Genomic DNA, 55,722 nt, shown 5'->3' on the forward strand with positions numbered 1-55,722 from the left:
ACCCATGCTCCTAGTACTGCACTACCTGTACGCGGGCTGAGTAGGTGAACGCACGCTGCCCGCGCCCCGGCAGGCAGACTGGGGACCATGATCGAGGTACGGAATCTCACCAAGCGCTTCGGCGCCTCCACCGCCGTGGACGACCTCAGCTTCGAGGTCCGTCCCGGCGTCGTCACCGGATTCCTCGGCCCGAACGGCGCCGGGAAGTCCACGACGATGCGGATGATGGTCGGTCTCGACACCCCCACGTCTGGGCAGGCACTGATCAACGGCACCCCGTACCGCGAGTTGGATCGCCCCGCCCACAAGGTGGGCTGTCTGCTCGACGCGTCCTGGACCCACGCCAACCGCTCCGCCGGCGCGCACCTGAGGATGGTCGCCGCGGCGGGCGGGGTGGCCCCGGGCCGCGTCGACGAGGTGCTCGGCCTGGTCGGCCTCACCGACGTCGCCGGCCGCAAGGTCGGCGGATACTCGCTCGGCATGCGCCAGCGACTCGGTCTGGCCACCGCCATGCTCGGCGACCCCGAGGTCCTGCTGTTCGACGAGCCCGTCAACGGACTCGACCCCGAGGGGATCCTGTGGATCCGCCGTTTCATGCACGCGCGCGCCGCAGAGGGCCGCACCGTGCTCGTCTCCTCGCACCTGCTGTCGGAGATGGCGCAGACCGCCCAGGACCTCGTCGTGATCGGCCGCGGCAAGCTGCGCGCGCAGACCTCCGTCGAGGAGTTCCTCGACGCCGCCACATCCTCGGTGGTGTTGCGCACCCCGCACGTCGATGAGTTCACCGCCGCCGCGCGCGACGAGGGCATCGAGGCCACGTTCGACGCGGAACAGGGTGTCTTCCTCATCCAGAACCTCCGCGCGCCGCAGGTCGGCGATGTCGCCGCCAGCCTGGGGATCACCGTCCACGAACTGCACGAGAAGCGGGCGTCGCTGGAAGAGGCCTTCATGGCCCTCACCGACCAGGACGTCGAGTACCACGGTCAGGAGTCCACCCGATGAACCAGCTGAAGTCCGAGTGGATCAAGGTCACCACCACCAAGAGTGCCTACTGGCTGTACGCGATCGGCATCGGCCTGGCAGTGGTGCTCGCCGTGGTCATCGGCCAGTTCGAGCAGCCCGCCACAGGGGACCCGATGGCCGGTGCGCCCGGCGGCGGCAGTGACCCGCTGTTCGCGATCCTCGGCGTCAGTGCGTTCACCGTCCTGCTGGCGTGGATCGCCGCGATCGTCGGTGTGACCGGCGAGTACCGCTATCACACGATCAAGGCGACGTTCTTGACGACGCCGTCGCGCTGGCCTGCCATCCTGGCCAAGACCGCCCTGTTCACGGTGCTCTCGATGGTGGTCACAGCCATCGCGGTGATCCTGGCGCTCCTCGTGGCCGGGGCGCTCTCCGGAAACGAGGGCTGGACCCCGTTCTCCGGAGACGGGCTGACCTACCTGTGGCGCTTCCCCGTCTACGCCGCACTGGGGACGATCGCGGTCACGGGCCTGGCGTACATCATGCGCAACGCCGCCGGCACGATCTCCCTGTTCCTCGTGTGGATACTGGCCCTCGAGGGCATGGTCTCGTTGATCCCGCGGGTCGGCGAGGACATCGCCGCCTGGATGCCGTTCGCCAACGGTGACTACTGGACCCAGGGTGAGGCGGCCAAGGGCTACATCACCTGGGGTGAATGGCCGGCGTTCGCGCTCTACGCCGCGGTGTGCATCGTCCTGTGGGCCGTGGGCCTGGTGATGACCCTGCGCCGCGACGCCTGACCCTGCGCCGCGACGCCTGACCTCGGGCCGCGACCTCTGACCCGCGCCGGGGCGCCCGCGGATTCACGCTCGCGATGCGCCGGACTGGGCCGCCCTTCAGGGGTAGGGTCGGAATCGATACTCGGTCGGCCCTAAGGAGTCGAGATGACCGGCGGAACTTCGCTCAAGCTCGTCCACAACACCGATAGAGACCGTTTCGAGCTGTGGGACGGCGAGACCTTCATGGGACTGGTCGGGTACGAGAAGGACGGCGACGTCTACATCCTCCTGCACACCGTGATCGAGGAGCGGTTCGGTCAGCAGGGCATCGCCCGACTGCTGGTGAGCCTGGTCCTCACCCGCCTGCGGCTCGACGGGTTGAAGATCCGCCCGGTGTGCAGCTACGTGCGCCGCTTCCTCGTGCGGTTCCCCGAGTACCAGCTGCTCGTCGCCCCCAACTGACACGCCGCGTCACGCCGCGCGCACCACGGCCGGCTTCGCCACGGCGGGGAGGATGCTCGCCACGACGGGGGAGGATGTCCGACCCGATCCGTAGTGTGGGCGGCGGAAGACCGGCCAGCGAACAGGACACCTCATGACTTACCCGCCGCAGGGCGACAACGCCGACAACGCCGACAACACCGCCTCGTCCGGGTACACGGACTACTCCGCACAATCCGGATACGGCGGCCAGTCCGGTGCGGGGCAGGGCTCGTACGGGACAGGCGGCTACGGCCAGGAGGCGTACGGGCAGCAGGCGTACGGGCAGGGCTCCTACGGGCAGGGTGGCTACGGCTCGCAGACGCCCGCGTACTCCGGTTCGGGCGGCTTCGCCGCGGCTCCCGGTGCCCGCCCCGGGCCGCCGTCGAACGTGGGGTGGGCGGTCGCCTCGATCCTGTTCTTCTGGCCCCTGTCGTTCATCGCGATGACGCGGGCGCTGGAGGTCTACCCGCTCTGGGCCGCCGGGCGGTACGCCGAGGCCGAGGCCGCCAGTGCGACCGCCAAGCGGCTCGGGATGATCTCGCTCGCGATCGTGGCGGTCCTCATCATCCTGTACCTGATCTTCATCTTCGCGATGGTCGGCCTGGCCTCGAGCGGCTACTAACGCTCAGCCCGAGCACGCGCGCCGCCCACCCGGTGCCGGGTCGGCGGCGCGCCCGCACGCCTCAGGACAGGCCCAGGCGCGGTGCCTCGATCGCCGGGCACGCGTCCATGACCACGTCGAGACCGGCCTCCTTGGCCCGCTGCGCGGCGGCCTCGTCGATCACGCCCAGCTGCAGCCAGACGGCCTTCGCGCCCTTGGCGATGGCGTCGTCGACCACGCCCCCGGCGAGCTCGGAGTTGACGAACACGTCCACGACGTCGATCTCGCCGGGGACCGACGCCAGGTCCGGATACCCCTGCTGACCGTGGACCGTCTCGGCCTTCGGATGGACGGGCACGATCTCGTGACCGAGGTCCCGGACGAACGCGGCGATCCGGTACGCGGTGCGCGAGGTGTTCGAGGACAGACCGACGACGGCCCACCGCCCCCTCTGGGACAGCAGACGCTCGATGACGGCCGGATCATTGGAATGGCTCATACCCCGTGCAAGGCCCCGCGGCGCCCAGACATTCCCGCGCGAGCAATCAGTCCCCGACGGCGTCTGCGCGCGGGGCGCTTCCTTCGCAGGCTCAGTCAGTCCCCGACGGCGTCCTTGCCGCGCTGGACGATCCTCGGGTCCGGCTCGAACACCACCTGGTCGTCCTTCTCCGGGTAGTCGAACTGGTTGAGGAAGTAGCGCATCGCGTTGATGCGGGCCCGCTTCTTGTCGTTGGACTTGATGGTCGTCCACGGCGCCCACTCGGTGTCCGTGCGCCGGAACATCTCCTCCTTGGCCTCGGTGTACTCGTCCCACTTGCCCAGCGACTCCAGGTCCATGGGGGAGAGCTTCCACCGGCGCACGGGGTCCAGCTGCCGGATCGCGAACCGGGTCTTCTGCTCCTCGCGGGTCACCGAGAACCACAGCTTGGTGAGCCCGATACCCGACTCGACCAGCATCTTCTCGAACATCGGCGCCTGCTGCATGAACGTGGAGTACTGCTCGTCGGTGCAGAACCCCATGACCCGCTCGACGCCGGCGCGGTTGTACCAGGAGCGGTCGAACAGGACCAGCTCACCGCGGCTGGGCAGGTGGGTGACGTAGCGCTGGAAGTACCACTGGTGCAGCTCGGTCTCGGTGGGCTTGATGAGCGCCACGACGCGGGCCTGACGGACGTTGATGTACTCGGTGAACCGCTTGATCGTCCCGCCCTTGCCCGCGGCGTCACGGCCCTCGAACACGATCACCTGCCGGTGCCCGGACTCGGCCTGCCAGCGCTGGAACTTCAGCAGTTCGATCTGCAGAAGGTACTTCTCGACCTCGTACTGGTTGCGGTCCATCCGCTCGTCGTACGGGTAGTTCTCCCGCCACGTGTCGACCGCACGGCCGGTGATGTCGATGAGGTCGGGGTCCTCGCCGTGATCGTCGCGAACCGTGTAGCCCTCGGCGCGGAGCCGATCGATGTAGTGACGTAGCTGGAACGTGGACATGTGGTCGGTCTCCTGGCGTGAGGTGGTGTCGAGCGTTTCAGATGACCCGGGAGCGGCGGGGTCTAGTGGAGGTCCACCACGACCGGGGCGTGGTCCGAGGCGCCCTTGCCCTTGCGCTCCTCGCGGTCGATGAAGGCGCCGGTGACGCGGGCGGCCAGCGCGGGGGAGTGCAGTTGGAAGTCGATGCGCATGCCCTTGCGCTTGGGGAAGCTGAGCCCCGTGTAGTCCCAGTAGGTGTAGACGCCCGGCCCGGGGGTGTACTCGCGGGTGACCTCGCGGAACCCGGCGCCGTCGAAGGCGGCGAAGGCGAACCGCTCGGGGCCGGAGACGTGGGTCTTGCCCTCGAAGACCTCCATGTCCCACACGTCCTCGTCGAGCGGCGCGACGTTCCAGTCGCCCACGAGCGCGACCTGGGCGTCGGGGTCGGCGACCAGCTCGGCGGCGGCGTGGTCACGCAGTCGGGCCAGCCACTCGAGCTTGTACGTGTAGTGGGGGTCGGAGAGTTCTCGGCCGTTGGGCACGTAGAGGCTGTAGACGCGGACGCCGTCGCACACCGCGGAGATCGCGCGCGCCTCCGGGTCCTGGGACTGCTCGGGGTCCTTGTGGAAGCCGGGCATGCCGTCGAAGCCGAGCCGCACGTCCTCGAGCCCGACGCGGGAGGCCACGGCGACGCCGTTCCACTGGCTCAGGCCGTGGTGGGCGACCTCGTAGCCCAGTTCGCGGAAGTCCTCCTCGGGGAACTGCTCGTCCTTGCACTTGGTCTCCTGCATCGCCAGGACGTCGACGTCGGACCGGTCGAGCCAGGCGAGCACGCGGTCCTTGCGGGCTCGGATCGAGTTCACATTCCAGGTGGCCAGGCGCATGGGTGCGAGTCTATTGCGCGCCGCGCGGCGGCGTCACCGTGGGAGGCGGGGACTGGTCGACGACGACGAGGTGCCGCAGCGAATGGTGCGGTTCGAGTCCGAGCTTGGCCCACAGGCCGCGCCCGGCGGTGTTGTCCGCGAACACGTGCAGGTGACACTCCCGCGCGCCCAGGCCGAGTCCCCAGTCGACGAGCGCGCCGGTGACGACCTCCGCGAGGCCGCGGCGGCGGTGGGCGTCGGCGGTCTGCACGCAGGACACGGCGACGCGCGCCTGCCCGTCGGGCCCGGCGGTGACGGCGCCGCGGGCGATGGCGGCCAGCTCGCCGCCCTCTTCGAGGCGGGCGAACACGACGTGGCCGCCGGGGCCGGGATCGCCGCTGTCCGGACCGTCGGTGAGGATGCCGGCCGTGGCGAGCATCGCGGGCCGCACGCGCTCGGGGTCCAGGTCGGCGGTGGCGTGGTAGAGGGCCAGCCAGTCGTCGTCGGGGCGGTCGGCCAGGGTGACGGCGGGCCGGGTGTCGGCCGGGAAGGCGGCGTCGACCACGGCGAGCAGCGCCTCGCTGTCCGCAGTGCAGAGGAACAGGTCACGGTCGGCGCGGATCCGCGCGGAGTCCACCGGCGCGCCGTCGAGCATCATGCGCTCGACCTTCACGAGCCGCTCGACGTCGACCAACCGCAGCGGCAGGCCGCGGGCGGCGTACCAGTCGCGCACCCCGTCGAGGTCCTCGCAACTGGCCCACGGCAGGACGGGCACGGCCGAGTTCCCGCGATACGACCAGTCGTCGCCGGCCCGACAGAACCAGCCGTCGACCAGCTCGTACTCGGGGCACGGCCACGCCAGCGCACCCGCGTACTCGTGCGCCCGGACGTCGCGGGCCCGCACCGGCCGCGGGGGCAGGACCTTGAGCACGGCGACGTCCGCGTCGGGGATCCGCAGCTCCTCGCCGGACTCCCGGCGGACGATCAGCTCCGGCTCGAGCGCCACCACGTGACCGATGACGTCCGTGTACAGGTGCGAGGCCTCACCGGGAGCCAGATGGCGACGCACGACCACGCGTTCGCCCACCGCCACCCGGCGGCCGGAGTTCCACCGGGACCGACCCGACAGACCCCGGTCCTGCTCAGCCATGGTCGGTGACGACCTCGTCGTCGTCGCCGTCCCAGTCCTCCTCGTCGGCGAACGGATCCGGGTCGGTGGCCGGATCCCAGCTCAGGCCCGGCACGCCCCAGCCCGCGTCGCGGATGTGGCGCTTGGCGGCCTTCTTGTTCCGCCCGATGAGGTGGTCGGTGTAGACGAAGCCGTCCAGGTGGCCGACCTCGTGCTGCAGGCAGCGGGCGAACAGGCCGTAGCCCTCGACCGACACCGGCTCGCCGTGCTCGTCGGTGCCGGTCACGCGCGCCCACCACGCACGCCCGCGCGGGAAGTTGACGCCCGGGACGGACAGGCAGCCCTCGAGGTCGTCCTCGGGGTCCGGCATGGTCTCGGGGATCTCGGACGTCTCCAGGACCGGGTTGATCACGCAGCCGCGCCGGTTGAGCCAGCCGCCGCGCGCCTCGACCTCCTCGCGCGAGACGCCCTCGCCGTCCTCGGTGTCCAGGTCGGGGCAGTCGTAGACGAACACGCGCTTGCGGACGCCGATCTGGTTGGCGGCCAGGCCCACCCCGTTGGCGGCGTCCATGGTGTCGTAGAGGTCCCGGACGAGGTCCGCGATCTCCTCGGGGGACTCGGTGACGGGTTCGGTGGGCGCGTGGAGCGCGGGATCGCCGAGGATGACGATGGGACGGACGGCCATGGTCGCCGATTCTAGTGCGCCGGCGATGGCGGGGTGTCGGAGGCGTGTGGTTCACTACGGGGGAATCACAACGGTGTGATCTGGCCGGACTGCTGGCCGGGTTGCTGGCCTGGGCGTCGGGTGCGGTGCCCGTTGGTACACGAGGAGGTGCGCGCATGGGTCGATCGGCTGCCGCGACGCGTGAGGCAACCACCGGAGGCGACCGGGAGGGCCCGCTGCCCGCCGCCGACCCCGTCCTGTCGGAGCGGGATCAGAAGATGCTCGAGTTCGAGCGGCAGTGGTGGAAGTTCGCCGGCTCGAAGGAGGAGGCGATCCGGCAGCAGTTCGACATGTCGGGCACCCGCTACTTCCAGATCCTCAACGACCTCATCGACCGCCCCGAGGCGCTGGCCGCCGATCCCCTGCTCGTCAAGCGGCTGCGCCGCATGCGTTCGAGCCGCCAGAAGGCACGCGCGGCGCGCAACCTGGGAATGCGCCTCGACTGACCTAGACTCGGGCGCGTGAGCTCCCAGTCCGAGAACCCGCAGTACGCCCCGCAGCCCGGCGACCCCGACCACGGCGATCCCCGGTACGACGACGCACGGTACGGCGACCCCCGGGACGGCGGCCCGTACGACGCCGACGACCCCTACGGCCCGGGCGCTGGCGACCCCGACGAGCCCAGCGGCCCGCCGTACCGCGCCATCGCGATGGTGCTGCTGTCGGCGGTCGTGCTCGCCGTGGGCATCGGGCTGGTGCAGCTGTTCGGGGGCGACGACGACGAGGCGGCCCCCACCGCCGACGAGGGCACCTCCCAGGTCGAGCAGGACGGCTCGACCGGTCAGGGCGCCGACGGCCAGCCCGCGCAGGGTGAGGCCGGCGGGGCTGAGGGTGCACCCGCCCAGGGCGGCGCCCCCGGTGGTCAGGACGGCGCGGTGGGAGCCCCCGGCGAGGCCGGCGGCGAGGCCCAGCCCGGCGATCCCGCCGCCCCGGCCGACCCGCCCGCGGCCGGGCAGCCTCCCGCCCAGCCCGGCGCGCCCGGACCGGACGTGACCAGCGTGCCGGTGCAGATCTTCAACAACAGCACCGTCACCGGCCTGGCAGCCCGCACGGGCGAGGCGCTGCGCGAGAGCGGCTTCGCGGTGGGCGACGTGGCCAACATGCCGTCCAACCGCGGCGTGGTGGCGGAGTCCACCGCCTTCTACGGCACCGGGCCCGGTGAGCAGCAGGCCGCGCAGGCGATCGCCGCCCAGCTGGGGATCACCGCCAAGCCGCGTCCGGCGGATCTGGCGGGGGAGGCTCCCGGGGTGATCGTGATCGTCACCCAGGATCTCGACCGCTGACCCCTGAGGATATGATGAGCCCACGCGTCCGGCCCGTCCGCGGGACGCACGCCCAGTAGCGACTTGCAGCCTCCCGAGATCGAAGGAGCCCCCATGGCCCCGCGTCAGACCGCCCGCCGCATCCTGGTCGCGGCTCCCGCACTCGCCCTCGCGTTCGCCGTGGCCGCGTGCAGCCCCAACCAGGAGCCGGCCGATCCCGACGCGCCGTACACGCTGCCCACGTACTCCGAGGAGTCCGCGCCCCACTCCTCCATCCCGGAGACGCAGGAGACCGACGACCCGGACACGATCGAGGACTTCGAGGCCGGCACCACCGCGACCGGCATCCCCGGTGAGGGTGGCGACGAGGGCGGCGGCCAGGCCACCACTGACGACGGACTCCCGGTGCCGGGCGCCGGGCAGCAGGCCGGCAGCGCGGTCCCGACGCAGCCCGCTCCCTGATCTGAGGTCCGGCCACCGGACCCGCGAGCCCCGCACCCCGAGCAGACGGGTGCGGGGCTCGCGTCGAATCTGGCCCGGTGGCGGGCGCGGCAAGACCCGGCGCTCAAGCCCCGGCTCTGCGGCCCGCGGTGCGGCTCAGAGGGGTCCACGGCCGTCGAGACGGGGGCCGGTGTACTTCTCCAGCACGGGCGCCTCGTGGGTGATGGTCCCGTCCTCCACACTCTCGCGGTAGGCGAGATTGCCCACCCGGTTGGCGATCACGGGTGCGGCGCACACGGCCACGATCGCGGTGAGGACGAGCATGCCGAGGTCGATGTCCGGGAAGATCCGGATTCCCGCGCCGATGAGGACGAGGACCAGGCCGAGCACCTGAGGTTTGGCAGCCGGGTGCATCCGGCTGAGCGTGTCGCGGAACCGCACGAGGCCGATCGCGCTGCACAAGGTCAGTAGCGCGCCGGCGAGAACGAACAGCGCGGCGATGATCTCGATGATGTCGTCGCTCATGAAATGGCCTCCTCGGGGGTGCCGATGTTGTCGCTGACGCGGAACCGGGCCACGGACACCGAACCCAGGAACGCGACCAGTGCCAGCGCGACGAGCGCCGCTGCGGGGGTGGTGTCCTTCGTCCACGCGATGTAGACGGCGATGCCCCCTTGAGCGACGGCGACCATCATGTCGAGGGAGATGAGCCGGTCGAGGGTGTTGGGTCCGCCGACCAGACGGATCATCGTCACGAACAGCGCGGCAGTCAGCGCGATGATCGCCAGGATCCAGAGGACGAGTGCGACGCTCACCAGGGTCCCTCCTCTTCCGTCGTGGGATCGAACGGCTTCTTCTCGTCGCCGTCGGGGCCTGCGGGGTTGTCGGGGCCGGCGGCCCGGTCGGCGTCGGGATCTGCCGGGTCCGTGTCGCCGGCGGGATCCACCGGCTCCGCGGGCGCCACGGTGCTCGCGGCGCTCGGGGCCCTGTCGGCGGGGGCCGAGTAGTGCCCGGGGCTCGGCCTCCAGTCCTCGTCTCGCTCGAAGGCGCGGAGGTAGAGCTTCTCCACGTGTGCGGTCTGGCGGCGGAACTGCTCCACGGCCTCGTCGGTACCGGCGTCCAGGACGTGCACGTAGACGTAGCGGGCCACCGGGTCGACTCGGACCACGATGCCGCCGGGCAGCAGGTTGAGGGTGTTCACCGCCAGGGCGAGGGTGAAGTCTGACTTCAGCCGCATCGGCGCCCGCAGCACCGCGGACCGGGGCGGCGGCTTCGGCCGGATCGAGAGCCATGCGACGACCAACGACGAGCGGATCAGGTAGAAGGCCACGACCAGCACGAGCCACGCGGTGGACAGTGGCCGCAGCAGGCCCTCGACGGGGACGCGGGGGAGGGGCAGGACGACCATCACCAGGATCGCCACGAGCAGTCCGGAGACGACGGTGCCGATGTCGAAGCTGCCCCACAGCAGTACCCAGGCGAAGGTGAGCCACAACGTCATGAAGACGCGGGCGCCGAGCACCCGCAGGTCGGGAGAAGGCTTGCGTCCCATGTCAGCGCACCCCCGTCACGGAGTCGACGTACCGGTCGGGTGAGGTGTCGGTGGGGACCGTGTAGAGGTACTCGGCGCGCTCGCGCAGGGTGGCGGCGGCGCCGTCTGCCACCCGGAGCAGCGGTCCGGCGAAGATCGTCATGAGCAGCGAGACCACGATGAGCGCCCACGTCGGGGCGAGCATGCTCCAGGGCATCTTGCCGACCTCCTCGCGCTCGTCGAACTCGACGTACTCGTCGGAGGGGAGGAGGGACAGCGGCCGGGCCAGCGCGAGGGCACCCTCCGGGGCGTCGGCCCGCGGCCGCCAGAAGGCCTTGGACCACACGCGCGCGACCACGTAGAGCGTCAGCAGGCTGGTGACCATGGCGCCCGCGATGAGCACCCACAGCAGGGCTCCGCCCTTCTCCGCGCCGGCCTGGACGACCGCGAGCTTGCCGATGAACCCGGAGAACGGGGGGATGCCTCCGAGGTTGAGCGCGGGGACGAGGAACGTGACCGCGAGGACGGGACTGGCGACGCCGAGGGATCCGAGCCGACGCAGGGACGACGACCCCGCCTGGCGTTCGATCAGACCGACCACGAGGAAGAGGGTCGTCTGGACGATGATGTGGTGCCCGACGTAGTAGATCGCCGCGCTGAGCCCGGCTTCGCTGGACAGCGCGATGCCGAAGATCATGTAGCCGATGTGACTCACCAGCGTGAACGACAGTATTCGCTTGATGTCGGACTGGGCGATCGCGCCGAGGATGCCCACGACCATCGTGAGAAGACCGGCGACGAGCAGTACCCCGTCCATCCCGCCCCCGGGGAACACGAGGGTGTGGAAGCGGATGATCGCGTACACGCCGACTTTAGTGAGCAGGCCGGCGAACACGGCGGTGACCGGGGCGGGAGCGGTCGGGTAGGAGTCGGGCAGCCAGGTGGAGAGCGGGAAGACCGCGGCCTTGATACCGAACGCCACGAGGAACACTGCGAAGATCGTGTTGCGCAGGCCTTCCGGCACCTCCGCCATCCGCGTGGCCAGCTGAGCCAGGTTGAGCGTGCCGACGGCCGAGTACGTCAGCGCGATCCCCAGCAGGAAGACCATGGACGAGACCATCGACACGACGGTGTACGACACCCCCGCGCGGACGCGTTCCTGGCTGGCCCCGAGCGTGAGCAGGACGTAGGACGCGGCCAGGAGCATCTCGAACCCGACGAACAGGTTGAACAGGTCGCCCGCGATGAAGGCGGCGTTGAGTCCCGCCGCCAGCGCGAGGTAGGTGGGCAGGAAGATCGAGGTGGGCTGGTCGCCGTCGCCGTCGCGGACACCCTGCCCGACGGCATAGATGATGACCGTCAGCAGCACGATGGCGGCCACACACAGCATCAGGGCGCTGAGCCGGTCGGCGACCAGGGTGATGCCGACCGGGGCGTCCCACCCGCCCACCTGCACCGTGTGCATGCCGTGCGAGTCCGTGAGCACCAGCAGGAGCCCGGAGATGACGAGCAGAGCGGACAGGGTCGTGATGGTGATGATGTTCTGGACCCGCGGCCGGCGGGAGACCACCAGGCACAGCGCGGCCGCGAGCAGCGGCAGGAGGACGACGGAGGGGATGAGGTACCCGAAGAGGTCGGGAGAGATCACAGTTCCTCCTCCTTACCGGCCTTCTTGTACCGCCGCTCTCGTCTGTCGACCTCCCGCGCCTCGGCCTCGGCTTTCGCCCTGGCCTCTGCGCGGGCCTCCGCCCGGGCTTCGGCTTCGGCCTCGGCTTCCTCGAGGTCCTCGTCGTCGTAATCCACGTGGTCGCCGAGTTCGGTGGGCTGGCCCGTGGTCTGGTCGTCCGAGGCGTCGCGGTCCGGAGCGGACCAGGCGTCGGTGGGGGAGCGTTGGGCGATCTTGGTGTCCTCGGCGTCGTCCGCGACCTCGTCCACAGTGGTGAACTGATAGGAGCGGTAGGCCAGGGCCAGGATGAACGCACCCACGCCGGCGGTGATGACGATCGCGGTGAGGATCATCGCCTGGGACAACGGATCCGAGTCGACGGTGTTGTCGCCCCATGACCGGCCGCGGATGGGCGGGTTCCCCGGGGCTCCACCGGCCGCGAGGATGAGCAGGTTGACGCCGTTGGACAGGATCATGATGCCGAGCAGGATCTTGATGATCGCGCGCTCGAGAAGCAGGTAGACACCGGTGGCGCTGAGGACACCGGCCATGAGTAGGAGTGCGAAGTCGGCGGTCATGGCATCCCCTGGGGTGTGGTGCCCTGGTTCTCGGCGGCCTCGAGACGCGCGGCGCGGCGCGCGGCCAGGTCGGACCGTGGAGCTTCGCTGTCGACGCCGGGGACGCGGCGCAGGGCGGCGGTGGAGGGCGAGTCGGTGGCGTCGACGTAGACGGCCCTGAGCTCCTCGAGGTCCTCGGCGTCGAGGTCGAGCCGCGCTCCCAGGCTGCGGAGGATGTCGAGGACCAGGCCGACGACGATGAGGTACACGCCCGCGTCGAAGAACAGCGCGGTGACGAGCTTGACCTCACCGAACACGGGCAGCGTCCACTCGAAGGTGGCGCTGGACAGCGGCGGCGCACCGAGGGCCATCGAGGCGGCGGCGGTACCGGCGGCCAGCAGGAGGCCGGCGCCGAGGATCCGTCCGGCATCGATCGGGACGGCCTCGCCGAGTTCGTAACGGCCACCCGCGAGGTAGCGCAGAACGAGCGCGAGACCCGCGACCAGCCCCCCGGCGAAACCGCCGCCGGGGTTGTTGTGGCCGGCGAAGAAGAAGAACAGGCTCAGGATCATCATCGTGGGGAAGATGAGACGGGTGGTGACCTCGAGGACGAGCGAGCGGGCGCGGGGGTCGCGCACGGTCGCGCCGACCAGCCACCGGCCGGGCGAAGCCCCCGGTGCCTCGATGACGATCCGGGCCGCCTCCATCCCGCGCCGTCCGGAGCGGGTCTTGTCGGCGTCGGCGATGCGTGGCCCGGAGCCGTAGCGACGATTGCGGAAGACGAGGCTGGCCACACCGGTCGCGGCGACCAGCAGCACGGTGATCTCGCCGAGGGTGTCCCAGGCGCGGATGTCGACGAGGGTGACGTTGACGGCGTTGGCGCCGTTGCCGATCCGGTAGGCGATGTCCGGGAAGACCGTGGACACGGCCGGGTCCCGGCGGGCGTTGATGGCGTACGCGCCGACGATGACGACGAGGAGTCCCACGCCGATGCCGAGCCAGGCGCGCAGGCGGCGGAAGCCGTCGGACAGGGGCACCTCGGCGGGCATCGTGCGCAGGACCAGCACGAACGTGACCATCATCAGCGTCTCGACCAGCACCTGGGTGAGCGCGAGGTCGGGAGCACCGTGGAAGGCGAAGATCACGGCGACGCCGTAGCCGGTCACGGACATGCTGACGACCGCGGCGAGGCGGTTGCGCAGGACGGTGGCGGCCACCGCGGCGACGGTCATGGGGATCATGACGAACAGCACGACCGGATTAGCGGACAGTTCCATCCGCAGGCCCTCGCGGGTGCCGACCAGCAGGGACACGAAGGGGAACACCACGAGCGTGAACAGGATGATGCCCAGGGTCAGCGGGAGGGAGCCGCGCTGGATGCTGGCGGTCAGGCGCAGCGACAAGATGTCGAAGAAGCGCAGGACGGCGTCGTAGATGCGGTCCGCGTTACCCAGGGCGGGCGACTCGAACTGCATCCGCTCCACGGTCCGCTGCGCGACGTAGAGCATGGTGCCGAGGACGTATACGACCGCGGTGAGCGCGAGCGGGACACCGAACCCGTGCCACAGCCCGAGGTGGTAGGCCTCCTCGCCCGCCCACGGGCTGCCCGGCGGGAACGCGACGTCGACGAACCGGGTGAGCAGTGCCTCGACGGGCGCCGACCACACACCGAGCACGAGGCCGGCGACGGAGAGGAGCGCGGGCACGGAGAGGAAGAGCGGGGTGACCGGCTTCGACTCGGCGACCGCGGGGCTGATCCCGTCCGGGAAGAACGGCTTGGAGCGGAACGCGCCCATGACGAGGCGGGCGGTGTAGGAGAAGGTGAGGACCGAGCCGACGACCAGCCCGGCGGTGACGACGAGCGCCGGCATGCCGTGGAGCCGCTCCTCGGTCAGCGTGGTGGCGAACGCGGATTCCTTACCGACGAATCCGAGGAAGGGCGGCAGACCGGCCATCGACGCGGCGGCGAGGGTGAAGAAGACGGCGAGAGCGGGACTCTTGCGGCCCAGACCGGACAGTTCGCGGATCTCCCGGGTGCCGGTGGTCTTGTCGATGACGCCGACGGCCATGAACAGCGCGGACTTGAACAGCGAGTGCGCCAGCAGCATCGTGAGTCCGGCGAGCATCGTGTCGCGCGATCCGATGCCGACCAGGACCAGCAGGAACCCCAGCTGGGACACGGTTCCGAAGGCGAGCACCAGCTTGAGGTCGGTTTCCCGCAGGGCGCGCCAGCCGGCCATGAGCAGGGACACCAGGCCGAGAACGATGAGCGGCAGCTGCCACGTCGACGATCCGGACAGGCCCGGGCTGAAGGCGGCGACGAGGAAGACCCCGGCCTTGACCATCGCCGCGGAGTGCAGGTAGGCGCTCACCGGCGTGGGTGCGGACATGGCTCCGGGGAGCCAGAAATGCAGGGGGGCGATGGCGGATTTACTCGTCGCGCCGACGATCACCAGGCCGAGGGCCCAGTGGACGAGAGAGCCGGACGGCGGAGAGGCGACGATCTCGCTGAGCAGGTAGGTCCCGGCCTCCTGGGCCAGGATGATCATGCCGACCAGCATCGCCAGGCCGCCGAGTGTGGTGACGAGCAGGGCTTGTGTGGCGGCGCGGCGGGATGTCGCCCGCTCCGCGTAGTGGCCGACGAGCAGGAAGCTCAGGACGGAGGTGATCTCCCAGAAGGTGTAGAGCAGCACCATGTTGTCGGCCACGACCAGGCCGAACATGACTCCGGCGAACGCGACCATCTCGGCCGCGAACAGGTGCAGGCGGGGCTCGGTGTCGTCGAAGTACCAGGTGCAGTAGAACAGGACGAGCGCGCCGACGCCCAGTGCGATGAGGGACATCAGTGCGGACAGCGCGTCCATCCGCAGGTCCAGCGTCAGGTGGATGCCGGGCGCCCACTGGAGGGTCTCCGTGGGCACACGGTCGAGATTGGCGGCCACCCATACCGCGCCGCCGGCGGGGACGAGCGCCAGCAGCGGGAAAGCGCGGCGTCCGAGCCTCAGCACCAGTGGGAGCGCGATCAGGGCGGCCACGGCATGGGCCGCGAGGATCACGATCACCGGCGGCTCCTTCCCTTGCGTCGATCGGACGACGACATGCGGATGGACCCGCCGGGAGGGGGCGGGCGACCGGTGTCGACCGGGGCGTGGTTACTGCGCCTACTTTACAGAACAGCGTTTCGAGCCGCTTTCACCGCAGGTGAAGACGGGTCGCTGCGCTGAGCAGCGCGGAGATGGACGCCTCCGCCGCGGTCTGGCCGAAGCCGAGTGCCCACGTCTCGCGCCTGCCACTCGTCGCTCGCAGGATGGTGCACCACGACGACGTCGCCTCGTCGAACCCGCGCCCCTCGTACTGGTGGAACCGCTCGATCTCGGCGGGCGCGCCGACCCGGCTCAGCATCTCCGACATCGCCGTGAGGTCGCCACAGGACTCGGTGGTGAGACGGTGAGCGCGGAAGTCTCCGGGCGCGTCGTCGGCGGTGCGGGTGGCCAGGATCGCCTCGTAGGCGGTGATCCCACGACCGAGCGGGCGCCGCGAGAAATCGGCCAGGTGGAAGTGGTCGGACGAGGGGGCGTAGGTGTCGACGAGGGCCCGCCAGTCCATCCCGGCCGCCTCCTCGGCGAATCCGCGGGGCATGCGCCGCCCGAAGCGTTCGGCGAAGGGGCAGGGAGTGGCGGTGGCACCGCGGGAGTCGGTGTCGCGGGCGATGCTGCCGTGGGGGGTGCGGCCGTTGATGCCGGTGGGGAGGTGGTGCGTGGCGGCGTTCATGGTGTTCTCGCTTCTCGACGTCGGTGACGATGACCGACGGAGAAAGAGCAACCACGCAACGGGGGTGCCGGTCTGTCAGGCCCCGTTACGTCCGGTTACTACGAGAATCTTCCGCATGATCCCCACCATAGGCTGCCGTCCGCGGACCCGGCAAGCCCGTGTGGTCGACGCCTCGAGCTCCCGGGCCGGCTCAGTCGGCGCGTCGCTCCGCGTAGAGCCGCAGGTTCTCGACCTGGTCGGGGTCGAGCGACGGCCGCACGGCGAGGCGCGCGCGGGCCACGTCGTCGGCGGTGACCTCGGCCGCGTCGATGTCCCGGCGCATCGCGGTCAACGCCGATTCACGCAGCAGGGCCGCGCAGTCGGCGGCGGAGTAGCCGTCGAGGTCGGCGGCGAGCTCGTCCAGGTCGACGTCGTCGGCCAGCGGGACGTCACGGCCGGCGGCGCGCAGGATGTCGGCGCGGGCCTCCGCGTCCGGCGGCGGGACGAACACCAGTCGCTCGAGCCGCCCGGGGCGGAGCAACGCGGGATCGATGAGCTCGGGCCGGTTGGTGGCGCCGAGGATGACCACGTCGCCCAGCGGCTCGGCGCCGTCGAGCTCGGTGAGCAGCGCGGCAACGACGCGGTCGCCCACCCCGGAGTCGCCGGTCTGGCCGCGACGTGGGGCGAGGGCGTCGATCTCGTCGAGGAACACCAGGGACGGCGCCGAGTCGCGGGCCTTGCGGAACAGGTCGCGGACAGCCTTCTCCGACGACCCGACCCACTTGTCCATGAGCTCGGCGCCCTTGACCATGTGCACGGTCAGTCGCCCACTCGCCGCGAGTGCACGGACCACGAACGTCTTGCCGCAGCCGGGCGGGCCGTACAGCAGGACACCCCGCGGTGGCTGCACGCCCAGGCGCTCGAAGGACTCGCGGTGCTGCAGCGGCCACAGCACCGTCTCGGTGAGCGCCTGGCGCACCTCCTCCATGTCACCGACGTCGTCGAGCGTGATCGAGCCCAGGCTCAGCTCCTCCGTCCCCGAGCGGGAGAGCGGTCGGATCACGCTGATGGCGCCGAGGAGGTCCTCCTGCTCGAGGCGGGCGCCGGAGAGGGCGTCGTCCGCGGCTCCCGTGCCGTCGGTGCCGCCGTCGGTGCCGCCGTCGGTGCCGCCGGTGGCGCGGGCGGCTGCGCGCAGTGCCGCCTCGCGGGTCAGCGCCCGCATGTCGCCCGCCACGTAGCCGGGCGTGCGATCGGCGACGGCGGACAGGTCGAGGTCCGCGGCGGGCACGTCCCGCAGCATGACGGCCAGCAGGGCGGCGCGGTCGGCGGCGTCGGGCAGCGGTAGGTCCAGGACGCGGTCGCACACGTCGGGATCGCGCAGTCGGGGGTCGGCGTCCTCCGGCCGGACGCACGTCGCGACCAGCGCCGCACCCGGGGCCGCGACCACCGACCTCAACCGGTCCAGGACCAGGGTGGAGACCGGCTCGGACTCGGCCGGCAGCAGCGCGTCGACGTCGGTCACCAACAGGATCCCGCCGTGTTCACGCGTGCGCTCGGCGGCCGCCCGCACCGCCTCCAACCGTGACGCCGGGTCGAGGGAGCCGACCGACGGCCCGTCGATCACCTCGAGACGCCGGTCGCCCGCGACCGACCGCACGAGCGTCGCCTTGCCGACCCCCGGCGGCCCCGCCACCAGCACCCCGAGGTGCGGCGACGCGCCCAGCGTCCGCAGCAGTTCCGACCGGTCCAGCGCGAGCGAGAGCCACTGCTCCAGCACCTCGGCCTGGTCACCCACGCCCACGAGATCCTCGCGCGCGACGGCCGAGATCGCCGAACCGTCGGCCCCATCCGCGCTCCCGGCGCCCGCGGTCCGCCCGGCGGCCGCGGTGCCGGACGACCCCGACGCGTGGACGCCGCCTGCGGCGGGACCGGCGGGGAAGAGGGAACTCGTCGTCGTCACCGCCGCCGTCGTTCCGGCCGCCGCTGCTGTGCGCGGCGCGGTCGCCGTCGCCGCGCCCGTCACCACCGCGGTGGTGGGCTGCACGGACACGATGCCGTCGGGAACGGTCGCGGTCACGGTGAGCAGCTCCGTGCTCCACTGCGCGCCCATCGTGTTGCGTAGGGTGCGGGTGGTGTCCCCGGTGGGGAACTGTGGCCCGAGGTCGCGGGGCAGCAGCGTCACCGAATCGCCGACGCGCACCACCTTGCCCAGCAGCGCCGACCGCAGCACCCGCTCGGCGACCCCCCGCCCCGCCGGCGGGAGCCCCTGCACCTCGATCGACTGCGCACCCGTGACCTGCGCGGCCCGCACGGTGACGCGTGCGTCCTCGCCGAGACCACAGTTGGCGGCCACGACTTCGTCCACCACGAGGATCCCGCTCGGCGAACCCGGCTTCGCGGCGGCCACCACCGCCCCCGTGGTCCGGGCGCCGACGATCTCGATCGCGTCCCACTCCCGCATCCCCAGCGCGAGGATCACCTCGGGGTGCGCGCGTACGATGCCCCGGCGGGAGTCGGCCGCGGAGGCGGACAGTCGCAGGGTCAGGTCCAGATCCGGGCGCGCGTTCACGCCGCCGAGCCTATCGGCGCGCCGTCACGGCCCGGCGGTCAGAGGCCGACGCTGTGCTTGATGGCGTTCCACGCGACGGGGATCTGGCGCGAGTAGTAGGACCAGTTGTGCATGCCCGTCGGGAGGTGGTCGATGCGCGCCGGGATCCCCAGCTGCCGCAGGCGGCGGTCGGCGTCCCACGTGCACCGGTCGGTGGCCTGTTCGAGCGCCATGCCGGCGACGAAGTTGGCCGCGTCGTTGTTGTACGCCTCCCAGTCACCGGGGTTGGCCACGCCGGTGCTGGACGAGAGGTAGATGGCCTTGCCGCGCAGGTTCTCGGCGTTCAGGAGGGCGTCGTGGGCGGCCCACTGCTCGTTGCCGGGCTCGCCCCACATGTTGGTGAGCGTCGCGCCGCGGCTCTCGACCGTGTAGCGGGTGAGGATCTGCCCGAGCGCGTCGGTGGAGTAGCAGCCGGAGACGCCGAACACGCCGTTGTACAGGCCGGGGTGCCGGGTCGCGATGGTCACGGCCGCGCCGGCGCCCATCGAGATGCCGCCGATCGCGCGGTTGGTGTTGGCGCTGAGGCGGGGTTCGGCGATCCGCGGGAGGTCGCGGGTGATGAACGTCTCCCACTTGCTGATGCCCAGCACGGGGTCGGGCGCGTTCCAGTCGGACCACATGGAGCCCTGGCCGCCCGTGGGGATGATGAGGTTGACGTTCTGATCGGCGAACTGCTCGGCCGCGCCCCACTGCATGAAGCCGCTGGGCAGCTCGGAGCCCACGCCGTCGAGGAGGTAGAGGAAGGGCGCGCCGGCGCCGCCGCCCGGTGCTCGGTAGACCTCGACGGTGATGCCGCGCTGCATGTCCGCGGAGTCGATGAGCCAGCGCTCGTAACGGCCGTTCTTCTCCAGGACCTCGACGAACTTCGTCTCGCGGATGTTCGGGTTGGGCTGCGGCGACGGCGGCGGCGGGCCGGCGAACATGTTGGGCGAGAAGCCGAGCCGGTGGGCGATGTTCATCATCGACGAGCCCGAAGAGCCGGGGAGGTTGCCGAAGTAGAGGAGTTGGCTCAGGCTCTCGGGCGAGATGGTGCCGAGGGCGTCGTTGGCGACCTGCTCGGGGCTGATCGAGCCGGGCAGGCCCTGGGCCTGCGCCGATGCCGGGAGGAGGCCGACGCTCAGGGCCGCGGCGGCGGCGGTGGCGAGCAGGGCGCGGCCCGCTCGGCGGGCGGCGGAGGCCCGCCGGGTGCTCGGCACGGCGGCGACGGGTGCGGGGACGGTCATGGCGGCTCCTTGCTCCGGGCAGCCGGGACTGGACAGCCGCCACTGCCCCACTATCGCACTGTTCCGTCACACTGTTACCGGGAGCGCGTGGTGGCTCGGTGCCCCGCCCCCGGTCAGCGGTAGCGCTGGAGGAACGCCGCTTCGGCGAGCGCGATGCGGTCGATCTCCCGGGGGTCGACGCTCTCGTCGGGGGAGTGGATGGCGGCCGCCGGGTCCTCGACGCCGAACAGGGCGATGCTCGCGTCCGGGTGCGCGCGCTGCAGCGCCGTGCACAGCGGGATCGACCCGCCCGAGCCGACCTCCGCGACCTCCTCGGCGCCGTAGGCCTGCGCGAGGCACTGCGAGAGCAGATCGTGCACCGGGTCGGAACCGCCGGCGGGCACGGAGCGGAACGGGTGGCCGACGGCCTCGGGCTCGACCGTCACCCGGGCGTTCCAGGGGCGCCGGCGCTCGATGTGCGCGGTGAGCAGCCCCTGCGCCTCGACCGGGTCCATCCCCGGTGGGACGCGGAGGTTGATCAGGGCACGGGCGTGGGGCTGCACGGCCGCGATCGAGCCCTCGACCGGCGGGCAGTCGATGCCCAGCACCGTCACCGCGGGGCGGGCCCACACGAGGTCGGCCACCGGCGCGGCCGTGGAGACATCGACGCCGTCGAGGACGCCGGCATCGGCGCGGAACGTCTCCTCGGGGTAGGCCTGTCCGTCCCACCGCCCCGAGAAGTCGAGTCCGTCGACGGTGGTCGCCCCGGTCTGCGGGTCGCGCATGGAAGCGAGAATCGAGAGCAGTGCGGCCAGCGCGTCGGGCGCCGCGCCGCCGAACTGGCCGGAGTGGACCCCGGCCTCGAGGGTGTCGACGGCGACGACGACGTTCGCGATCCCCCGGAGGCTGGTCGTCAGCGTGGGGGTGCCCACCGAGACGTTCCCGGAATCGGCGATGAGTATGGCGTCCGCCGCCACCAGGTCCGGCCGATCGGCCACGAGATCGTCCAACCCTCCGCCACCGGTCTCCTCGGAACCCTCCACGACGATCCGGATCCCCAGGCCGTCCAGCGGGTCCGCCCCGGGCGAGCCGCCCTCGTCGTCGTCCTCTCCGGGTGCTCCCACGGCGGCGAGGGCGCGCAGGGCGGTGAGGTGGACGACCAGGTTGCCCTTACAGTCGGCCGCGCCGCGGCCGTACCACCGGCCGTCACGCTCGGTCAGCTCCCACGGCGAGGACGTCCAGGCCCCCTCATCGCCCGCCGGCTGCACGTCGTAATGGCTGTACAGCAGCACCGTGGGCCGACCCGGCGCGGCCGGGCGGTGGGCGAACACCGCCCGCGACCCGTCGGATGTCTCGACCACCTCCACTGCCTCCGGTCCCAGGCCGGGCACCGGCAGTTCGGTGAGCAGATCGCGGACCATCTCGCACGCCCGCTCGCAGGCCTCCGGCTCGGCCCCGTGCACCGACGGTACGGAGACGAGCGCGGCCAGGTCCGAGCGGGCGCGTTCGAGTTGCGCACCCACCGCGGCGGCCAGCGGCGCGAGCTCGGCGTGGGGGTCGGCGAACGCGGAGGAGTCGGTCATGGGCAACAGGATAGAGGCCGGGTACGACACGGCCGCGCAAGATGAACAGCAAGTGAACGCAGAATGAAGTATGTTGGGACCATGAGCAGCTTTGTGATCGTCGTCACCCCGGCGGAAGAGGGGTTCCGCGAGCTCGCGCACGTCGACGAGCTCCCCCAGCGACTCCGCGCCGACCTCGAGGCCCTGCGCGACGAGGTCGCCGAGCGCTTCCCCGGGGCGGAGGCCATCGGCGAGACCGGCGCGCTGTGCGCACGGCCCGAGATCGAGGGCGTCGGCGTCGTCATCCGTCCCGAGGTCATCACCCGCCCACTCGTGGTCAACGCGGTCATGCGGCTGGCCGCGCCCCGCCAGCTCCGCGTCACCGCACCCGAGCTCGGGCTCGCCGCGGATCCGCGCGAGCGCATCGACATCGACGTGCACCGGCGCCCCACCATGGTCGGGGCGGGGATCGCCGACCACTCCGTGCGCGGCCGGCCGCGGGGCACGCTGCCGTGGGTCACCCGCGAGCTTCTCGGTCAGCTCGTGGACCATCTCGAGATCGACGGTGACCGGCTGGAGCTGGAGGTCGACGACGAGCGGTGGTTTCGCTACGAGCGTTCCGGCGGCGCGCTGGTCGTCGAGGCCGTCGACGGCCCGGACGTCCCTGTCCGACGCGTCATGGTCCCCGTGGACGTGGCGGCCTCCGCGGCCGACGCCGGCTGGGCGTGGGCGCGGTGCGGCGCGGACTGGGCCCGGTTCCTCGAGGCGGGCACCGGCTCCGGGGAGGCGCCGGCGGACGTCGATCCCGCCGCTGCGCGCATGACCGAACCGAGCAGCCCCGCGTCGGCGGCCTGAGTCCTCACCGGTCCCGCGCGTCTACACCGAGTTGTCGTAGCGCAGTGAGGCCACAACGGTATCGATCGTCTCCGTCGGCTGAACCCCGGGCTCCCGCTCGTCGGACATGAGGACGAAGACGGTGGACGCCGGCGCGCCGTCCGGGGTGCGGGTGGAGACCGCGATCGTGTCGAAGCGGATGACCGGCGGCGTGCACGCGTTGCGCGGCGGGCGCACCTCACCGCGCAGTGACACATACCAGGCGGGCACCCCGGAGATCCCGATACGGCGCGCCTCGGGAACCGGGACGTCCGCTCCCGCCTCGGTGAAGCGCCGGTCGATGGAATCTGCCATCGCCCGCGACGCCGACTCGGCCTGATCGCGCGCCTCGCCCGGCAGCGTCGTCGCGCTGATGCCGACCAGCGTCCGGAAGCTCAGACCCCCGAGCGCGCAGTAGTCCCTGTCCGCGATGGCGTTTGCGGTGGTCACGTAGCCCGAGCCCCAGTCCGCCCCCGGGTCGTGGCCGTCCTCGTCGACACCGAACGGGTCACCGACCTCCCAGTCCGGCGGAACCGAGTACACGAGGCCGGTGGGGCTGCGCACGTCCTGCCAGTCCGCCGGCGGTGGCGCGGCGGCCAGAGTGGGCCCGGGCTCCTCCCGGGTGGGCTCGTACGGCTCGTCCTCGCCGCCGGGCCACAGTGTGCACCCCGTGAGCGTCGCGACGAGCGCGCCGGCGAGCAGCGCCGCGGCGGGGCGGGGCATTCCGCTCTCAGCCCCGCTCGGCGAGAGCCTTGATGCGCTGGAGCGAGGTGGACACGCCGCGGTCCATCTCGGCGGTGAACGACTTCTGTCCGCCGAAGAGCTTGTCGGTGAGGAACCGGGAGATGAAGGTGAGCCCGTCCGGCACCTCGCGGCGCTCGGTCAGTCGCGTGCCACCGGACGGCGTGGGCTCGAGCTCGAACACCCACACGGTCGTGTTCTCGTTGATCCGGTTGGCGAACCGGCGACCGGGCTCGAACTCCACCACCCGGCTCGTTGTGGGCCATACGATAGGGCCGCGCTTGTTGAGGTTGATCGCCCACGTGCCCTTGGTGGTGCGGCCGCCGGGTGAGAAGATCCTCCACGCCTGGCTGCTCCACTCCGTGGCGTTGCGGACCTCGGAGACGACCTCCCAGACCCTGGCCGGAGCGGCGTCGATCTCGATGGAGCTCTCGATGGCGCCGATGGCGGCGGGTTCGGTGGGCATTCGGCGGGCCTTTCGACACGGGCGGGTGGGACGGCGTCTCGATGGTAGGGCAGGGCTCGGGTCGGTGAGGGACGTTCGTGTGAGGCGTTCGCCGGACGCGGACCCGTCGATCCTTTGCACTCGTCGGGGGCGAGTGCTAGAAAAGCGATTGGCACTCGGTTACCCTGAGTGCCAGCAAGATCTGAAACTGAGGTCGCAAGGTGAGGGGCGGATCCGACACGGTCCGCACCGTCCGTCGCGGGCACCGACGCTGACCACACGCGTGTCACCCCATACCCGGAGGATGATTCACCCCATGGCAAAGATGATCGCGTTCGACGAAGAGGCCCGGCGCGGCCTGGAGAGCGGGCTCAATCAGCTCGCCGACGCCGTCAAGGTCACCCTCGGCCCCAAGGGTCGCAACGTCGTGCTGGAGAAGAAGTGGGGCGCCCCCACCATCACCAACGACGGTGTCTCCATCGCCAAGGAGATCGAGCTCGAGGACCCGTACGAGAAGATCGGGGCCGAGCTGGTCAAGGAGGTCGCCAAGAAGACCGACGACGTCGCCGGCGACGGAACCACCACCGCCACCGTCCTCGCCCAGGCGCTCGTGCGCGAGGGCCTGCGCAACGTCGCCGCCGGTGCCAACCCCATGGGCATCAAGCGCGGCATCGAGAAGGCCGTCGAGGCCGTCACCAAGCACCTCATCGACTCCGCCAAGGAGATCGAGACCAAGGAGCAGATCGCCGCGACCGCCGGCATCTCCGCCGCCGACCCGGCCATCGGTGAGCTCATCGCCCAGGCCATGGACAAGGTCGGCAAGGAGGGCGTGATCACGGTCGAGGAGTCCCAGACCTTCGGCCTGGACCTCGAGCTCACCGAGGGCATGCGCTTCGACAAGGGCTACATCTCGCAGTACTTCATGACGGACCCGGAGCGCCAGGAGGCGGTCATGGAGGATCCGTACATCCTCCTCGTCTCGGGCAAGGTCTCCACCGTCAAGGACCTGCTCCCGCTGCTGGAGAAGGTCATCGGCGAGAACAAGTCGCTGCTGATCATCGCCGAGGACGTCGAGGGCGAGGCCCTGTCGACCCTGGTCGTCAACAAGATCCGCGGCACCTTCAAGTCCGTCGCCGTCAAAGCCCCGGGCTTCGGCGACCGCCGCAAGGCCATGCTGCAGGACATCGCCATCCTCACCGGTGGCCAGGTCATCTCCGAGGAGGTCGGCCTCTCGCTCGAGACCGCCGACATCTCCATGCTCGGTAAGGCCCGCAAGGTCGTCGTGACCAAGGACGAGACCACCATCGTCGAGGGCGCCGGCGACCAGGGCCAGATCGAGGGCCGGGTCAACCAGATCCGTGCCGAGATCGAGAACTCCGACTCGGACTACGACCGCGAGAAGCTCCAGGAGCGCCTCGCGAAGCTCGCCGGCGGCGTGGCCGTCATCAAGGCGGGCGCGGCCACCGAGGTCGAGCTCAAGGAGCGCAAGCACCGCATCGAGGACGCCGTGCGTAACGCCAAGGCGGCCGTCGAGGAGGGCATCGTCGCCGGCGGTGGCGTCGCCCTGGTGAAGTCCGAGGCCGCGATCGAGGGCCTGTCCCTCGAGGGCGAGGAGGCCACCGGCGCGAACATCGTCAAGTTCGCCCTGAGCGCCCCGCTCAAGCAGATCGCCCTCAACGCCGGCCTCGAGCCGGGCGTCGTGGCCGAGAAGGTCCGCAACCTCCCCGGTTCCGAGGGCCTCAACGCGGCCACCGGCGAATACCAGGACCTCCTGGCGGCCGGCGTCAACGACCCGGTCAAGGTGACCCGCTCGGCGCTGCAGAACGCCGCGTCGATCGCCGCGCTGTTCCTCACCACCGAGGCCGTCGTGGCCGACAAGCCCGAGCCCGCCGCCCCGGCGATGCCGGGTGGCGACGAGATGGGCGGCATGGGCTTCTGATCTAAAAGCCCATGCGCGACTGACGCGCCCACACGCGCGCAGAGCAGGGTCCGTGGCCCGCACCGGTACACCGGTGCGGGCCACGGCCTATTTCGGGTGTCGGTCCCACTTTCGGGCGTCGGTCCACTCCGGCGGGCCGTAACACCACCGACACGTTCAGAGTGCTGCGTAAAAGGTCCGTGACCTGCGGTAAAGAGACTGTTTCAGCTATGGCGGCGGGTTCGACCGTTTCTTAGTGTCCTCTTCAGACGCCTCAGAAGGCGTCGTGAGTCACTGAGAAGGAGAACTCCATGCCCAACTTCGGCCAGCTGTCCGACCTCTTCGGGGGAATCACCGACGTTCTCGGCGCCCTTGTCTTCTTCACCGGCTCCCTCGGCGGCGAGGGCGGGGTGAACGACGTCATCGGCGCGATCACGAGCATCAGCGCCGAGTAGCCAGACCCCGACACGTCACCGCGCAGTCACAGATACAAGGAGCAGACAATGACCTTTCCCGAGTTCGGATCCCTCGCCGGCGTCAGCGGAGTCCTGGGCTTCCTCAACGACTTCCTCGGGGCCTTCGGAGACCTGTTCTCCGGCCTCGACTACTTCACCGGAGGCGACTTTCAGGAGGCCCTCGCGGGCGGATTCCTCCAGTGACTCCCTGAGCTCCGTCGAGGGTGGCGACTCTCCCCGACGGCCAGATGCGGCCCGCGCGATTCTCCCTCGCGCGGGCCGCTCCGCTGTCGGTGGGGAGAGGGTGTTCGATCAGCGGGAGGTCGGAGGTGAACGGGGGATGGCCTACGTGAACCGTTCACCTGCGGAGATGTCCGTGAGGGTGACGTGCGAAAGAATTCTTCTCAAAGCGCCACGATTAATGAGACTTCTTAAGGCTGCGTGGTTTACAGTGGCTCAGGGCACACGCCCGGCGCGAAGCTAGGGCCAGCGCCGACAGGGTGGACTGAGATGCACCTCACGATTGACATCGGTGCGCCTTAGGTTACCCTTACCCGGGGCCCCGCGAGTGGGGCGTCATCACAGCAAAAGGGAGATACACATGCCTGATTTCAGCGCCATCAGCGCCGCGCTCACCGCGGTCACCAACGCCATCAGCGGCCTCGTGGCCCTGACCGGGTCCCTGACGGGCAACGACCTGGGCCCCGCGCTCGAGGCCATCGGTCTCGGTGATCTCGGCAGCGCCGCGGAGGGTGCGGCCTGACAGCCCCCGGGGCCAGGGTGATCCCTGTGCCCATACCGGCTGTGTAGAGACGCGGCCACCTCAATCTTCGATCTTGATCCGGACCCCGGATCGCACTCTCAAGGAGAACAGACATGGGTATCGACCTCGGCTCCATCGGCGGCGACAACGGCCTGCTCGCGAAGGACGGCATCGTCGACCTCGGCGGTACGTTCCTCGGCGCCGTCAACAACCTGGTCAAGGCTGTCGGCTACTTCGTCGGCGGCGACTTCCAGAAGGCGCTCGACGCGGGCTTCATGAAGGCCTGAGTCGGACGACTGACTCGAAAAGGGCTCCGGGCTGAGGCTCGGAGCTCTTTTTTCTGCTCGCGACCGCCGGGCGCCGACCGGGCGACCTGAGTTCGATATGGGTTCGTTCATATCGGTAACACAGATCGGCGGCGAGTCGATAATGTTGACGTGAGCCGCACGGGAGGCTCTGAGGTTTCCACCGGCCGGTGCCGGTGTGACATCCTCGGGGCCGAGCCCTGCGGATGAACTGCCCAGTCTTGGCGGCGCGCTGGTGATACTAGTGTGGCTGATGGGACTTGTGTGACTGCTGGGAATCGGGTTAGCGTTCTCCGCGAGAAGGTGCCCGGGTCCGTCTGTGAACAACGAGAATGTAAGGCGTCGAAATATGCGTTCAGTGAAGCGGTTCGGCACGAAGGTCGCAGCAGCGGCCCTCGCCGCGGCCATGGTCCCCGTCGTCGCCACCGGCACGGCTCAGGCCCAGGGCGGCACCATCCAGTACACCAAGGCCACCGCGGGCAACAAGGTCGTCGAGACCAAGCTCCCGGACGGTCGACTGATCGTGTCGGTGTGGTCGGACAAGATGGCCGTCGAGGTGCCGAACATCGTCCAGCCGCCGCGCGACGGTAACTTGCGTGCTCCCGTGCTGTACCTCGTCAACGGGGCGGGCGGTGGCGAGGACTCCGCCACCTGGCAGGCACAGTCCGACGTCAAGCAGTTCATGTCCGACAAGGACGCCTGGACCGTCACCCCGATCGGCGGAGCCTTCTCGTACTACACGGACTGGCAGAAGCACGATCCCAATGTCCAGACCCGCTTCGCGCGTGACACCGACCGTCCGATGGCGTTCGAGACCTACCTCGCCAAAGAACTGCCGGATCTCTTCGAGGGTCGCTACGGGGGGAACACCGGCGACGCCCGCGGCCGTGGTCTCGCCGCGATCTCCATGACCGCGACCTCGGTCCTGACCATCGCCCAGAAGTACCCGGGCAGGTTCGACGCCATCGGCTCCTACTCCGGCTGTGCGGAGACCTCCACCCCGATCGGCCACGAGTTCATCAACATCGTCACCGGCATGCGGGGCGGGGCCGACCTCAACAACATGTGGGGGCCCTTCCCGGGCGAGCCCCGCGCGGGTACCAACAGCTGGTTCGACAACGACCCGGTCTGGGGCGCCTGGCGCTTCAAGGAGCAGATGGACCGCGGCCAGCTGCCCGCCATGTTCATCTCCACCGGAAACGGTCTGCCCGGACCGCACGAGTCGCTCGAGAACTGGCGCCTGCGCAACAGCATCCCGGCGCTGGCCAACCAGGCGATCGTCGGCGGTGTCATCGAGGCGGCCACCCAGTACTGCACGGCCAATCTGGCCCGCCGCTTCGGCGAGCTCGGCATCCCCGCCCACTTCGACTTCGCGCCCAACGGCACGCACTCGTGGGGCTACTGGGAGGACGACCTCAAGCAGTCCTGGCCCATGATGGCGAACGCCATGGGTGCCCGCTGGGGCGCTCTCTGATCGACCGGCGCCACGGCGGCTCACCCGCGCCCGGAGCCCACGGACCCCGCTCACCTCACATCAGGTGGGCGGGGTCCGTTCTCGTATGCGGCCCCGCCGCGGGCCGGCTGCGGCGAACGGAGCGTAGTCCGGCATCCTGTACCCATGACCACGATCGAAGACCCCGCCCGGGTCGAACTGCACCACCCGGACGGCAGCACCAGCCCGCTGCTGATCGTGGAGACCGACCAGCGGGACGAGCGCCGGCCGTCGGTCCTGGTGCTGCCGGGCATCGCCGTCGGCGCCCGTTACTACCTCCCGCTCGCCCGCGCGCTGGCGGCCGAGGGCGTCGACGTCGCGATCACCGAGCTGCGCGGCCAGGGGGAGAGCACCTACCGCATCGGTCGGCGTAGCGCCCCGGCCGGCTACCACGAGAGCGCCGCCGAGGACGTCCCGCTCGCGCTCGACGCGATGGAGCAGCGACTCGGCCGGCGGCCCGTGATCCTCCTGGGGCACAGCATGGGCGCGCAGATCGGTGTGTACCACCTCGCGCGCCACGACCCGCGCGTCGCCGGGCTCGTCGCGGTCGCCGCCCAGTCACCGTTCCACCGCGGCTTCCCGGGGCCCGTCGGTCGCAAGCTGCGCGCGGGCTCGGTGATCCTGCCGGCGCTGGGCTGGCTCTCCGGGCACGTGCCGGGACAGTTCTTCGGCGCGAAGGGACGGATCCCCGCCGACCGCATCCGGGACTGGGCCCGGCTCGCCGCGGCGGGCGTCATGCAGCCGGCTCGCGCCGATCTCGACTACCCGGCGGGCCTGTCGCGCGTCACCGTGCCGGCGCTGGCGGTGGTGATCGCCGACGACCCGCTCGCCCCCGCGAGTGCCGCACGCAACCTCCTGGCCATGCTGCCCTCCGCGCGCACGACCCTCGAGCTCGAACCCGAGGCGCTGGGGCACAACTCGTGGGCGCGCCGACCCGCCGAGGTGGTCGCCCGGGTGCTCGCGTGGACGGACCGGGAGGTCGTCAGGCCCGAGCGGGACGACGACGAGGTAGTCGACGCCTGAAGAACTCGTACGTGAGGACCGCTTTCCGCGCCTCCTGCGTGTTGTCGGCGGCGCCGGCGTGGCCGCCCTCGACGTTCTCGTAATAGGCGACCTCGTGACCCGCGGCCTCCAGGGCGGCGGTCATCTTCCGCGCGTGGCCCGGGTGCACGCGGTCATCCCGTGTCGAGGTGGTCATGAGCACGGGCGGGTAACGGACCTCCGAGGCGGGCCGGATGTTCTGGTAGGGGGAGTACGCGCCGAGGAAATCGTCCCAGTCGGACGAGTCCGGGTCGCCGTACTCGGCCATCCACGACGCGCCGGCCAACAGTAGGTGGTAACGCTTCATGTCCAGCAGCGGTACAGCGATCGCCAGCGCTCCGAAGAGTTCCGGGTAGCGGGTGAGCATGACGCCCATGAGCAGCCCGCCGTTGGATCCGCCGGTCGCGCCCAGCTGGTCGCGGGTGGTCACCCCCGTATCGACGAGGGCGCGCGCCACGGCCGCGAAGTCCTCGTAGGCGCGCGGCCGCTTCTCGCGCAGGGCGGCCCGGTGCCACGACGGCCCGTACTCGCCGCCGCCGCGGATCCCCGCCACGACGTAGACTCCGCCCTCCTCGAGCCACAGCGCGCCGCGCAGGGCCGCGTACGCGGGCCGCATCGACACCTCGAAGCCTCCGTAGCCGTACAGGATGGTTGGTCGGGGGCCGTCCGGGCCGGGCCCGCGCATGACGGTGTACGGGACCTCGGTGCCGTCGTCGCTCACGGCGGTGTGGCGGGTGACCTCGATGCCGGCCGTGTCGAACCGGTGCGGGGTCGCGCCGAGGGTGGTGGTGCTGCCGTCGGCGCGCAGGAGCACCAGCGACGGTGGCACGACCGGCCCGGAGACCGCGAGCACGGCGTCGTCGGGGTGCGGCCGCTCGCCGTCGGACCGCCCTCCTCCCGCCGGCCCGGAATCCTCCTGCTCGCCGTCCCGCATCCCGGACAGCCGGTCGCAGGACAGCACGTCGATCGACACGTGCTCGAGCAGGCCCTCCACCGGCCGCGGCGTCCAGTCGCCGTCGACGGAATCGGGGATGGTGTAGGCCTCGATCCGCGACTCGGTGTCGTCGAGGACCGTCAGCAGGATCCGGCCGCGGCCCCAGGTGATGTCCTCGACGGTCGTGGACGGGGTGGGGGAGAACAGGACGACCGGCTCGGGCAGGCGCTCGGGGTCGGCGTCCACGACGGACCACGGCACCACGAGCACCGACCCGCCGGGATGGGTCCGGCCCGCGATCTCGAGATCGGTCCGGGGCCTCAGGAGGAGCCAGTCGCCGCACGAGGTGACGTCGCAGTCCTCGGGCACGGGCACGGCGCGCGGCCCGGTCGCGGTGGGGTCGGTCCCGGGCGTCCAGAAGACCTCCTGCGAGGTGTGGAAGTCCGGTGCGCGGCTGGCGAGGAACCGGCCCGTCGTCGGGTCGTGCGAGGCCCCCACCGCCACGTCGTCCGTCCGTCCCTCGAAGATCACGGGCGCCTGCGCGGGATCGGTACCGCGCCGCCACAGTCGCACGACGCGCGCGTACCCCGAGTCGGTGGCGTCGGATCCCTCCGGGTCGAGCGGCGCGGCGAGGAGCACGGTGTCGCGGTCGACCCACGACACCGAGCACTTGGCCTCGCTCAGTCGGAAGCCGTCCTCCGAGGCGGGGACGAAGCGTCGCGCGAGGAGGTCGAACTCGCGGATCTCGACGGCGTCCGCGCCGCCGCGGGACAACCGCAGCAGTGCGCGGTCGTCGGCAGGCCGGCGGACGACCGTCCCCGAGTACACCCAGTTGACGCCTTCCTCGTCGGCGAGCGCGTCGACGTCGACGAGCGTCTCCCACGCCGGGTGGTCGACACCTGGCGCGCCCTCTGCGAGGACCGACCACGGCACGCGGCGCCACAGTCCGCGTCGGTGGTCGCCGTCCTTCCACAGCGTGTAGGCGTGGGGGCCGCGCAGGACGGGCCAGGCGATACGGTCCGTGGCGTCGAGGATCTCCAGCGCCCGGGTGTAGGAGGCCTCGGCGTGCTCGCCGGTCGCGAGATCGGCCACCGTCCGGTCGCTGCGCATCCGCACCCACTCCAGGGCGTGGGGCGCGTCCACGTCCTCCAGGTGGAGGTACGGATCTGAGCTCGGGGAAACCGTCATGACCTCGATGATGCCGTGGTCGTGTCGGAGTGACCGAGCCGACATGTCGGATGGGGGTCCAGATCTTCACAGACTCTTGTTATGAGGCTGCGCCGTCAGTAGCATCATCCCCACGTTCGGGTCGTCTGACCCGGCCATTCTCGGGGATCCGGGAATGCACCCTCGATAAACGGAGACACATAATGGGTTCCCTCAAGCTCGGATCGGTCACGGAGTCCCTCGGCGGAGGCACCGGCAGCTCCACCGAGACCATCACCGATCAGATCGCCGAGACCGTCGGCGACCTGGTCGCCACCGCGCTCCGGCAGGTCCTGGGCAACCTGTCCTGACGGTGCCCGCAGACATCCCGACGCCGCCCCTTCCACCCGGAGGGGGCGGCGTCGGGCATTTCGGGTGCGATCGGGGGCGGCTCGGGGTGCCTGCGACACGCGTTGCGCATAGTCTGTGTGTCGTGGCTGACACTCATTTCGACCTGATCGTCCTCGGCGCGGGCCCCGGTGGCTACGTCGCCGCAATCCGTGCCTCGCAGCTCGGCCTCAAGGTGGCCGTCGTCGAGGAGAAGTACTGGGGCGGCGTGTGCCTCAACGTGGGTTGTATCCCCTCAAAGGCACTGCTGCGTAATGCGGAGCTGGCCAACACGGTTCAGCGTGACGGCAAGCTGTTCGGTATCTCCGGCGACGTCTCCTTCGACTTCGGCGCCGCCTACGACCGCAGCCGCAAGGTCTCGGACGGCATCGTCAAGGGCGTCCACTTCCTCATGAAGAAGAACAAGATCACCGAGATCAACGGCTACGGGACGTTCACCGACGCCAAGACGATCGAGGTCGACGGCACGGAGTACACGTTCGACAACTGCATCATCGCCACCGGCTCCGTGGTCAAGACCCTCCCGGGCATCGAGCTGAGCGAGAACGTGGTCAGCTACGAGGAGCAGATCCTCTCCCGCGAGCTGCCCGACTCGATCGTCGTGGTGGGCGCGGGCGCGATCGGCATGGAGTTCGCGTACGTGATGAACGCCTACGGCGTCGAGGTCACGATCGTCGAGTTCATGGACCGCCTGCTGCCGAACGAGGACGAGGAGGTCTCCAAGGAGATCGCCAAGCACTACAAGAAGCTCGGCATCAAGCTCCTCACCGGGCACAAGACCACCAAGATCACCGACAACGGTGACTCGGTGGACGTGGAGATCGAGAAGAAGGACGGCGGGGAGACCCAGACGGTCACCGTGGACAAGGTCCTCATGGCCGTCGGCTTCGGTCCCCGCGTCGAGGGCTTCGGCCTGGAGAACGCCGGCGTCGAGCTCACCGACCGCGGCGCGATCGACATCGACGACCACATGCGCACCAACGTCGACGGCATCTACGCCATCGGCGACGTCACCGGCAAGCTGCAGCTCGCCCACGTGGCCGAGGCGCAGGGCGTCGTGGCCGCCGAGACCATGGCCGGCGCCGAGACCCAGACCCTGGGCGACTACCGTATGATGCCGCGCGCCACGTTCTGCCAGCCGCAGGTCGCGTCCTTCGGGCTCACCGAGGCCCAGGCGAGGGACGAGGGCTACGACGTCAAGGTGGCCAAGTTCCCGTACTCCGCCAACGGCAAGGCGCAGGGCCTCGGCCATGCGGTCGGCTTCGTGAAGATCGTCGCCGACGCCACCCACGGAGAGCTGATCGGCGGCCACCTCATCGGTCCCGATGTCTCCGAGCTCCTGCCCGAGCTGACCCTCGCGCAGATGTGGGACCTCACCGCCGCCGACGTCGCCCGCAACGTGCACACGCACCCGACGCTGTCCGAGGCCATGAAGGAGGCCGTCGAGGGCATCGCCGGCCACATGATCAACCTCTGACGGTCCGCCCGTCGCTCCGCCCCGCTGCTCGCCGGTTCGTCCGGCCGGGCGGCGGGGCGGAGTGCCTTCCGGCGTGTGCCCGGCGCGGGGTCCAACCCGTCCACAGCTGACGGAACGATCGGGCCCCGGCCGACGAAAAGACCGTTCCGCACGGACCCACTCGGGCGACGTGTGCGAAACGGTCTTCTCGATGGCGCGGACCCGCCGGCCGCGGGGTCACTCGGCGTTGACGAGCTTCTCCATCTGCGCCGTGTAGATCGCGTCGAGGGCGCCGGCGGCGGTCGGCAGGACCGGGTCGGCCGCGGGATCGTCGCCGCGGGCCGCGTACTCCACGCTCACCGTGGTGTCGCGGGCGTACCCGTGGATCGCGATGGCCCGGCTCAGGGTCTTCTTCCCGTCCGGCTGCGTGGTGATGAAGTCGCTGGTGACGCGGAAACCCTCGGCGCCCGCGATCTCCGGCGCGTCCTGCACCGACATGACGAGCTCGACATCGGGGTTCGAGGTGCTGCGCGCGGTGGTGCACGCCTCGTAGAGGGAGCGGTCCATGAAGTCGTCGAGCCGGCCGCTCACCATGCCGATGCCGAACCGGTGCTCGGTCTCGTCGGTCTCGGACTGCTTGTAGCGCACCGCCGCGGTCACGCCGTCCGTGGTGGCGTGGTTGGAGACGGTCTCGAGGCGCGAGACCTTGTCGCAGGCCGGGTCGTCCATGAGCTGGCGCTGCTGGTCGGCGACGAGCTTGTCGACGGCCTCCTGGAGCATCGACCGGTCGAGCACCTGGACGATGCCACCCCCCGGGGCCTCGCCCTCGGCCAGCACGAGCTCCTCGACGGGCGCCTGCGGGGCCGAGTCGTCGACGGTCGGCGAGGCCGACGCCGAGGTCGACGTGTCGCCCGACTGCTCGGCCTCGGCGCCGGAGTCGTCCGACGAACAGGCCGTGAGAGCTGCCGCGGTGACCAGCGCGAGGCCGGCGGCCGCGACGCGGCGGGTGGTGCGGGTGCGGAGGCGCATCTCTCTCCTTTGTTTTCGGTTACCCACATAGTGCCACCGTCGTACCGCTATCTGTGCATCGTGCCCCGCGTGCGGCGCGCTGCGGAAAAGCCCGCGGGCACGGCCGTGGAACGCCGGAAACATCAAAAGCGACCGCGGGGGCCCGAAGTCGGGGGCAGTGACCGCGCGGGTGGAAGCGGTGTAACGGGCCCGGTGTGACTACCCTTGGGGCCGCGCACGGGCGGAGCCTCTCGGCGCCGACGACCCCCTGATATAGGACAACGATATGGACCATGACGGTGTGGACGCCGTGCTCTTCGACCTCGACGGGGTGATCACCCCGACGGCGGAGAAGCACATGGAGGCGTGGAACCGGATGTTCAGCGCGTACTTCGACGCCCGCGGGATCGACCCGTACTCGGACGAGGACTACTTCCGGTACATCGACGGCAAGCCGCGCCTCGAGGGCATCGCGTCGATGCTCGCCGCGCGGGGCCTCACCCTGCCCGAGGGGAGTGACGACGACGAGGCGGGCCCGGACGCGGACACCCTGCACGGGCTCGGTATCCGCAAGAACGTGATCTTCCGTGAACTGCTCGACGAGGGGATCGAGGCCTACCCCGGCTCGGTCGCCTACCTCGACGCGCTCGACGCCGCCGGCATCGCCTCGTGCGTCGTCTCGAGCTCGAAGAACGCGGAGGCCGTGCTCACCGCGGCCGGGCTGCGCGACCGGTTCGACGTGATCGTCGACGGCGTGGTCGCCGCCGCCGAGGGCATCCCCGGAAAGCCGAAGCCCGACACGTACCTGCGGGGTGCCGAGCTGCTCGGCGTGCCCGCGGAGCGCTGCGTCGTGATCGAGGACGCCGTCTCGGGGGTGCAGGCCGGCGCTGCTGGCGGGTTCGCGCGAGTGGTCGGCGTGGACCGCGGGGCCGGGCGCGAGACCCTGCTCGCGGAGGGGGCCGACCTCGTCGTCGTCGACCTCTCCGAGCTCATCCCCGGACTCACGGAGGCACGCCGGTGACCCGCGTCCCCATCTCCCGTGGCCCGGTGCACGACACCGTCGGCCAGTCGGTGCCCGGCAACATCCGCACCACCTACGGTGTGAATCTCCGCAGCCACCTCGAGGTGCCGGAGATCAACCGCTCCACCCACCCCGCCGACCCGTGGCGCTGGGTCGAGACCAGCCCCAAGGCCTCGCCGCGGGGCGTGTCCGAGACCCAGTTCGCGGTGGCCAACGGGTACCTCGGCATGCGCGGCAACCCCGAGGAGGGGCGCGACTCCGCCCAGCACGGCACGTTCGTCAACGGCTTCCACGAGACGTGGCACATCCAGCACGCCGAGGACGCGTACGGCCTCGCGCGCGAGGGCCAGACGATGATCCAGGCCCCCGACACCAAGACGATCCGCATCTACGTCGACGACGAGCCGCTGCGCCTGTCCGTGGCCGACCTCGAGCACTACGAGCGCAGCATCGACTTCCGCGACGGCGTCCTGCGTCGCGAGATCGTGTGGCGTACGCCCGCCGGCAAGAAGGTCGTCATCCGTTCCAGCCGGATGGTGTCCATGGTGGAGAAGCACCTCGCCGTGATGACCTACGAGATCGAGCTGCCGGACGAGCCCGCGCCCGTGGTGATCTCCTCGCAGGTCCTCAACCGTCAGGACGGCGAGGACGAGTACGGCTCCGCCGACGACGTCCCCGACGAGGGCTTCGACCCGCGCCGCGCCGAGGGACTGGACCACCGCGTCCTCGAGTCCCAGCTCTGCGAGGGCCAGCGCGGTTACCAGGTGCACGGCTACCGCTGCGCCAACTCCGGAATGACCATCGCCGTGGCCGTCGACCACCTCCTCGAGACCGAGGACGACGTGGCCCTGAGCCACGAGATCGACGACGACTCGTCGAAGGTCGTCTACCACGCGCACGTCACGCCGGGGCGCGTGCTCAAGCTGACCAAGCTCGCCGCGTACCACACGTCCGAGGTCGTGCCCGCGGGCGAACTCGCCGACCGGTGCTCACGCACCCTCGGCCGGGCCCGCGAGCGCGGCGTGGACGACCTGCACCGCACCCAGCGGGACTGGTACGACCACTTCTGGGACCGCGCGGACGTCGAGGTGGACGGCCCCGCGGAGACGCAGCAGGCCATCCGGTTCAACCTCTTCCAGCTGGCCCAGGCCTCGGCGCGCGCCGAGTACAACGGCATCGCCGCCAAGGGCGTCACCGGCAGCGGCTACTCCGGCCACTACTTCTGGGACACCGAGACGTATGTCCTGCCGTTCCTGACCTACACGATGCCGCGGTTCGCCCGGAATGCCCTGCGCTTCCGGTACAACATGCTCGACAAGGCGCGGGAGCGCGCGAAGTTCCTGTCCGTCAAGGGCGCCCTCTACCCGTGGCGCACGATCAACGGCGAGGAGGCGTCCGCCTACTACGAGGCCGGTACCGCTCAGTACCACATCAACGCCGACATCGCGCACGCCATGGTCAAGTACATGTGGGCCACCGAGGACCAGGACTTCATGATCCGCGAGGGCGTGGACGTGCTGGTCGAGACCGCGCGGATGTGGGTCTCGCTCGGTTTCTTCGACGGCGACGGCATGTTCCACATCCACGGCGTGACCGGGCCGGACGAGTACACGACCGTCGTGGACAACAACCTGTTCACCAACGCCATGGCCCGGTTCAACCTCGTGGCCGCGGCTATCGCCTGCAAGCGGATCGCCGAGCTGGAGGACGGCAAGTGGGAGGCGATCTGCCGCCGCCTGAAGATCCGCGACGAGGAGATCGCCGAGTGGAAGCGCGCCGCCGAGAACATGGTGATCGCGTTCGACGAGGAACTGGGCGTCCACCCGCAGGACCAGGACTTCCTCGCCAAGGAGGTCTGGGACCAGGACCTCGAGGAACCCCGCCGGCCGCTCCTGCTGCACTTCCATCCGCTGGTCATCTACCGGCATCAGGTGCTCAAGCAGGCCGATGTCGTGCTGGCCATGTTCCTGCGCGGTGACGAGTTCAGCGAGGAGCAGAAGCGGGCGAACTTCGAGTACTACGACCCGTTGACCACCGGCGACTCCACCCTGTCGGCCGTGGTGCAGGCGATCATCGCCGCTGAGATCGGCTACTGCGACGAGGCGTTCGAGCACTTCCAGAAGGCCCTGGTTGTGGACCTGGCCGACGTGCACGGCAACGCTTCCGACGGCATCCACGTGGCCTCCACCGGCGGGGTCTGGTCGGCGCTGGTCAGCGGCTTCGGCGGGATGCGCGACTACCGTGGCGACATCTCGTTCGACCCGCGGGTGCCCGCGCAGTGGGGGTCGCTGACGTTCCGGATGACGGTGCGGGGCACACACGTGCGGGTCCGCTGCGACCACCACGAGATCACGATCGCCAACCTGAACGGCACCGATTTCGACTGCACGGTGCAGGGCCGCGAGGTGCACGTGCCGGCGGGGCAGACGGTGACGGTCGGCCTCGACGACCGGGCCCGCGTCTGCCTGTCCTGCGCGGAGCAGAACTGAGCGCGTAGCCCTCGCCCGGCCGCGTTCGTCGCCCGGACCCGGCTCGGCAGCCGACTGGGCGGGCCGCGCGCTGTCGGCGTCGGTGGCCGATCTGCTGGTCGGCTGCGTCCGCCGGGTGGGGGGTGCTGTGGCGTGGTCGGCTGGGCCTCGAGCCTGAATCGGCGTGGTCGTCGCGCCGGCTCAGCTCGCGATTTGAGGCCCCGCCGCACGCTGCCTATCGGATCGCGCTACGCGTAAGGGCTCCCATGGGCGTCGCGCGATCGGATGGGCGGCGCGGGATCAGATGGGTGAGGCGGGTCCGATCGGTGAGTCCGCTGCCGGGGCGGGTCGGTCGCTGCGGGGCCGGCGATCCGGAGCGCGGCGCGCGATCTGCCCCTCGGATCTCGTTTCGCTCGTCGCATTGCGATTCGCTCGCGGAGTTCCTGGGGCAGATCGATTTCGGAGGAGCGAAGTGTAATCCGCGGGGCGGATCGTGGAGGCCGGGTGCACTGGCGAGAGCCGGGCGACTGCCGGCCGACTTCCGGGTCGGGCCCGTCGCAAACCGAGGGGCGGATCGTGGAGGCGGGGCGGTGTCAGCGGGGGCGGTCCGGCTGGATCCGCAGCGCCTGCAGGGAGGTGGCGAGGCCGTCGTACTGCGCGACCAACTGCACCAGCGCGACCAGCTCACCCGGGTTCAGGTACTCGGCGAGCGCGGACCACGTCTCGTCGGACACGTCCTTCGTCCGCACCAGCTCGTCGACGGCCGTGAGCAGCACCTCCAGCCGGTCCGGCCAACCCGCGGTGGCGGGGTCGCGGGTGGTGCGGGCGATCTCGTCGTCGTCCAGTCCCACCCGCGCGCCGATGCGCTCGTGGTGCGCCCGCTCGTACGCGCTGCCCCGTAGATGGGCCACGCGCAGGATCACGAGTTCGGTGGTGCGGCGATCGAGGATCCCGAACGGCATCATCATCCCCGAGTAGGCGAGCCAGGCGGGGAAGAGGCGGCGGGCGCGGCCGAGCGTGGCGAACAGGTGGACGTCGCGTGAGCCGGTGACGCGCGCGCCGATGCGGTTGACCGCCCAGCCGAACGGGCCGAGCTCGCGGAACCCGCCGGGCGAAATCCTCGGTGACTGGCTCATGGCCGTCAGGGTAGGTCAGGCGCGGACCCGGCGGAGGCGGGTTCGCCGAGGAGGTACGGCGAGAGCGACGAGCGGTGGGCGTCCACGCGCAGCTCGTGATTGAGCGGCGGGAACGCGCGCTGCGGGCAGGCGGGGCGGTCGCACATGCGGCAGCCGGAGCCGATCTTGGTGGCGGCGTCGACGTCGTCGAGGTCGAGGCCCTGCGCGTACACGGTCCGGTGGGCGTGGCGGGCCTCGCAGCCCAGGCCGATGGCGAACGTCTTGCGCGGCTGGCCGAAACGCATCGGACGGGTGGTGACGGTGCGCGAGACCCACAGGTGGAGGCGGCCGTCGGGCATCTGTGCGACCTGCCGCATGATCTTGCCGGGAAACGAGAACGACTCGTAGATGTTCCACAGCGGGCACGTGCCACCGGAGGTCGTGAAGTGGAACCCGGTCGCGGACTGCCGCTTGGACATGTTGCCGGCGCGGTCGACGCGCACGAAGCTGAACGGCACCCCGGCCGCCCCGGGCCGCTGCAGTGTGGACAGGCGGTGGCACACGGTCTCGTAGCCGGTGGCGTGGAAGGCCATGAGCCGCTCGACGTCGTAGCGGAAGTCCTCGGCGGTGTCGAGGAACCGCTGGTAGGGCATGAGGACGGCGGCGGCGAAGTAGCTGGCCAGTCCGCGAAGGGCGAGCGCGACGGCGGCAGGGGAGGTGAAGGCCCCCTCCTCGACGAGGCTGTCGAGCAGGTCGCGGTGTTCGAGGAACGCGAGCTCGGAGGCCACGCGGAACGCCTGCTGACCGGGCGTGAGGTGCGCGGACAGGTCGAGGCGGCGATCCTCGGCGGAGAACACGTGCCAGAGGCCGTCGGGCAGGTCGACGCGGCGGGAGATCCGCACGCCGTGGGCCTCGGCGAGGCGGTTCTCGAGCTCGACGCGCACGTCGCCGCGGTTGAGCCGGATGCGGGTGGTGAGGTCCTCGGCGGCGGTGTCGAGGGAGTCGATGTAGTTCTGCCGTTGGTAGAAGTAGTCGCGCACCTCCTCGTGCGGCATGGACAGCACGGATCGGTCGACCGTGGACTCGGGCACGTTACGGGTCTCGGTGAGCGCGGCGAGCAGGTCGGCGGAGTTGCGGTAGCGCTGGTGCAGGAGCATGAAGGCGCGGGCGAGCGCGGGGTGCGCCCGGACGAGGTCGACGACCTCGTCGGCGGGGACCTCGGCGGACAACTGGGTGTCGGTGAGGGCCTCGGTCACCGCGGCGATGAGCCGGGTGTCCGAGTCGGAGGCGAAGAACGTGGAGTCGACGCCGTAGACCTCGGAGATCTTGACCAGGACCCGGGAGGTGACGGGGCGGGTGTCCTTCTCGAGTTGATTGAGGTACGACGACGACAAGCCGAGCGATTGCGCGAACGCCGCCTGGGTCAGGCCGTTCTCCTCGCGCAGTCGACGCAGTCGCGCCCCCATATGTGAGGCCGTCATCGGCTTCCCCCTCTCCGTCCGTGGCGCACCACACAATCTTCGCAAACTTTGCAAAGAAGGCAAAGAAACTCGCCACATTCGCACTTGCCGCAGGTAGACGCGCCGTAGCGAGTGTGGCATTGTGTCTGTCGTAAGGGGCCGTAACTCGCAAGAGTGCGAATACGGACCCGCCCCCGAGACAGAAAAGAGTCGCGATGTCGAACGTCGGCAAGGCACGTACCGCTGAAGAGATCCAGAAGGACTGGGACACCAACCCCCGCTGGAAGGGCATCACCCGCAACTACACGGCCGAGCAGGTCGCGGAGCTGCAGGGCACCGTCGTCGAGGACTACACCCTCGCCCGCCGCGGCGCGGAGATCCTCTGGGACAAGGTCAACAACAAGGACTTCGTCAACTCCCTCGGTGCCCTGACGGGCAACCAGGCCGTGCAGCAGATCCGCGCCGGCCTCGAGGCCGTCTACCTCTCCGGCTGGCAGGTCGCCGCCGACGCCAACCTCTCGGGCCACACCTACCCGGACCAGTCGCTGTACCCGGCCAACTCGGTGCCGACCGTCGTGCGTCGCATCAACAACGCCCTGCTGCGCGCCGACGAGATCGCCCGCATCGAGGGCGACACCTCGGTGGAGAACTGGCTCGCCCCGATCGTGGCCGACGCCGAGGCCGGCTTCGGTGGCGCCCTGAACGCCTACGAGCTGCAGAAGGCCATGATCAACGCCGGTGCCGCCGGTGTGCACTGGGAGGACCAGCTGGCCTCCGAGAAGAAGTGCGGCCACCTCGGTGGCAAGGTGCTCATCCCGACCAACCAGCACATCCGCACCCTGACCTCGGCCCGCCTCGCCTCGGACGTCGCCAACGTGCCGTCCGTGATCATCGCGCGCACCGACGCCGAGGCCGCCACCCTGATCACCTCGGACGTCGACGAGCGCGACCGTCCGTTCATCACCGGTGAGCGCACCGCCGAGGGCTTCTACCACGTCAAGAACGGCATCGAGCCGTGCATCGAGCGCGCGAAGGCCTACGCCCCGTTCGCCGACATGATCTGGATGGAGACCGGCACCCCGGATCTCGAGTACGCCAAGAAGTTCGCCGAGGGCGTCAAGGCCGAGTTCCCGGACCAGCTCCTGGCCTACAACTGCTCGCCCTCCTTCAACTGGAAGGCGAACCTGGACGACGAGACCATCGCCAAGTTCCAGAAGGAGCTCGGCGCGATGGGCTTCAAGTTCCAGTTCATCACCCTGGCCGGCTTCCACTCGCTCAACTACGGCATGTTCGACCTGGCCTACGGCTACGCCCGCAACCAGATGAGCGCGTTCGTCGAGCTGCAGGAGCGCGAGTTCAAGGCCGCCGAGGAGCGTGGCTTCACCGCGGTCAAGCACCAGCGCGAGGTCGGCGCCGGCTACTTCGACCTCATCGCCACCACGGTCGACCCCAACACGTCCACCGCGGCGCTGAAGGGCTCCACCGAGGAGGGCCAGTTCCACTGAGATAGTGGACCTGACCGGTGAACCGATCCGATCGACGGTCGGCTCGCCGACATGAGGTGACAACCGGGGGCCGTGGCCGTCTCGACGAGGCGGCCCGGCCCCCGGTCGTCTCTCCGCTCACCCCGCCGCGGACCGGCGAACGGGCCGGCGCGCCCCCTCACGACCCTCCTCCCGAAGGACCCAGGACGCCATGAGCAGCAGCCGCGACGCCGCGACGGACGCGGGACGGATCACCCGCGTCGGCGTGGTGGGGGCCGGGCAGATGGGCTCCGGCATCGCCGAGGTCTGCGCGCGTGCCCACGTGGACGTCCTCGTGTGGGAGTCCACCCGAGAGCTCACCACCGCCGGCCGCTCCCGGATCCTGCAGTCCCTCGACCGTGGGGTGTCCTCGGGTAAGATCACCGAGCGCGAACGCGAACAGGCCGCCCTGCGCCTGCGCTTCACCACCGACCCGGGCGACTTCTGTGACCGCCAGCTCGTGATCGAGGCGGTCGCCGAGGACGAGGCCGCCAAGTCGGCCGTCTTCCGGCAGCTCGACGAGATCGTCACCGACCCGGGAGCCGTGTTGGCCACCAACACCTCCGCCGTCCCGGTCGCCACCCTCGCCGGGTGCACGGCCCGTCCGGAGCGCGTGCTCGGCATGCACTTCTTCAACCCCGTCCCCGTGCTCCCGCTGGTCGAGCTGGTGAGCACCCCCGAGACCGGCGCCGCCGTCCGCGACCGCGCCGAGACGTTCGCCGAACAGGTCCTCGGCAAGCAGGTCGTGCACTCCGCCGACCGCGCCGGCGCCGTGGTCAACGCCCTGCTCGTGCCGTACCTGCTCTCCGCCATCCGAATGGCGGAGTCCGGCCACGCCACCGCCGAGGACATCGACCGCGCCATGGTCCTCGGCTGCGCGCACCCCATGGGCCCGCTCGCGCTGGCCGATCACGTGGGGCTGGACACGGTCAAGGTGATAGCCGAGGCGATGCACGCCGAATTCGGTGAGCCGCTGTACGCGCCGCCCCCGCTGCTCGTGCACATGGTCGAGTCGGGCCGGCTGGGCCGGAAGACGGGTCAGGGCTTCCACAGCTATCCCGTGCCCCGGGCGATGGCCGGGGCCACGCGCTGAGATGACATCGTCGTCGTCGCCCTCGTCGCCGCACCTCGAACCCACGCGCGCCTCGTCGGTCCTGGGCTACCCGCGCATCGGGCCGCGCCGCGAGCTCAAACGCGCGCTCGAACGGTACTGGCACGGCGACGGCACCCGCGCCGAGCTGCTCGCCACCGGCCGCCGCGTCCGGGAGGCCACCTGGCACGACCTGGGCGCCAAGGGCCTCACGCAGATCCCCGGCAACACCTTCAGCTTCTACGACCACATCCTCGACGACGCCCTGCTCGTCGGCGCGATCCCCGCCCGCTTCCGCGACCTCACTCGCGACCTCACGCCCGTCGACACGGTCTTCGCCCTGGCCCGCGGCCGCGCCGACGTCCCCCCGCTCGAACTGGTCCCGCTGCAGGGGACCTCCTACCTGTACCGCCAGCCCGAGTTCGACGAGGCCTCCGAGCTGGGGCTGCGGCCGGGCGAGCTGCTCGCCGAGGTCGCCCGCGCGCGCGAGCTGGGGCTCGAGATCCGGCCCGTCATCACCGGCCCGGTCTCGCTGCTGCTGCTCGGCAAGGCCTCGCCCGACGCCGCGCCGGGGTTCGCGCCGCTCGACCTGCTCGACCGGATGCTCGAGCAGTACGAGGCGCTGCTCGGCGTGCTGCACGAGGCGGGTGTGACGTGCGTGCAGTTCGACGAGCCCTGCATGACCATGGAGCGCACGCCGGACGAGATCGCCGGGCTGCGCGGGGCCTACGACCGGCTCGCCGCGGTGCCGGCGAGGCCGCGGATCCTCGTCACCGGCGAGTACGGCGACCTCGGGGACGCGCTGCCCGCGCTCGCGGCCACGGGGATCGAGGCGATCGGCCTGGACCTGGTCCACGGGCGGCGGACGGCCGCCGAGCTCGCCGCCGTGCCGGGCCTGGCCGCCAAGCGCCTCTACGCCGGCGTCGTGGACGGTCAGAACGTGTGGCGCACGGACAAGTTCGCGACGCTCGACTACCTGCGCGAGCTGCGGGCCGTGTTCGCCGACGTGGTGGTGTCGACCTCGTGCACGCTGCTGCACGTGCCGTACGACGTGCACGCCGAGACCGACCTGCCGCCCGAGCTCGTGGACTCGCTGGCCTTCGCCGAACAGAAGGTCGCCGAGGTGGTGTCGCTGGCGCACGCGCTCGAGGACGGCCCCACGCCGCGCTGGCGTCCGCTGCCCGTGCTGCCCAGTGCGCGTCGCGAGGACGTGCGCGCGAGGACCGCGCGGGTGGCCGACGACGACAAGGTCCGCGTCCCGTACGACGAGCGGGCCCCCCGGCAGGCCGGCAGGCTGGGTCTGCCGACGCTCCCGACCGCCACCCTCGGCTCGTTCCCGCAGACAGTGCAGATCCGGCGGGCCCGCCGCGACCTGGCGGAGGGGCGGATCGACTACGCCCGGTACTGCGACTACCTCCGCGCGGAGATCGCCGCGGTGATCCGGCTGCAGGAGGACATCGGACTGGACGTGCTCGTCCACGGCGAGGTCGAGCGCAACGACATGGTGCAGTACTTCGCCGAACTGCTCGACGGGTTCGCCGCCACCCGCAACGGCTGGGTGCAGTCGTACGGTTCGCGCTGCGTGCGGCCGCCCATCCTCTACGGGGACGTGGCGCGGCCCGCGCCGATGACCGTCGAGTGGACGGGCTACGCGCAGTCGCTCACGGACCGGCCGGTCAAGGGGATGATCACCGGGCCCGTGACGATGCTCGCGCGGTCGTTCTGCCGCACCGACCTCGCGCTGCCCGAGGTCGCCACGCAGCTCGCGCTGGCGGTGCGCGACGAGGTGGCCGATCTGGAGGCGGCCGGCACGGCCATCATCCAGATCGACGAGCCGGCCATCCGGGAACTGCTGCCGCGGCGCGGTGCCGACCGGCGCGCCTACCTCGACTGGGCGGTGGGCACCTTCCGCCTCGCCTCCGCCGGCGCGCGACCCGACACGCAGATCCACACGCACATGACGTACTCGTCGCTGCAGGTGATGACCGAGGCGATCGAGGAGCTCGACGCCGACGTCACCAACATCGTGGCCACCCGCTCGATCGAGTGGGTGCTGGACGCCCTGACCGACCACACCCTGACCCGACAGGTCGCGCCCGGCGTGTACGAGTCGCGCTCGGGGTTCGTGCCGGACATCGACCTGCTGCACGAGCGGCTGCTGCGCGCGGTGGACGCCGTGGGGGTCGAGAGGCTGTGGGCGGTGCCCGACGGGGGGCTCAAGAGCCGCTACACGTGGCAGTTGGAGCCCAGCCTGCGGAACCTGGTGACCGCGGCCCGTCGGATCCGACGGGCGGTTGCCCGGCAGGGGCAGGGGTCTAATAAGATCGGGGCAGAGCAAGTCCCGGGACACGCGCCCGGGATCGGTAGTTGACGAAAGAGGACGACATCATGGCCGGTCAGACGCTCGAGCACACTGGTGCCGCCATCGTCGAGGAGTACTACCCGGAGTACGCGACGAAGGTCGCGCCCACCTACCCTCTGTACTCGACCGAGATCTACGTCGGGTCCGCCATCATCCTGCTGAGCATGAGCATGCTGGGCCTGCCCATCACCGCGATCGGCTACTACACGCAGGACGCCGGCGTCTCGCTGGGCATGGCGGTCGCCGCGGTCGTGGCCACCACCGTCGTGTTCCTCATCGGCCTGTTCGTGTGCATGTACGGCTTCCGTAAGCACGGCCGCGAGGACTCCCACTGACGCTCGACCCGGTGGTCGCCGCCGGGGGACCCGCGCTCAAGGCGGGCGACCCGGCGACCGACGCCGAGCGGAGGTCCGCCCTCCGTCGCATGAAGATGGTCGCGACGGGGTTCCTCGTCGTGGCCGGGGTGATCTACCTCGTCGCCGAATACGCACTGCACAACGGCGCTCCCTCCTGGGTGGGTTACGTCCGCGCCGCCGCCGAGGCCGGGATGGTCGGCGGCCTGGCCGACTGGTTCGCCGTCACCGCCCTGTTCCGCCACCCCCTGGGCATCCCCATCCCGCACACGGCGCTCATCCGCCGCAAGAAGGACCAGCTGGGCACCTCGCTCGGCGGGTTCGTGGGGGAGAACTTCCTCGACCCCGAGATGGTCAGCGAGAAGGTCCGCGGCGCCCGCATCCCCGAGCGCGCCGGCGAGTGGCTCGCCGAGACCGACAATCGCGCCCTCGCCTCCGATCAGGCCGCCAAGGCCATCCGGTCCGTCCTGGCGGTGCTGCGCGACGAGGACGCGGTCGCGATCATCGAACGCACCATCGTGGCCCGGATCGCCGAGCCCGAGTGGGGTCCGCCCGCCGGCCGCATCCTCGCCGAACTCCTCGACGAGGGCCGCCACCTGCCGTTGCTCGACCTCATGGCCGACCGGGCCCACGAATGGGTCGAGGCGCACCCCGAGACGATCGACCGCTGGGTCCGCGAGAAGGCGCCCACCTGGGCCCCCCAGTTCGTCAACGAACTGCTCTCCGACCGCGCCTACCGCGAGCTGCGCGAGTGGACGTGGCAGATCAAGGTCGACAAGCAGCACGCCGTGCGCCTGGCGCTGATCGGGTTCGTCGAGGACTTCGCCCGCGACCTGCAGCACGACCCGTCCACCATGGCCAAGCTCGAGTCGTTCAAGCACGAGGTCATGAACCGCGAGGAGGTGCGCCGCGCCGCCGGGTCGGCGTGGTCGGCCGCCAAGCGGATGATCGTCGAGGCCACCGAGGACACCTCCTCCACGCTGCGGGTCAAGATCGACGACCTCCTGCGCCGCCTCGCCGAGATGCTCGTCGGGGACGAGAAGATGCGTTCGCGGCTCGACGACTACATGACCCGCACGGCGCGCTACGTCGCGGAGAACTACGCCGGCGAGGTCACCTCGATCATCTCCGACACCGTCGAACGCTGGGACGCCGACGAGGCCTCCGACAAGATCGAGCTGCTCGCCGGCAAGGACCTGCAGTTCATCCGCATCAACGGCACGGTCGTGGGGGCGCTGGCCGGGCTCGCGATCCACGCGGCCACCGAGCTGCTCTTCTGAGACCTTCTGTGACCCAGCCCACGGGATCGTCGTACACATGGCGCTTGCTGGAGTTAGCACTAGTTGCTAGCGTTGGGGCAGCCGAGCACAGACGAACGGTTCGGTCGCAACCGCGGAGGGAGGTGACTCCATGGCCGCACACGATGGTGCTGAACGCGGCGGACCCCCGCGCGAGGTCACGGGATCCGGCGTACCGGCAGACGAGCCGACAGCAGCCACCCTCGCACGCCGTAACAAGCCGACGGGTGAGGTGCCGCGCCACACGGATGTCACCGCGCTCGTCGACGGCGACCGCCGTTCGTCCGACTCGCAGGACATCGGATCGTTCATCCGCGCCCAGCGGGAGGCCGCCCAGGTGTCCATCCGGCAGCTCGCGGAGCGTGCCGGCGTCTCCAACCCGTATCTGAGCCAGATCGAACGCGGGCTGCGCAAGCCGTCCGCCGAGGTCCTGGGTCAGATCGCCCGAGGTCTGAGGCTTTCCGCGGAGGTGCTCTACGCTCGCGCCGGGATCCTCGAACTCAAGCAGGGGAGCCCGGTGAGGGACGCGATCCTCACCGCCCCGGACCTCACAGAGCGACAAAGGGAGGTGCTCGTGGAGATCTACGAGTCGTTCCTGGCGAACAATGCGACCGCAGCCGACCAGGTCGTCGACGTCCCCTGATCCGGGACCTGCCGACGGCGGCCCGCCGGGCCACGTGACACCGCAGATGAGAACACCGCACGACACGAACGAGGAGTCGAGATGAGCAAGAAGACCACCGGCAAGAAGTCCACGTCCAAGGCCGAGGAGACCGGCGCCGACGCCTCCCGGGAAGCCGCCGCGGGCGGCCCGCTCGGCCAGGCGATCGCCGCCGTGCGGACCCCGGTCTACGCCTACGTCGGGGCCAACGACCTCGCGATCCAGGCGGTCTCCGGGCTCGTGAACGACCTGCGCCGCCGCGCCGAGGACGCCGTCTCCGATGCGCAGTCCAGGGTCACTGAGCGCGTCTCCGACGTCCAGAACCGCCTCACCGAGCGTGTGACCGGCGCCCAGGAGCGCGTCAGCGAGGTGCCCGAGCGCGTCCAGTCGCTGCCCGCGGAGGTCGAGGAGCTGGTCAACCGCTTCCGCCCCGAGGAACTGCGCAAGGTCGCCGACGCGTACGTGCAGGTGGCCGCCGGCATCTACGGCGGACTCGCCGCCCGCGGCGAGGACGTCGTGAGCCGACTCCGTGAGGAGAACCCGCAGCTCGAGGCCGGACTCGCCCGCGTCAACGAGCAGGTCGCCCGCGCCGCCGGCGCGGTCGAGGAGCAGCGCGAGCTGGGCGAGGAGGCCCTCGGCACGGTCGCGCGCCAGACCCGGTCGATCGGCGTGAAGGCCGCCGGACGCGTCTCCAAGGCCGCCCGCCAGGCCGCCGAGTCCGCCGGCGACGCCGCCGACACGGCCGCCGAGCGCGTCGACGAGGTGGCCGATCGGGTCGACCGGACCGCCGACAAGGCCGCCGACCGCGTCGACGAGGCCGCTTCCACGGTCTCCGCCGAGGTCGCCCGCAGCACCGCGGAGGTCGAGGCCCGCACGACCCCGGCCAAGAAGGCGGCGGCCAAGAAGGCGCCCGCGAAGAAGGCCCCGGCCAAGTCCACGACCACCACGGCGGCCACGACGACCTCGACCACCGACAAGCCGGTGGCCGCCAATCCGACGGTCGATGAGGCCGCGGCCGCGAAGGCGGCGGCCAAGACGACCGCCAAGAAGTCGACGGCGACCAAGTCCACCGCCAAGCCGACCGGCGGCAAGCCCGCCGCCACCACGTCGTCGGCGGCCAAGCCGGCCGGCTCGGACTCGGACGCGCCCTCGCCTGCCGAGCTCGCCGACAACGACCCGGCGCTGACCACCGCGGATACGCCGTTGCCGCCCGCCGGCACCGATCGCCCCTGACGCGATAGGAACACGCGCCCGGCCCGAATGGCATTCGCGCACGGTCGCGTGAGGCACCGCCGCCCCGGCCCGCTCCCTCGGGAGTAGGCCGGGGCGGCGCGCGTCTCGGACGGGTGTGAACATCACCACGCGGTCGTGTCCGACCACGCCACTACACTGGGACCCGTGATTGACACGCTTACCGGCACGTGGGGAACTGTCCAGCTCATCATCCAGGGCGCGCTCGTCGTGTGGGCGCTGGCCGGGCTCGTGCTGGCCGCGCTGCCGCCCGCCTCGGCGTACTCCGTCGAGGGGAAGTGGCCCAAGCCGGCATGGATCGCCATCTGTGCAGTCGCCGCCCTGCTCTTCGCCGTCCGGCCGCTCGGTTTCCTCAGCATCATCGCGATGGTGGCGGTGGGCGTGTTCTTCGCCGACGTGCGTCCCGCGGTCGGCGGTCGACGCAGGTGAAGACGCCGGAGGCCGGGCCGCCGCAGCGGATCGAGGAACTGGCCGAGGACTCCGGCACCACCGTGCGCAACATCCGCGTCTACCAGGAGCGCGGTCTGCTGCCCCCGCCCGTCCGCCGAGGACGCACCGCCTTCTACGGGCCGGACCACAAGCGGCGCCTCGCTCAGATCCTGCGTCTCCTCGACCGCGGCTATACGTTCGCCACGATCGAGGAGTTGTTCATCGCCGAACGGCACGGCTTCACGCTCACGGAGCTTCTCGAGCTGGAAGCGGTCCGGCCGACGCGCCGCTCCACCGGTGGGCGCCGGCGGCTGCCGCGAGGGGGAGTGGACGCGGTCGCCGGGTTCGAGCTACCGGAGCACCTCCTCGACCGGGGCGAGTCGATCGGCCTCGTCAGCGATTCGGCCGCGGCGGACCACTTCTTCGCCGACCGCTACATGCTGGAGATGTTCCGCGAGCTGATCGTGCTGGGGGTCGGCGAGGAGGGGATCGACAAGATCGGCCACCTGTTCATGGAGGGGCAGAGCACCGCGGCCGAGGCGATCGACGTTCTCGTGCAGACCATGAAGGACGCCGGGATGGACCAGTCGACCATCGTCAGGCGGGTGACCGGCATCCTTCCGCGGGCCGGCGCCGCCGCCCGGCTCATCTTCCTGTCCGCCGCCCAGACCCTGCTCACCGACAGGCACGGCTTCCCCAAGAGTTGAGCGACGTGAGCGCCGGACGGCCGCCGATCGGACGGTCTAGGTGAACACCACGGTCCGGGCACCGTGCACCAGGACCCGGTCCTCCAGGTGCCAGCGCAGCCCGCGGGCCAGCACCAGCTTCTCGGCGTCGCGGCCCTGGCGCACCATGTCCTTCACCGTCGCCGTGTGGTCCACGCGGATGACGTCCTGCTCGATGATAGGCCCCTCGTCGAGGTCGGCCGTCACGTAGTGGCACGTCGCGCCGATGAGCTTCACGCCCCGGACGTGCGCCTGGTGATACGGGCGGGCGCCGACGAAGCTGGGCAGGAAGCTGTGATGAATGTTGATCGCGCGACCGGCCCACCGGGTGCACAGGTCGTCCGGCAGGACCTGCATGAAGCGGGCCAGGACGATCGCGTGCGGGTCGATGTCGTCGACGAGTCCGGCGACCTGCTTGAACGCCGGGCCCCGCTCGGCGGGGTCGGCCGGGAACGGAACGTGGTGGAACGGCACGCCGTGCGCCTCGACCATCCCCCGCAGGTTGTTGTGGTTGCCGATCACCGCACGGATGCGGGCGGGGTAGTCACCGCTCTCGACCCGACCTAGCAGGTCGTGGAGGCAGTGGCCCTCCTTGGACACGAGGATGACGACGTCCTTCGGCTCGGACGAGTCGGAGATCTGCCAGTCGGCCTCCGGACCCAGCTCGCTGGCCACCCGTTCGAAGCGACGGCGGAGTTCGTCGATCTCCATGCCGATCGATTCGGCGTCGACGGACTGGCGGGTGAAGAACCAGCCGGTGTCCTCGTCCGCGTGGTACGCCGCCTCCATGATGGTCCCGCCCAGTTCTGCGAGGAAGGTCGCGATCCGGGCGACGATACCGATGCGGTCGGGGCAGCCCAGCGTGAGGACGAAGCGTCGTGACATGGGTGTCCATTGTGCCACCAGGCGTGTCGGCGGCTCCCGCTAGGCTGGCCCGCATGGACGCCACTCCGACCGCTCAGCTCACCCGCGCCCGCGTCGCCTCGATGATCGACCACACCCTGCTCTCGCCTGACGCGTCCCGCGAGGACGTGCAGGCCTGCCTCGACGAGGCCCGCGAGCTGGGCGTCAAGGCCGTGTGCGTGAGCCCGGCGATGCTGCCGGTACGGCCCGGCCAGCAGGTCGTCGCCACGGTCGCGGGGTTCCCGTCAGGCAAGCACCACTCGCTGGTCAAGGCGATGGAGGGCCGGCTCGCGGTGGACCAGGGCGCCACCGAGGTGGACATGGTGATCGATGTGGGCGCCGCCATCGCGGGCCTCGTCGACGAGGTGATGGCCGACGTGCTGGCGATGCGCGACGCCGTGCCCCCGCCGGTGGTGCTCAAGGTGATCCTCGAGACCGCCGCCATCCACAAGGCGCTGGGGGACGAGGCGGGCGACGAGCGGATCGAGGCCCTGTGCCACGCCGTCGCGCGCGCGGGCGCCGACTTCGTCAAGACCTCCACCGGCTTCCACCCCGCCGGCGGCGCGAGCGTGCGCGCGGTCGAGGCGATGCACCGCGCGGTGGGCGGGAAGCTGGGCATCAAGGCGTCCGGCGGGATCCGCGACGCCGACACCGCCCGCGCGATGATCGCCGCGGGCGCCACCCGGCTCGGCCTCAGCGGCAGCCGTGCGGTGCTCGACGGCTTCCCCGAGTAGTCCTGCCGTCCGGCCGCTGCTGGTCCGACGCAGGCCTTCACCCAGGGCCCCCGGCGGGAGTCAGTCCCGGCCGGTGGTGAGCACCATCTTCCCGGTGGTGCGCCCGGTCTCGCCCCGGCGGTGCGCCTCGGCGACCTGTTCGAGCGGGAAGACCTCCGAGATCGTCGCCCGCAGCGACCCCTGCTCGACGAGGTCGGTGATCGAGACGAGGTCGTGGCGTGAGGCGTCGACCAGCATCCGGACGGCCCGCACCCCGAGCCGCTCGGCCTCGCGGTAGAGGTCGTCCGAGCCGACGGGCAGGATCGACACGACGATCCCGCCGGGCCGCAGCGTGCGCAGCGACGCCAGCGAGGTGTCGCCGCCGATGGTGTCGAGCACGGCGTCGACGTCCGAGACGGCCTCCGCGATGTCCACCTCGCGGTAGTCGATCGGCTCGTCCACGCCGATCTCCCGCAGGAAGTCGTGCTTCTCCGAGCTGGCGGTGCCGATCACGTGGGCGCCGCGGGCCTTGGCGAGCTGCACGGCGACGTGCCCGACCCCGCCGGCGGCCGCGTGGATGAGGACGCGCTGGCCGGGCTGGATCCGGGCGTTCTCGACGAGCGCCTGCCACGCGGTGAGCGAGACCAGCGGCAGCGCGGCGGCCTGGACGTGGTCGAGCGAGGCCGGCTTGGGTGCGAACCAGGCGGCGGGGGCGGCGACGTACTCGGCGTGGGCGCCGTGGCCGAACGGGTACGAGAGCATGCCGAACACCTCGTCGCCGGGGGAGAACCGCGCGACGCCGATCCCGACCTCTTCGACCACGCCCGACAGGTCCCAGCCGAGGACGAACGGCGGCTCGCCGAGGAACCCGCCGGTGGCGCGGTGCTTCCAGTCGGTGGGGTTGACGCTGGCGGCCTCGACGCGGATCAGGACCTCGTTGGTGCGGGGAGTGGGACGGGGGAGGTCGACGACGGCGAGGACGTCCGGCTCACCGAGGGTCTGCTGTTGCACGGCACGCATGGAGGCTTCGTTGGTCATGGCTCCAGGGTGGCAGAATCCCGGGCCCGCCGCCCGGCTCGTCCCGCCCGTCACCCGCCACGCGGGCGCGGTTCAGCACCGTGGCGGCAGCCGGTGCAGGTCCACGTCGCGCAGCGCCCCCTCGGCGATGATCGCCGTCATGTACGTGTGATGCGGCTGGCGTCGGCGGTCGGTGGGCGAGCCCGGGTTGAGCAGGCGTAGACCGCCCTCACCGGACGCGCCCTCACCGGACGCGCCCTCCCCGGACCCGCTCTCCTCGGACACTCGCGGCGCGGTGGTGTCCCACGGGATGTGCGAGTGCCCGAAGACCAGGACGTCGGTGTCGGGGAAGGCCCTGGCCATGCGCTTCTCCCGTCCCGCGGACGCGCCGGCCTCGTGGGTGACGGCAAGTCGCACGCCGTCGAGCGTCGCGCGGGCCACTTCGGGCAGACGCTCGCGCAGCTCCGGGCCGTCGTTGTTGCCCCAGCAGGCGATGAGCCGTGCAGACCGTTCCTCGAGGGCGTCGAGGAGGGCGACGTCCATCCAGTCCCCGGCGTGGATCACGACGTCGGCGGCGTCGACCTCGTCCCAGATCCGGGCCGGCAGGTCGCGGGCGCGGGTCGGGACGTGGGTGTCGGAGATGATGAGCAGGCGCATGGGCCCAGTGTGCCGGGCGGCCGACCGCTCTTAGCGAGTCGACTCCAGCACAACGTCGCGGCCGGCCAGATCCACGGTCATCCCGCCGTCGACCACGCGGACGCCGGTGAGCTCGATCCCCTCGGGCAGGTCGGCCAGCGCGGAGTCCATCATCGAGACGGTCCCGCCGAGGATCTCCGAGGGCAGCTGGAACCCGAGCACCGACGCCTGCTGGGGATCCATCTCGAGGTTGCCGTCGATGAGCCGCGGCGTCACCACGGCCTCGGCGAGCCCGCTGATCGAGACGCGCAGGGCGCCCGCGGCGGGGTCGGAGACGATGTCCTTCACCTGGATCAGCCCGCCCAGCAGGCTGTCGCCCACGCCGCCCGCGCCCTCGGACTGGGCGGCCGCGGTCATGGTCTCGTCGGACACGAACGCGGTGCCGGTGAGCGAGTCGATACGGGACGTCTCACCCTCGGACCGCACGCCCTCGGCGGTGATGTCGATCGCCGGGACCGGGCCGGTCGCCCCCTCGGCCGGGGCGCCGTCGGTGGTGATGCGGATCGTGCCGAGCGTGCCGGTGACGTACGACAGCAGGACCGGCTGGGGCCCCAGCTCCACCTCGGGCGTCGAGCCGAGCGTCGCGCTGATCTCCTGGCGGAGGTTGTCCTTGATCGCACCGCGCATCCCGAGCTCCAGGCCCACGGCCCCGGCCACCAGCAGCACGATGGCCAGCACGGCGCCGATGACGATCCGGCGGCCCGTGAGACTCCCGCCCCGGGGTTCACCCGCCCCGTCGCCCGGAAGGGGCGCTGCCGCGTCGGCGGGCCGGGCGGCGAACTGCTCGGTGGGAGCGTTCTGCACGCCCGGGTGATCGAAGGCGGGAAGTCGCTGGGTGTCTCTCGGCGGCTGCATCGCTTCCGATTGTCACCGAAAAGGCGTCGGCGTGCAGCACCCACTTCGCCGGGCGGGGGCGTGCGGGCGGTGGGTCAGCGGGCGGCGGTCCAGCGGTTGAGGTGCCGGTACTCGGCCTCGAACAGCCGGTCCAGGTGCGAGACCACCATCTTCTCGAGCTTGCCGCCGAGCAGCGGTACCGACACCTTGACCTGCCCGGACACCGACTCCTCGGCGGCGCCGTCCCGGTCCACTGCGGTCGCGTCGCCGCTGATGAGCCCCAGCCCACCCGCCGCCTCGGCGCGCGCGGATCCGGTGAACGTCCGACCGTCGAAGCCGGAGTAGGTGCTGGTGCGCACGATGGTCAGTTCGCCCGGCAGGAACCTGCGGGCCGAGTCGGGGATGTCGTCCTCCGGGATGTGCTGCGTGATGGTCACGCGGACGCCGTCCGCGGTAGAGGCGAAGTCGTCGAGGCTGTCCTTGTCGGTCCCCACCGCCAGGAGTCGCTCGCGCCAGTACTCCTCGCTGCCGTAGGCCGAGTACACGGTCTCGATGGGGGCGTCGATACGGGCGTTGTGGGAGAAGCGGGTCGCCATGGGGTCCGACCCTACAAGCGCCGGTTACCCTCGGGCGTGTGAACCCGCCCCCGTCCGACCCCGTGCACCCGGCCGCGCAGCGGTCCGCCGGAACCTCCGCGCCGCACCCCGCCGACCCGGTCGTCGCCGAGCTGACCCGCGCCGCCGGCATCACCGCGACCGCCGGCGCGCGGCTGGCCGACCTGACGACCCTGCGCATCGGTGGCCGTCCGCGAGCGCTGCTCGAGTGCGCGACGCCCGAGGCGGTGGTCGCCGCCGTGCGCGCCCTCGACGCCGCCGAGGTCCCGGTGCTGGTGCTGGGCGGCGGGTCCAACCTGGTGGTCGCCGGTGGTGACCTCGACCTGGTGGTGGTGGCCGTGCGGAACCGGGAGGTCGAGTACCTCGCCGGCGCCGACGAGGGCCGTCTCGTCGTGCGCGCCGGTGCCGGGCTGACCTGGGACGACCTCGTCGTCGACACCGTCGGCCGCGGGTACGGGGGGCTGGAGTGCCTGTCCGGAATCCCCGGGTCCGTCGGCGCGACGCCCGTGCAGAACGTCGGCGCGTACGGCGTGGAGGTCGCCCAGATCCTGCACCGCGTGCGGTGGTATGACCGCGCGACCGGCGTCGATGAGTGGGTGACCCCGGAGGCCCTGGG

The 55,722-nt window shown here is 70.9% G+C and carries 56 protein-coding genes (1 of these 56 only partly in view); 30 read left to right on the top strand and 26 right to left on the bottom strand.

Going from position 1 to position 55,722, the window contains the following annotated elements; all coding sequences use genetic code 11:
• The first annotated feature begins 87 nt into the window (after positions 1-87).
• From DPA01S_RS08045 to DPA01S_RS08060, 4 genes are all read left to right on the top strand, one after another.
• Positions 88-1,002, top strand: coding sequence for an ABC transporter ATP-binding protein (locus DPA01S_RS08045; protein WP_061227928.1), 915 nt, complete (start codon positions 88-90; stop codon positions 1,000-1,002).
• Positions 999-1,763: an ABC transporter permease gene (locus DPA01S_RS08050; protein WP_061915303.1), complete on the top strand. Its 765-nt coding sequence runs from the start codon at positions 999-1,001 to the stop codon at positions 1,761-1,763. The genes DPA01S_RS08045 and DPA01S_RS08050 overlap by 4 nt, the downstream gene beginning before the upstream one ends.
• A 144-nt stretch (positions 1,764-1,907) precedes the next feature.
• Complete coding sequence (locus DPA01S_RS08055) at positions 1,908-2,204, top strand: GNAT family N-acetyltransferase (RefSeq protein ID WP_007627316.1); 297 nt, start codon at positions 1,908-1,910, stop codon at positions 2,202-2,204.
• 133 nt (positions 2,205-2,337) lie between these two features.
• On the top strand, positions 2,338-2,847 hold the full coding sequence (locus tag DPA01S_RS08060) for a CD225/dispanin family protein (protein WP_061915306.1): 510 nt from the start codon (positions 2,338-2,340) through the stop codon (positions 2,845-2,847).
• Between the two features lie 61 nt (positions 2,848-2,908).
• On the opposite strand, the gene DPA01S_RS08065 is transcribed toward DPA01S_RS08060, so the two are convergent.
• The 5 genes from DPA01S_RS08065 to DPA01S_RS08085 form a co-directional block, all read right to left on the bottom strand.
• On the bottom strand, positions 2,909-3,325 hold the full coding sequence (locus DPA01S_RS08065; RefSeq protein WP_061227931.1) for a CoA-binding protein: 417 nt from the start codon (positions 3,323-3,325) through the stop codon (positions 2,909-2,911).
• 95 nt (positions 3,326-3,420) lie between these two features.
• The gene (ppk2, locus tag DPA01S_RS08070) at positions 3,421-4,314 is read right to left on the bottom strand and encodes a polyphosphate kinase 2 (RefSeq protein ID WP_061915309.1); all 894 of its coding nucleotides are present in this window, start codon (positions 4,312-4,314) and stop codon (positions 3,421-3,423) included.
• 62 nt (positions 4,315-4,376) lie between these two features.
• Positions 4,377-5,177, bottom strand: a complete 801-nt coding sequence (locus tag DPA01S_RS08075; protein WP_061915312.1) for an exodeoxyribonuclease III — start codon at positions 5,175-5,177, stop codon at positions 4,377-4,379.
• A 10-nt stretch (positions 5,178-5,187) separates the two neighbouring features.
• Positions 5,188-6,306 (bottom strand): GNAT family N-acetyltransferase, encoded by a 1,119-nt coding sequence (locus DPA01S_RS08080; RefSeq protein ID WP_061915315.1) that lies wholly within the window; start codon positions 6,304-6,306, stop codon positions 5,188-5,190.
• Complete coding sequence (locus DPA01S_RS08085; protein WP_007630501.1) at positions 6,299-6,970, bottom strand: peptide deformylase; 672 nt, start codon at positions 6,968-6,970, stop codon at positions 6,299-6,301. Before DPA01S_RS08085 ends, DPA01S_RS08080 begins: the two co-directional genes overlap by 8 nt.
• Positions 6,971-7,125: 155 nt before the next feature.
• Between DPA01S_RS08085 and napA the strand changes: the two genes are divergently transcribed.
• From napA to DPA01S_RS08100, 3 genes are all read left to right on the top strand, one after another.
• Positions 7,126-7,455 carry a nucleoid-associated protein NapA gene (gene napA, locus DPA01S_RS08090; RefSeq protein ID WP_061227935.1) on the top strand — a complete coding sequence of 110 codons (330 nt, stop codon included), beginning with the start codon at positions 7,126-7,128 and terminating at the stop codon, positions 7,453-7,455.
• A gap of 15 nt (positions 7,456-7,470) precedes the next feature.
• Complete coding sequence (locus DPA01S_RS08095; RefSeq protein ID WP_061227936.1) at positions 7,471-8,292, top strand: LytR C-terminal domain-containing protein; 822 nt, start codon at positions 7,471-7,473, stop codon at positions 8,290-8,292.
• Between the two features lie 93 nt (positions 8,293-8,385).
• Positions 8,386-8,733: a hypothetical protein gene (locus tag DPA01S_RS08100; RefSeq protein ID WP_061915318.1), complete on the top strand. Its 348-nt coding sequence runs from the start codon at positions 8,386-8,388 to the stop codon at positions 8,731-8,733.
• A gap of 135 nt (positions 8,734-8,868) precedes the next feature.
• Here DPA01S_RS08100 and DPA01S_RS08105 read toward each other — a convergent pair whose 3' ends face one another.
• The 10 genes from DPA01S_RS08105 to DPA01S_RS08150 form a co-directional block, all read right to left on the bottom strand.
• Positions 8,869-9,237, bottom strand: a complete 369-nt coding sequence (locus DPA01S_RS08105) for a cation:proton antiporter (protein ID WP_061915321.1) — start codon at positions 9,235-9,237, stop codon at positions 8,869-8,871.
• Complete coding sequence (locus tag DPA01S_RS08110; protein WP_061227939.1) at positions 9,234-9,527, bottom strand: monovalent cation/H+ antiporter complex subunit F; 294 nt, start codon at positions 9,525-9,527, stop codon at positions 9,234-9,236. The genes DPA01S_RS08105 and DPA01S_RS08110 overlap by 4 nt, the downstream gene beginning before the upstream one ends.
• Complete coding sequence (locus DPA01S_RS08115; RefSeq protein WP_061915324.1) at positions 9,524-10,264, bottom strand: Na+/H+ antiporter subunit E; 741 nt, start codon at positions 10,262-10,264, stop codon at positions 9,524-9,526. Before DPA01S_RS08115 ends, DPA01S_RS08110 begins: the two co-directional genes overlap by 4 nt.
• 1 nt (position 10,265) lies before the next feature.
• A complete protein-coding gene (locus tag DPA01S_RS08120; protein ID WP_061227941.1) occupies positions 10,266-11,891 on the bottom strand; it encodes a Na+/H+ antiporter subunit D in 1,626 nt (541 codons plus the stop codon).
• Positions 11,888-12,487 carry a Na(+)/H(+) antiporter subunit C gene (locus tag DPA01S_RS08125; RefSeq protein ID WP_061227942.1) on the bottom strand — a complete coding sequence of 200 codons (600 nt, stop codon included), beginning with the start codon at positions 12,485-12,487 and terminating at the stop codon, positions 11,888-11,890. The genes DPA01S_RS08120 and DPA01S_RS08125 overlap by 4 nt, the downstream gene beginning before the upstream one ends.
• Positions 12,484-15,528 (bottom strand): Na+/H+ antiporter subunit A, encoded by a 3,045-nt coding sequence (locus tag DPA01S_RS08130; RefSeq protein WP_061915327.1) that lies wholly within the window; start codon positions 15,526-15,528, stop codon positions 12,484-12,486. The genes DPA01S_RS08125 and DPA01S_RS08130 overlap by 4 nt, the downstream gene beginning before the upstream one ends.
• Before the next feature lie 130 nt (positions 15,529-15,658).
• A complete protein-coding gene (locus DPA01S_RS08135) occupies positions 15,659-16,237 on the bottom strand; it encodes a hypothetical protein (protein WP_061227944.1) in 579 nt (192 codons plus the stop codon).
• A 190-nt stretch (positions 16,238-16,427) separates the two neighbouring features.
• Positions 16,428-18,785, bottom strand: a complete 2,358-nt coding sequence (locus DPA01S_RS08140) for an AAA family ATPase (RefSeq protein ID WP_061227945.1) — start codon at positions 18,783-18,785, stop codon at positions 16,428-16,430.
• A gap of 38 nt (positions 18,786-18,823) precedes the next feature.
• Positions 18,824-20,047, bottom strand: a complete 1,224-nt coding sequence (locus DPA01S_RS08145; RefSeq protein WP_061915330.1) for an alpha/beta hydrolase — start codon at positions 20,045-20,047, stop codon at positions 18,824-18,826.
• Positions 20,048-20,160: 113 nt separating this feature from the next.
• A complete protein-coding gene (locus tag DPA01S_RS08150) occupies positions 20,161-21,609 on the bottom strand; it encodes a M20/M25/M40 family metallo-hydrolase (protein ID WP_061915332.1) in 1,449 nt (482 codons plus the stop codon).
• 81 nt (positions 21,610-21,690) lie between these two features.
• Here DPA01S_RS08150 and DPA01S_RS08155 point away from each other — a divergent pair, with 81 nt between their 5' ends.
• Positions 21,691-22,443 (top strand): hypothetical protein, encoded by a 753-nt coding sequence (locus DPA01S_RS08155; RefSeq protein WP_232303068.1) that lies wholly within the window; start codon positions 21,691-21,693, stop codon positions 22,441-22,443.
• Positions 22,444-22,464: 21 nt separating this feature from the next.
• Here DPA01S_RS08155 and DPA01S_RS08160 read toward each other — a convergent pair whose 3' ends face one another.
• Both DPA01S_RS08160 and DPA01S_RS08165 read right to left on the bottom strand, forming a co-directional pair.
• Positions 22,465-23,184, bottom strand: a complete 720-nt coding sequence (locus DPA01S_RS08160) for a DUF8017 domain-containing protein (protein ID WP_061227949.1) — start codon at positions 23,182-23,184, stop codon at positions 22,465-22,467.
• Between the two features lie 7 nt (positions 23,185-23,191).
• A complete protein-coding gene (locus tag DPA01S_RS08165; protein WP_061227950.1) occupies positions 23,192-23,668 on the bottom strand; it encodes an SRPBCC family protein in 477 nt (158 codons plus the stop codon).
• A 295-nt stretch (positions 23,669-23,963) separates the two neighbouring features.
• Here DPA01S_RS08165 and groL point away from each other — a divergent pair, with 295 nt between their 5' ends.
• The 7 genes from groL to DPA01S_RS08180 all read left to right on the top strand — a co-directional run bounded on the left by groL (position 23,964) and on the right by DPA01S_RS08180 (position 29,603).
• Complete coding sequence (gene groL / locus DPA01S_RS08170) at positions 23,964-25,586, top strand: chaperonin GroEL (protein ID WP_061227951.1); 1,623 nt, start codon at positions 23,964-23,966, stop codon at positions 25,584-25,586.
• A 290-nt stretch (positions 25,587-25,876) separates the two neighbouring features.
• Complete coding sequence (locus DPA01S_RS16985; protein WP_167349529.1) at positions 25,877-26,020, top strand: hypothetical protein; 144 nt, start codon at positions 25,877-25,879, stop codon at positions 26,018-26,020.
• Positions 26,021-26,068: 48 nt separating this feature from the next.
• Complete coding sequence (locus DPA01S_RS16990; RefSeq protein WP_167349530.1) at positions 26,069-26,224, top strand: hypothetical protein; 156 nt, start codon at positions 26,069-26,071, stop codon at positions 26,222-26,224.
• A 397-nt stretch (positions 26,225-26,621) separates the two neighbouring features.
• Positions 26,622-26,783, top strand: coding sequence for a hypothetical protein (locus tag DPA01S_RS16995; protein ID WP_167349531.1), 162 nt, complete (start codon positions 26,622-26,624; stop codon positions 26,781-26,783).
• 113 nt (positions 26,784-26,896) lie between these two features.
• Complete coding sequence (locus DPA01S_RS17000) at positions 26,897-27,070, top strand: hypothetical protein (RefSeq protein ID WP_167349532.1); 174 nt, start codon at positions 26,897-26,899, stop codon at positions 27,068-27,070.
• 367 nt (positions 27,071-27,437) lie between these two features.
• Positions 27,438-28,562, top strand: a complete 1,125-nt coding sequence (locus DPA01S_RS08175; protein ID WP_061227952.1) for an alpha/beta hydrolase — start codon at positions 27,438-27,440, stop codon at positions 28,560-28,562.
• 144 nt (positions 28,563-28,706) lie between these two features.
• A complete protein-coding gene (locus DPA01S_RS08180; protein WP_061227953.1) occupies positions 28,707-29,603 on the top strand; it encodes an alpha/beta fold hydrolase in 897 nt (298 codons plus the stop codon).
• On the opposite strand, the gene DPA01S_RS08185 is transcribed toward DPA01S_RS08180, so the two are convergent.
• Complete coding sequence (locus tag DPA01S_RS08185; protein ID WP_061228008.1) at positions 29,563-31,743, bottom strand: prolyl oligopeptidase family serine peptidase; 2,181 nt, start codon at positions 31,741-31,743, stop codon at positions 29,563-29,565. The genes DPA01S_RS08180 and DPA01S_RS08185 overlap by 41 nt on opposite strands.
• A gap of 182 nt (positions 31,744-31,925) precedes the next feature.
• Between DPA01S_RS08185 and DPA01S_RS17005 the strand changes: the two genes are divergently transcribed.
• Positions 31,926-32,072 (top strand): hypothetical protein, encoded by a 147-nt coding sequence (locus DPA01S_RS17005; protein ID WP_165001061.1) that lies wholly within the window; start codon positions 31,926-31,928, stop codon positions 32,070-32,072.
• Between the two features lie 122 nt (positions 32,073-32,194).
• Positions 32,195-33,586, top strand: a complete 1,392-nt coding sequence (gene lpdA, locus DPA01S_RS08190) for a dihydrolipoyl dehydrogenase (protein WP_061227954.1) — start codon at positions 32,195-32,197, stop codon at positions 33,584-33,586.
• A 216-nt stretch (positions 33,587-33,802) separates the two neighbouring features.
• Here lpdA and DPA01S_RS08195 read toward each other — a convergent pair whose 3' ends face one another.
• Positions 33,803-34,594: a hypothetical protein gene (locus DPA01S_RS08195; protein ID WP_061227955.1), complete on the bottom strand. Its 792-nt coding sequence runs from the start codon at positions 34,592-34,594 to the stop codon at positions 33,803-33,805.
• A 265-nt stretch (positions 34,595-34,859) separates the two neighbouring features.
• On the opposite strand from DPA01S_RS08195, the gene DPA01S_RS08200 reads away from it, so the two are divergent.
• Both DPA01S_RS08200 and DPA01S_RS08205 read left to right on the top strand, forming a co-directional pair.
• Positions 34,860-35,594, top strand: a complete 735-nt coding sequence (locus DPA01S_RS08200; protein WP_061227956.1) for an HAD family hydrolase — start codon at positions 34,860-34,862, stop codon at positions 35,592-35,594.
• Positions 35,591-38,083 carry a glycoside hydrolase family 65 protein gene (locus DPA01S_RS08205; protein ID WP_061915338.1) on the top strand — a complete coding sequence of 831 codons (2,493 nt, stop codon included), beginning with the start codon at positions 35,591-35,593 and terminating at the stop codon, positions 38,081-38,083. The genes DPA01S_RS08200 and DPA01S_RS08205 overlap by 4 nt, the downstream gene beginning before the upstream one ends.
• 572 nt (positions 38,084-38,655) lie before the next feature.
• On the opposite strand, the gene DPA01S_RS08210 is transcribed toward DPA01S_RS08205, so the two are convergent.
• Positions 38,656-39,198: a carboxymuconolactone decarboxylase family protein gene (locus DPA01S_RS08210; protein ID WP_061915340.1), complete on the bottom strand. Its 543-nt coding sequence runs from the start codon at positions 39,196-39,198 to the stop codon at positions 38,656-38,658.
• A gap of 5 nt (positions 39,199-39,203) precedes the next feature.
• Complete coding sequence (gene ramB, locus DPA01S_RS08215) at positions 39,204-40,658, bottom strand: acetate metabolism transcriptional regulator RamB (RefSeq protein WP_061915343.1); 1,455 nt, start codon at positions 40,656-40,658, stop codon at positions 39,204-39,206.
• Positions 40,659-40,852: 194 nt separating this feature from the next.
• On the opposite strand from ramB, the gene aceA reads away from it, so the two are divergent.
• The 9 genes from aceA to DPA01S_RS08260 all read left to right on the top strand — a co-directional run bounded on the left by aceA (position 40,853) and on the right by DPA01S_RS08260 (position 50,311).
• Positions 40,853-42,142, top strand: coding sequence for an isocitrate lyase (gene aceA, locus DPA01S_RS08220; protein WP_061915347.1), 1,290 nt, complete (start codon positions 40,853-40,855; stop codon positions 42,140-42,142).
• Positions 42,143-42,332: 190 nt separating this feature from the next.
• Positions 42,333-43,253: a 3-hydroxybutyryl-CoA dehydrogenase gene (locus tag DPA01S_RS08225; RefSeq protein WP_061915350.1), complete on the top strand. Its 921-nt coding sequence runs from the start codon at positions 42,333-42,335 to the stop codon at positions 43,251-43,253.
• A 1-nt stretch (position 43,254) separates the two neighbouring features.
• The gene (gene metE, locus DPA01S_RS08230; RefSeq protein WP_061915353.1) at positions 43,255-45,621 is read left to right on the top strand and encodes a 5-methyltetrahydropteroyltriglutamate--homocysteine S-methyltransferase; all 2,367 of its coding nucleotides are present in this window, start codon (positions 43,255-43,257) and stop codon (positions 45,619-45,621) included.
• Between the two features lie 17 nt (positions 45,622-45,638).
• Positions 45,639-45,947, top strand: coding sequence for a hypothetical protein (locus DPA01S_RS08235; RefSeq protein WP_061227963.1), 309 nt, complete (start codon positions 45,639-45,641; stop codon positions 45,945-45,947).
• A gap of 11 nt (positions 45,948-45,958) precedes the next feature.
• Positions 45,959-47,245, top strand: a complete 1,287-nt coding sequence (locus DPA01S_RS08240) for a DUF445 domain-containing protein (protein ID WP_174521510.1) — start codon at positions 45,959-45,961, stop codon at positions 47,243-47,245.
• Positions 47,246-47,495: 250 nt separating this feature from the next.
• The gene (locus DPA01S_RS08245; RefSeq protein WP_061915358.1) at positions 47,496-47,906 is read left to right on the top strand and encodes a helix-turn-helix domain-containing protein; all 411 of its coding nucleotides are present in this window, start codon (positions 47,496-47,498) and stop codon (positions 47,904-47,906) included.
• Positions 47,907-47,987: 81 nt separating this feature from the next.
• Complete coding sequence (locus DPA01S_RS08250; protein ID WP_061915361.1) at positions 47,988-49,157, top strand: hypothetical protein; 1,170 nt, start codon at positions 47,988-47,990, stop codon at positions 49,155-49,157.
• 165 nt (positions 49,158-49,322) lie between these two features.
• Positions 49,323-49,604: a DUF2516 family protein gene (locus tag DPA01S_RS08255; protein WP_061227966.1), complete on the top strand. Its 282-nt coding sequence runs from the start codon at positions 49,323-49,325 to the stop codon at positions 49,602-49,604.
• Complete coding sequence (locus DPA01S_RS08260) at positions 49,601-50,311, top strand: MerR family transcriptional regulator (RefSeq protein ID WP_061915365.1); 711 nt, start codon at positions 49,601-49,603, stop codon at positions 50,309-50,311. The genes DPA01S_RS08255 and DPA01S_RS08260 overlap by 4 nt, the downstream gene beginning before the upstream one ends.
• A 36-nt stretch (positions 50,312-50,347) precedes the next feature.
• On the opposite strand, the gene purU is transcribed toward DPA01S_RS08260, so the two are convergent.
• A complete protein-coding gene (purU, locus tag DPA01S_RS08265) occupies positions 50,348-51,214 on the bottom strand; it encodes a formyltetrahydrofolate deformylase (protein ID WP_061915368.1) in 867 nt (288 codons plus the stop codon).
• 53 nt (positions 51,215-51,267) lie between these two features.
• On the opposite strand from purU, the gene deoC reads away from it, so the two are divergent.
• Positions 51,268-51,966: a deoxyribose-phosphate aldolase gene (deoC, locus tag DPA01S_RS08270; RefSeq protein ID WP_061915371.1), complete on the top strand. Its 699-nt coding sequence runs from the start codon at positions 51,268-51,270 to the stop codon at positions 51,964-51,966.
• Positions 51,967-52,026: 60 nt separating this feature from the next.
• On the opposite strand, the gene DPA01S_RS08275 is transcribed toward deoC, so the two are convergent.
• From DPA01S_RS08275 to DPA01S_RS08290, 4 genes are all read right to left on the bottom strand, one after another.
• Positions 52,027-52,983 (bottom strand): NADP-dependent oxidoreductase, encoded by a 957-nt coding sequence (locus tag DPA01S_RS08275; protein ID WP_061915375.1) that lies wholly within the window; start codon positions 52,981-52,983, stop codon positions 52,027-52,029.
• A gap of 72 nt (positions 52,984-53,055) precedes the next feature.
• Positions 53,056-53,619: a metallophosphoesterase family protein gene (locus tag DPA01S_RS08280; RefSeq protein WP_061915378.1), complete on the bottom strand. Its 564-nt coding sequence runs from the start codon at positions 53,617-53,619 to the stop codon at positions 53,056-53,058.
• 30 nt (positions 53,620-53,649) lie between these two features.
• Entirely contained in the window at positions 53,650-54,513 is an 864-nt protein-coding gene (locus DPA01S_RS08285) for an LmeA family phospholipid-binding protein (protein ID WP_061915381.1), read from the bottom strand.
• A 74-nt stretch (positions 54,514-54,587) separates the two neighbouring features.
• Positions 54,588-55,088 carry a DUF2505 domain-containing protein gene (locus DPA01S_RS08290; protein ID WP_061227973.1) on the bottom strand — a complete coding sequence of 167 codons (501 nt, stop codon included), beginning with the start codon at positions 55,086-55,088 and terminating at the stop codon, positions 54,588-54,590.
• A 149-nt stretch (positions 55,089-55,237) separates the two neighbouring features.
• On the opposite strand from DPA01S_RS08290, the gene DPA01S_RS08295 reads away from it, so the two are divergent.
• Positions 55,238-55,722, top strand: partial view of a UDP-N-acetylmuramate dehydrogenase gene (locus tag DPA01S_RS08295; RefSeq protein ID WP_061228010.1) — the 5' end (the start) only. The gene runs 592 nt beyond the window's last position; 485 of the gene's 1,077 nt are visible here — the first part of the coding sequence; it begins with the start codon at positions 55,238-55,240; its stop codon lies beyond the right edge, outside the window.

This window comes from Dietzia papillomatosis NBRC 105045 (assembly GCF_001570845.1).
Lineage (GTDB): Bacteria > Actinomycetota > Actinomycetes > Mycobacteriales > Mycobacteriaceae > Dietzia > Dietzia cinnamea.

Bases quoted from the DNA above. Each gene is read 5' to 3' on its own strand.
- DPA01S_RS16995 (WP_167349531.1), top strand. From the start codon at position 26,622: ATGCCTGATTTCAGCGCCATCAGCGCCGCGCTCACCGCGGTCACCAAC.
- DPA01S_RS08195 (WP_061227955.1), bottom strand. From the start codon at position 34,594: ATGCGCCTCCGCACCCGCACCACCCGCCGCGTCGCGGCCGCCGGCCTC.
- DPA01S_RS17005 (WP_165001061.1), top strand. From the start codon at position 31,926: ATGGGTTCCCTCAAGCTCGGATCGGTCACGGAGTCCCTCGGCGGAGGC.
- ppk2 (WP_061915309.1), bottom strand. From the start codon at position 4,314: ATGTCCACGTTCCAGCTACGTCACTACATCGATCGGCTCCGCGCCGAG.
- DPA01S_RS08160 (WP_061227949.1), bottom strand. From the start codon at position 23,184: ATGCCCCGCCCCGCCGCGGCGCTGCTCGCCGGCGCGCTCGTCGCGACG.
- DPA01S_RS08075 (WP_061915312.1), bottom strand. From the start codon at position 5,177: ATGCGCCTGGCCACCTGGAATGTGAACTCGATCCGAGCCCGCAAGGAC.
- DPA01S_RS08185 (WP_061228008.1), bottom strand. From the start codon at position 31,743: ATGACGGTTTCCCCGAGCTCAGATCCGTACCTCCACCTGGAGGACGTG.
- DPA01S_RS08235 (WP_061227963.1), top strand. From the start codon at position 45,639: ATGGCCGGTCAGACGCTCGAGCACACTGGTGCCGCCATCGTCGAGGAG.
- DPA01S_RS08275 (WP_061915375.1), bottom strand. From the start codon at position 52,983: ATGACCAACGAAGCCTCCATGCGTGCCGTGCAACAGCAGACCCTCGGT.
- DPA01S_RS08135 (WP_061227944.1), bottom strand. From the start codon at position 16,237: ATGAACGCCGCCACGCACCACCTCCCCACCGGCATCAACGGCCGCACC.
- DPA01S_RS08180 (WP_061227953.1), top strand. From the start codon at position 28,707: ATGACCACGATCGAAGACCCCGCCCGGGTCGAACTGCACCACCCGGAC.
- DPA01S_RS08050 (WP_061915303.1), top strand. From the start codon at position 999: ATGAACCAGCTGAAGTCCGAGTGGATCAAGGTCACCACCACCAAGAGT.
- DPA01S_RS08150 (WP_061915332.1), bottom strand. From the start codon at position 21,609: ATGACCGACTCCTCCGCGTTCGCCGACCCCCACGCCGAGCTCGCGCCG.
- DPA01S_RS08145 (WP_061915330.1), bottom strand. From the start codon at position 20,047: ATGACCGTCCCCGCACCCGTCGCCGCCGTGCCGAGCACCCGGCGGGCC.
- DPA01S_RS08175 (WP_061227952.1), top strand. From the start codon at position 27,438: ATGCGTTCAGTGAAGCGGTTCGGCACGAAGGTCGCAGCAGCGGCCCTC.
- napA (WP_061227935.1), top strand. From the start codon at position 7,126: ATGGGTCGATCGGCTGCCGCGACGCGTGAGGCAACCACCGGAGGCGAC.
- DPA01S_RS08045 (WP_061227928.1), top strand. From the start codon at position 88: ATGATCGAGGTACGGAATCTCACCAAGCGCTTCGGCGCCTCCACCGCC.
- DPA01S_RS16990 (WP_167349530.1), top strand. From the start codon at position 26,069: ATGACCTTTCCCGAGTTCGGATCCCTCGCCGGCGTCAGCGGAGTCCTG.
- DPA01S_RS08080 (WP_061915315.1), bottom strand. From the start codon at position 6,306: ATGGCTGAGCAGGACCGGGGTCTGTCGGGTCGGTCCCGGTGGAACTCC.
- DPA01S_RS08105 (WP_061915321.1), bottom strand. From the start codon at position 9,237: ATGAGCGACGACATCATCGAGATCATCGCCGCGCTGTTCGTTCTCGCC.
- metE (WP_061915353.1), top strand. From the start codon at position 43,255: ATGACATCGTCGTCGTCGCCCTCGTCGCCGCACCTCGAACCCACGCGC.
- purU (WP_061915368.1), bottom strand. From the start codon at position 51,214: ATGTCACGACGCTTCGTCCTCACGCTGGGCTGCCCCGACCGCATCGGT.
- DPA01S_RS08165 (WP_061227950.1), bottom strand. From the start codon at position 23,668: ATGCCCACCGAACCCGCCGCCATCGGCGCCATCGAGAGCTCCATCGAG.
- DPA01S_RS08085 (WP_007630501.1), bottom strand. From the start codon at position 6,970: ATGGCCGTCCGTCCCATCGTCATCCTCGGCGATCCCGCGCTCCACGCG.
- DPA01S_RS16985 (WP_167349529.1), top strand. From the start codon at position 25,877: ATGCCCAACTTCGGCCAGCTGTCCGACCTCTTCGGGGGAATCACCGAC.
- DPA01S_RS08250 (WP_061915361.1), top strand. From the start codon at position 47,988: ATGAGCAAGAAGACCACCGGCAAGAAGTCCACGTCCAAGGCCGAGGAG.
- DPA01S_RS08280 (WP_061915378.1), bottom strand. From the start codon at position 53,619: ATGCGCCTGCTCATCATCTCCGACACCCACGTCCCGACCCGCGCCCGC.
- DPA01S_RS08115 (WP_061915324.1), bottom strand. From the start codon at position 10,264: ATGGGACGCAAGCCTTCTCCCGACCTGCGGGTGCTCGGCGCCCGCGTC.
- DPA01S_RS08125 (WP_061227942.1), bottom strand. From the start codon at position 12,487: ATGACCGCCGACTTCGCACTCCTACTCATGGCCGGTGTCCTCAGCGCC.
- DPA01S_RS08100 (WP_061915318.1), top strand. From the start codon at position 8,386: ATGGCCCCGCGTCAGACCGCCCGCCGCATCCTGGTCGCGGCTCCCGCA.
- DPA01S_RS08065 (WP_061227931.1), bottom strand. From the start codon at position 3,325: ATGAGCCATTCCAATGATCCGGCCGTCATCGAGCGTCTGCTGTCCCAG.
- DPA01S_RS08210 (WP_061915340.1), bottom strand. From the start codon at position 39,198: ATGAGCCAGTCACCGAGGATTTCGCCCGGCGGGTTCCGCGAGCTCGGC.
- deoC (WP_061915371.1), top strand. From the start codon at position 51,268: ATGGACGCCACTCCGACCGCTCAGCTCACCCGCGCCCGCGTCGCCTCG.
- aceA (WP_061915347.1), top strand. From the start codon at position 40,853: ATGTCGAACGTCGGCAAGGCACGTACCGCTGAAGAGATCCAGAAGGAC.
- ramB (WP_061915343.1), bottom strand. From the start codon at position 40,658: ATGACGGCCTCACATATGGGGGCGCGACTGCGTCGACTGCGCGAGGAG.
- DPA01S_RS08285 (WP_061915381.1), bottom strand. From the start codon at position 54,513: ATGCAGCCGCCGAGAGACACCCAGCGACTTCCCGCCTTCGATCACCCG.
- DPA01S_RS08060 (WP_061915306.1), top strand. From the start codon at position 2,338: ATGACTTACCCGCCGCAGGGCGACAACGCCGACAACGCCGACAACACC.
- DPA01S_RS08155 (WP_232303068.1), top strand. From the start codon at position 21,691: ATGAGCAGCTTTGTGATCGTCGTCACCCCGGCGGAAGAGGGGTTCCGC.
- DPA01S_RS08225 (WP_061915350.1), top strand. From the start codon at position 42,333: ATGAGCAGCAGCCGCGACGCCGCGACGGACGCGGGACGGATCACCCGC.
- DPA01S_RS08290 (WP_061227973.1), bottom strand. From the start codon at position 55,088: ATGGCGACCCGCTTCTCCCACAACGCCCGTATCGACGCCCCCATCGAG.
- DPA01S_RS17000 (WP_167349532.1), top strand. From the start codon at position 26,897: ATGGGTATCGACCTCGGCTCCATCGGCGGCGACAACGGCCTGCTCGCG.
- DPA01S_RS08200 (WP_061227956.1), top strand. From the start codon at position 34,860: ATGGACCATGACGGTGTGGACGCCGTGCTCTTCGACCTCGACGGGGTG.
- groL (WP_061227951.1), top strand. From the start codon at position 23,964: ATGGCAAAGATGATCGCGTTCGACGAAGAGGCCCGGCGCGGCCTGGAG.
- DPA01S_RS08055 (WP_007627316.1), top strand. From the start codon at position 1,908: ATGACCGGCGGAACTTCGCTCAAGCTCGTCCACAACACCGATAGAGAC.